The organism is Mesorhizobium sp. W016, from assembly GCF_054719485.1.
The window spans coordinates 280,984-337,997 of record NZ_JBTTIF010000002.1 but is presented as its reverse complement, the minus strand read 5'-3'; the positions used below and the strand labels follow the sequence as shown (position 1 = coordinate 337,997).

Genomic DNA, 57,014 nt, shown 5'->3' with positions numbered 1-57,014 from the left:
CTTCCAGACCTATTCGCCTGGCGATCCGCAGCTGGTCTCGCGGCTGCAGGACAAGAACGTCACCATCAATGCGCGGCCTGAGTCCGACGGTTCCAACTCGCTGTTCAGCTATCTGATCTCCTACCTGCCGATGATCCTGATCCTTGGCGTATGGATATTCTTCATGCGCCAGATGCAGTCCGGCTCCGGCCGCGCCATGGGTTTCGGCAAGTCGAAGGCCAAGCTTCTCACTGAGGCGCATGGCCGCGTCACCTTCCAGGATGTCGCCGGCGTCGACGAGGCCAAGGAAGATCTGGAAGAGATCGTCGAGTTCCTGCGCGATCCGCAGAAGTTCCAGCGCCTCGGCGGCAAGATCCCGCGCGGCGTGCTTCTGGTCGGACCTCCCGGCACCGGCAAGACGCTGCTCGCCCGCTCCGTCGCCGGCGAAGCGAATGTGCCGTTCTTCACCATTTCGGGTTCCGACTTCGTCGAGATGTTCGTCGGCGTCGGCGCAAGCCGTGTCCGCGACATGTTCGACCAGGCCAAGAAGAATGCTCCCTGCATCATCTTCATCGACGAAATTGACGCTGTCGGCCGCCATCGCGGCGCCGGCCTCGGCGGTGGCAATGATGAGCGCGAACAGACGCTGAACCAGCTGCTGGTCGAGATGGACGGCTTCGAGTCCAACGAGAGCATCATCCTGATCGCCGCCACCAACCGGCCCGACGTGCTCGATCCGGCGCTGCTGCGTCCGGGTCGCTTCGACCGCCAGGTGGTGGTGCCGAACCCCGACATCGTCGGCCGCGAGAAGATCCTCAAGGTGCATGTGCGCAACGTGCCGCTGGCACCGAATGTCGACCTCAAGGTGATCGCACGCGGCACGCCGGGCTTCTCGGGCGCCGACCTGATGAACCTTGTCAATGAATCCGCTCTGATGGCGGCGCGCCGCAACAAGCGCCTTGTCACCATGGCCGAGTTCGAGGACGCCAAGGACAAGATCATGATGGGCGCCGAGCGCCGCTCGTCGGCCATGACCCAGGCCGAAAAGGAACTCACGGCCTATCACGAGGCCGGCCACGCCATCCTGGCGCTCAACGTGCCGTCGGCCGATCCGCTGCACAAGGCGACCATCATCCCGCGCGGTCGCGCGCTCGGCATGGTCATGCAACTGCCGGAAGGCGACCGCTATTCGATGAGCTACAAATACATGATCTCGCGGCTTGCCATCATGATGGGCGGCCGCGTCGCAGAGGAGTTCAAGTTCGGCAAGGAGAACATCACCTCCGGCGCGTCCTCGGACATCGAGCAGGCGACAAAGCTGGCGCGCGCCATGGTCACGCGCTGGGGCTTCTCCGACAAGCTCGGCCACGTCGCCTATGGCGACAACCAGGAAGAGGTTTTCCTCGGCCATTCGGTGGCGCGCACGCAGAACGTCTCGGAAGAGACTGCGCAGATCATCGACGCCGAAGTACGCCGCCTGATCGACGAGGCCTATGTCACGGCCAAATCCATTCTGACCAAGAAGAAGAAGGAATGGATCGCTCTGGCGCAGGGCTTGCTCGAATACGAGACGCTTTCGGGCGAAGAGATCAAGCAGCTGATCGCCGGGCAGAAGCCCGCGCGAGATTTGGGGGATGACACCCCCACAAGCCGCGGCTCGGCTGTGCCGAAGTCCGGCCGCCGCAAGAAGGGTCCCGAGCCCGAAGGCGGCATGGAGCCTCAGCCATCGAGCTGAGCTGACATCACTTGATGCAAGAAAACGCCGCGGCTCAATCCGCGGCGTTTTGCTATTCAGGGTCTCTCAAAGAGCATGCGGGACGGATGCATTTGCTTTGCCGGGGCGCACGCCGTCAGTCCGGCCAGCATGTTGCTTGCCCCATCTGGCCAGCGGGATCAGGGCATTGTCCAGCTCGATGCCGAATTCGGTAATCGAGTATTCGACCCTCGGCGGCACCTCGGGAAAGATTTCGCGATGGACGATGCCGTCGGCCTCCATTTCGCGCAGCTGTTGGATCAGCATCTTTTCGCTGATGTCAGGCACCAGCCGCTTCAGCTCACCGAATCGTGCCGGCGCCTTGTGAATCTGCCAGAGCAGTAGCGCCTTCCATTTGCCGCTGATGACCTCCAGCGCCGGCCCCAATCCGCAACTATCTGGCTGTTTCTTTCCCATGTTTCATCCAATTCTGAGCAATCGGTGGGTAGCTTACATTTTTGTCGGTACTTGAGAAAAACCAAGCCGGTCCATAGCTTCAAATCAGCTCGCCGGCATCGGCGAACACCACAACATCATATCGGTACCTCGCTTCGACCTGCAAAGGCCGTCGGCGGCCGGATTTTGTCAAAAAGGGATGGATCATGACACGATACGCAAACAAGAAGGCCGTTGTCATCGGCGGGACGCACGGCATGGGGCTCGCCGTTGCCGAAGCCCTGATCGAAAGCGGCGCCGAGGTCCTGGTCACCGGCCGCGACCAGCGCAACATCGAGGCCGCGCGAGCCAAGCTGCTTTCGCGAGCTCATGTCGTGCGGTCCGATATCTCAGACATGGCCGATATCGTCACGCTCGGTGCCGAAGTGGGGCAGAAGCTTGGCCACATCGACTTCCTTCACGTCAATGCCGGGGTGGCCAATCTCGAACCCGTGGAGCGGGTCACCGAGGACAGTTACGATCGCACCTTCGACATCAACACCAAAGGCGCTTTCTTCACCGCGCAGCGCCTGCTGCCCCTCATCAGGGATGGTGGCGCGATAGTCTTCACCTCGTCGATCACCGACGAATCCGGCACCGGCGGCATGAGCGTCTATTCCGGATCGAAGGCGGCACTGCGCGCCTTCGCCAAGGTCCTGGCCGCCGAGCTTCTGCCGCGCCGGATCCGCGTGAATGTGGTCAGCCCTGGTTTCATCGATACGCCGACGATGGGTGTGGCCGACGCCTCGGCCGAGGAGCGGGCCGCCTTCATGGCGATCGGCGACGCGGTCACGCCGATGAAGCGCCACGGCACAATGGAGGAGGTGGCGCGCGCAGTGCTGTTCCTGGCGTTCGACGCGACCTTCACCACGGGCGCGCGGCTGACCGTGGACGGTGGCCTTGGCCAGGACCTGAGCCCGACACCGGCGTAACCGCGCAACAAACCGAGGAGAAGCAGAATGAGCGATATAACAGTAATCGGTCTCGGCGCCATGGGCACGGCGCTTGCCGAAGCCTTTCTGAACCAGGGACATGCGGTGACGGTGTGGAACCGTTCTCCGGCAAGGGCTGAGGCTTTGGCAGCCACGGGCGCCATTGTGGCCAAGAGTGTCGAGGAAGCCGTCAGATCGAGTCCACTGATCGTGGCGTGCCTGCTTGTCTATGACACCGTTGGTGAGGTGCTCGGCCCAAGCCGAGCCGCGCTGTCGGGCCGCACATTGGTCAATCTCACCAACGGCACCCCCGAGCAGGCGCGGGCGATGTCGGGCTGGGCGGTGAGCCAGGGCGCCAGCTATATCGACGGCGGCATCATGGCGGTGCCGCCGATGATCGGCGGGCCGCACGCCTTGATTCTCTACAGCGGTTCGCGCCAGGCGTTCGATGCCTGTTCGGGGCAGCTCGGAGCGCTCGGCACCAGCAAATTCCTCGGTGAGGATCCAGGCCTCGCGCCGCTCTATGATATCTCGCTTCTGACCGGCATGTACGGCATGTTCGCGGGCGTTCTGCAGGCGTTGGCATTGACGGGCGCAGCAGGGATCCCGGCCGGCGAGTTCATGCCGCTGCTGGCCTCCTGGCTTCAGTCGATGCAAGGCCTGCTGCCGAAATGGGCGGAACAGATCGACAGTGGCGATCACACCAGCAATGTCGTTTCCAACCTGGGCATGCAGGCTGATGCCTACGTCAATGTCATCGATGCCAGCAGGTCGGCTGATGTCAGCACCGAACTCGTCTTGCCGATGCAAAGCCTGATGAAGCGCGGGGTGGCTGCCGGCCAGGCCAATGCCGATCTTACAAGCCTGGTCGCACTGCTCCAGCTCTCGAAACAAGGCGCTTGACGGGGCAAGACCCAAGAGAAGGCCCGCCAACCTTGCGGTTGAGGGCCTTCGATCTTCAAACGCTGCTGGTCGATCAGCTCTTCAGCTTGGCGTTGCAGAGGCTGTAATAGCCGCCGCCCTTCTGGATCCAGCGAAGGCCGTTCAACGTACCCGCGTCCTTGTTGCCGTGGTAGCCCTGCAGGCAGGTCTTCATCCGCGCCTTCGAGGGCTTCTCGGTCTTGAATTCGGCGGCGAGGGTGGTCGGGAATGTCACGCCCGTCGGCGCTACAGCGGGGGCGACCGCCGCGCTGGTTTCCTTCTGCGGCTGCGGCTCGGTTTTGACCGCATCCGCATTGGCACTCTCCGCAGCTGACGTCGCACACTTCTCGGTGCGGAAAGCGGTCCAATCCATGCCGTTCAGAGTGCCGCCTTCCTTGGCTGTGCGATAGGCCTCGCCGCATTCCTTCATTGTCAGTGCGCTTGCAGGGGTGACGCTCCACGCAATCCATGCCGTCACAGCCAATGCCGCCAATTTCAATCTGGACATAAGACCCTCCTGGTTGACAAAAGTTCGATGTCCTTTTGTATACCCTTTGTTCTGCATATGTTCAACTGGAATCTTTGCGCCAACCGTAAGTCTGCGGTGGGCAGTGTGGGCGAATAGATGATGCCAACACCTTCCGCGATATGTAAACGCGAGCAACGCCAGATGTTTTCGAGCGCAATAAAAAGGCCCGCGCATGTTGCGATGCGCGGGCCTCTGTCTGGAGAATATGGCTACGCGATCAGCTCTTCAGCTTGGCATTGCAGAGGCTGTAGAAGCCGCCGCCCTTCTGGATCCAGCGCAGGCCATTCAGCGTGTTGGCATCCTTGTTGGCGTAGTAGAGCTCGAGGCAGGTGTGCATGCGGCCCTTGGCCGGCGTCTCGCCGGCGTATTTCTTCGAGATCGCGGCCGGGAACTTCACGCCCTTGGGAGCGGTGACCGAGGGCTTCTCGGGCTCGCTGGTATAGGTCGCCTCGCTCGGAGCCGGCACGGTGTCGTCGTCATCTGCGCCTGCGCCGCATTCGGCCTTGCGGAAGTCGTTCCACTTCTTGCCGCCCAGCGTATTGGCAGACTTGGCAGCCTGGTACTTGGCGCTGCAATCGGCCATGCTCAGGCCCTTGCCGCTGCTGTCGGCAGCTGCCTTGGTGGTTGCCTTGGCGGGTGCTGCCGCGGCCGAGGCCCCGGCGGCGCATTCGGTCTTGCGGAAGTCGTTCCACTTCACGCCGTTCAGCGTGCCGGCGGCCTTTGCCGCCTGGTACTTGGTGCTGCATTCCTTGGCCGTCAGGCCCTTGGCGCCATCGTCGGTTGTGGCTGCGGCCTTGGTCGTGGCCGGTTCTGCCGCGGCGGACGCGCCGGCGGCGCATTCGGTCTTGCGGAAGTCGTTCCACTTTGCGCCATTGAGCGTACCGGCGGCCTTGGCAGCCTGGTATTTAGCGCTGCATTCCTTGGCCGTCAGACCCTTGGCGCCGTCATCAGCAGCGGCGGCGGCCTTGGTCGTGTCCGTCTTGGCCGCAGCGGCCTTCTTGGCCGCCGGCTTTGCGGTCTCGGTGGTGGCCGCCGCGTCGGTGCCGCACTCGGCCTTCCGATACTGATTCCAGGTCTGCCCGTTCAGCGAGCCGGCGTCCTTGGCGGCATTATACTTGGTACTACACTGGGCCATGGTCAGCGCGCTGGCGGGCGCCGCCATGAACAAGGTTGCGACGGCAAGACCCGTCAAAGTTGCAAGTCGGTGGATGAGCATGGCGTTCTCCCGTTGCTGCGCCCATAGGTTGTACCTGTGTCAATCAATAGCTCTCAACGCTAGGCTGCGCCAGATGCTAAACGGCGTTCTCCCGATAAGGTGATGGACCCTTGCGATCTGCCGCTCCAACAGTCCGGCTTACCGGCCCAATCTGCGCAGTGTGGCCCAGTGTGAATGCTATATTGCGGCAACACCGTGTCATGATACGCTGCCAACGCTCCGAACAGCCTGCTACAATGATTTTCTAAGAATTGGTAATATACAATCACACAATGTGATAGTCGGGCTCGGACCAATTGTGGCATTACGAGCCGGCTGAAAACCGACGGGGATTCTGGCAAGCATGGCAGGACGTTATTTTGGCACCGACGGCATTCGCGGGCGCGCCAACAAGTTTCCGATGACGGCTGAGATCGCGATGCGGGTCGGCATGGCCGCCGGCCTGTCGTTCCAGCGCGGCAGCCATCGCCACCGCGTCGTGCTCGGCAAGGACACCAGGCTGTCCGGCTACATGATCGAAAACGCCATGGTGTCCGGCCTGTGCGCGGCCGGCATGGATGTGTTCCTGCTCGGCCCGATCCCGACACCGGCGGTCGCCATGCTGGTGCGCTCGCTGCGCGCCGATATCGGCGTCATGATCTCGGCCTCGCACAACCCTTATTACGACAACGGCATCAAGCTGTTCGGTCCCGATGGCTACAAGCTCTCCGACGAGATCGAGGAGCGCATCGAGAGCATGCTCGACAAGGATATCGAACTGGCGCTCGCCGATTCCGACGGGCTCGGCCGCGCCAAGCGCGTCGACGGCGTGCATGACCGCTACATCGAATTCGCCAAGCGCACGCTGCCGCGCTCGATGTCGCTGTCGGGTCTCAGGATCGTCGTCGATTGCGCCAATGGCGCAGCCTACAAGGTGGCGCCTGCCGCACTTTGGGAACTGGGCGCCGAGGTCATTGCCATCAATGTCGATCCGAACGGTTTTAACATCAACAAGGAATGCGGCTCGACCCATCCGGCCGGCCTGCAGAAGAAGGTGCATGAAGTGCGCGCCGATATCGGCATCGCACTCGACGGCGATGCCGACCGTGTCGTCATCGTCGACGAGAACGGCACCATCGTCGACGGTGACCAGATCATGGCGCTGATCGCCGAGTCCTGGCACCAGAGCGGGCGACTGGCCGGCGGCGGCGTCGTCTCGACGGTGATGTCCAATCTCGGCCTCGAACGCTTCCTTGGCGACATGAAGCTGCAGCTGCATCGCACCAAGGTCGGCGACCGCTATGTCGTGGAGCATATGCGCGCCCATGGGTTGAATGTCGGCGGCGAGCAGTCGGGCCACATTGTGCTGTCCGATTTCTCGACCACTGGCGACGGGCTGGTCTCGGCGCTGCAGGTGCTGGCCTGCATCAAGCGGCAGAACCGGCCGGTCAGCGAATTGTCGAAGAAATTCGAGCCGGTGCCGCAGCTGTTGAAGAATGTCCGCATCGCTGGCGGCAAGCCGCTTGAAGAAGCCTTGGTCAAGGCGGCGATCGAAGATGCGCGCAACCGTCTTGGCAAGGCCGGCCGCCTGGTCATACGGCCCTCGGGCACCGAGCCGCTGATCCGCGTCATGGCCGAGGGCGACGACCCACAGCTGGTCGAGGCCGTGGTCAACGACATCGTCGACATCATTTCGGAAACGCGCAGCGCCGCCTGATTGCGCTGCCTCCAACGGCAGGGGCGGACTGCCGGCTCAAGACTTCAAGCCCGCCTGCAGGCGGGCTTTTTGTTTCGGCCAGGGTTGGTCCCAGCGTCATGCCGGCGGAGGCCGTTTGCTAAAATGTCGAGAATTCGTGGTTAATCGACAGGGTTAAACGCCTTTTAACTTTTGCAATTCATTATCCACAACTGAGGTCAAACACATTCGAGCGGATTCAAAGTTCCGACGGGTTCTCAGGGGTGACAAACATGTTCAATGCAGCAAAAATGGCTTTCCTTGCCGCGCTGTTCGCAGGCGTGGCCGGGCCAGTATTCGCCGCCGATCTGGCGGAGCCGCCAGTGGTCGAAGAGGCGCCGGCGCCGATCGCCTACGAGCAGCCGGCCGATTTCGGCGGCTGGTACATCCGCGGCGATATCGACTATCACTGGTCGAAGTTCCGCGGTGGTGACTATATTACCTACGGACCCGGCACGAACGACTTCGACACCGGCAAGCTCAAAAGCGCATTTTCGGCCGGCGCCGGTGTCGGTTACCAGATCAACCAGCATTTCCGTACCGATCTCACACTCGACTGGATGAGCAAGTCCAAATTCCGCGGCTCGACCAGCGGAACCTGCGGCGATCTGCTTCCTTGTACTTCCGTCGACACTTCCTCCTATTCGGCATTGTTGCTCCTCGCCAATGCCTATGTCGATATCGGTACTTGGCACGGCGTGACGCCCTATGTCGGCGCCGGCATCGGCGGTGCATGGCTGAAGTGGGATACGCTGCACAACACCGACAGGGACGGTTCGTTCGAGCACCGCGGCGGCAAAGGCTGGCGTTTCGCCTACGCCCTCATGGCCGGCGCCTCCTACTGCCTGACCGACCGCGTCAAGCTCGATGTCGGCTATCGCTACAGCCACATCAATGGCGGCCGCATGTTCGAATACGCTTCTGGACTGGGCGGCACCACCGGCGCTGGTCCGGGCTTCGATCGCGGCATCAATGTGCACGAAGTGCGCGGCGGCCTGCGCTACCAGTTCGGCCGGTCGGACTGCGCCCCGCCGCCGGAGCCTTACCAGCCCGAGCCCGAGCCGATCTACACCAAGTAAACGCTTCGAAACTTCCAGTTCGCGAACCGCCCGGCTTTTGCCGGGCGGTTTCGTTTGTGGTCTCAAAGAGACCTTCCAGACGGCGTTGACCGCCAGGAAAAAGCCCGGCGAAATCAATTCGGTAACGCTCCGTTATCCTTAACCCTGACTTAACCACTATGGTTAACAATGCTTGCTGAAACGGCGCCCGCGATTAAGGACGGGCGCCAATTTCAGGAGCCGGGGACCCATGAATTTCAAATTGCTGACAGCGCCGGCACTTGCCGCACTCGCGCTAGCGCTGCTGACGCCGGCGCAAGCCGCGGACTACGACCCGCCGATCTATGTCGATCAGGCGCCGGACTATCAACCGGTCGAGGTCGGCTCGGGCTGGTATCTGCGGGGGGATGTCGGCTACGCGTTCAGCCATCCCTTCGAGCATGAGGAAGCGACAACCGGCCCGCTTAACAGCTTTACCGATGAGAGCAGTCTTTTCACGGGCAGTTTCGGTATGGGGTATCATGTCAACGACTATCTTCGGGTCGAGCTGAACGGCGGGATTCTTCCGACCGACAAATTCGGGGAACACGCCAAGTTGGCAGCCACTTGCGACGGCCATACGCTTGTGGACGACGGTTTTGGCACCATCAATTCCGTCGCGGCTACGCAGGCATGCGATCTTTCCGACAATGCTTCCAACAAAGGCTACAGCATCATGGCCAATGGCTATGTCGATCTCGGCACCTATGTTGGAATCACTCCATATCTTGGCGGAGGGGTCGGTGTCGCATACAATAAATATTACAGGAGCATTGGGGCGAAGGATTGCGTGGAAGTGGCCCCCAATTCGTCCGGCACGGGCGGGTTCTCTTGTGATGATCCGGCCGGCTACGAGGGTGCAACGGATAAAGAGGGCAAATTCAACCTTGCTTATTCGATAGGGGGCGGTCTTTCCTATCAGGTGGCCAAGAACGTGTCGGTTGACCTTGGCTACGAATATTTCTCGGTGCCGGGCGCCAAATACGTCGCTTATGACAGCGGCGCCTTCAACATCCACAAGGGCATCAATTATCAGACGGTCAAGCTCGGGCTGCGCTACGACCTCTGGTAGGCTGGCTGCAGATACGAAACCCGACGGCGGATCTCTTCGATCCGCCGTTTGCGTTTGGGCTCACGAAATCCTGATCCCGGACTGCTTCTATCTTGTCAGCGACAAAAACTTTCCTCTTGACGCCTGAGGGCTGAACGCATATCGCCGTCCGTGGGCCACCCCTCCCCAACGAGGGGCCACTATCTGGAAGGATAGACCACGATGACGACGCATACGAAGCCCGGACTCCGTCCGGCAAACCCCAATTTCTCCTCAGGTCCCTGCGCAAAACGCCCCGGCTGGTCGGTCGAGGCGCTGAAGAATGCTGCGCTCGGCCGTTCGCACCGCGCCAAGATCGGCAAGACCAAGCTCGAACAGGCCATCGAGTTGACGCGCGAGATTCTCCAGGTTCCGGCCGATTACCGTATCGGCATCGTGCCGGCGTCGGACACGGGTGCTGTCGAGATGGCGCTGTGGTCGCTGCTCGGTGAACGCGGTGTCGACATGGTGGCATGGGAAAGCTTTGGCTCGGGCTGGGTGACCGATGTCGTCAAGCAGCTGAAGCTCGCCGATATCAGAAGGATCGAGGCAGGCTATGGCGAGCTGCCGGATCTCACCAAGATCGATTTCAACCGCGATGTGGTCTTCACCTGGAACGGCACGACCTCAGGCGTGCGCGTGCCGAATGGCGATTTCATTCCAGCCGACCGCAAAGGCCTGACCATCTGCGACGCGACCTCGGCCGCGTTCGCGCAGAGGCTCGATTTCCAGAAGCTCGATGTCGTCACCTTCTCCTGGCAGAAAGTGCTGGGCGGCGAGGGCGCACACGGCATGCTGATCCTGTCGCCTCGCGCCGTCGAGCGACTGGAAACCTACAAGCCGGCGTGGCCGCTGCCGAAAATCTTCCGCCTGACCTCGGGCGGCAAGCTGATCGAAGGCATCTTCAAGGGCGAGACCATCAACACGCCGTCGATGCTGTGCGTCGAGGACTATCTCGATGCGCTTCATTGGGCGAAGTCGATCGGCGGTCTCGATGCGTTGATTGCCAGAGCCGATGCCAATGCCGCCGTGCTCGATGGCTTTGTCGACAAGTCGTTATGGCTCGGCCATCTCGCGGTCGATGCGGCGACACGTTCCAACACGTCCGTATGTCTGTCCTTCACCGACGCCGATGTCGCGGCGCTCGACGCCGACGGGCAGGCGGCTTTCGCCAAGGCGATCGTCTCTGTGCTCGACAAGGAAGGCGTCGCGTACGACATCGGATCCTATCGCGATGCACCTTCCGGCCTGCGCATCTGGTGCGGTGCCACCGTCGAGACATCCGATCTCGAGGCGCTGCTGCCTTGGCTCGACTGGGCCTTCGCCACGCAGAAGGCTTCGCTGAAGGCCGCAGCCTGAGATTTCGTGGTGGCCTGCGGGCCGCCCTTTCCCGACAATCCAGTTCAAGGAGGCCGCCATGGCGCCCCGCGTTCTCGTCTCTGACAAACTCTCCACCACCGCCGTCCAGATATTCAGGGACCGCGGCATCGAGGTCGACTATTTGCCCGATCTCGGCAAGGACAAGGAAAAGCTGCTCGAAGTCATCGACCAGTATGATGGTCTTGCCATCCGCTCGGCGACCAAGGTCACGGAAAAACTGATCAACGCAGCGACAAGACTCAAGGTCGTCGGCCGCGCCGGCATCGGTGTCGACAATGTCGACATCCCCGCGGCGAGCCGCAAGGGCATCATCGTGATGAACACGCCCTTCGGCAATTCGATCACCACGGCCGAACATGCGGTGGCGATGATCTTTGCACTCGCCCGGCAGATCCCGGAGGCCAATGCCTCGACCCATGCCGGCAAATGGGAAAAGAACCGCTTCATGGGCGTCGAGATCACCGGCAAGACGCTGGGCGTCATCGGCTGCGGCAATATCGGCTCGATCGTTGCCACGCGCGGCGTCGGCCTGAAGATGCATGTCGTTGCCTTCGATCCGTTCCTGTCGGACAAGCGCGCCGAGGAACTCGGCGTCGACAAGGTCGAGCTGGACGAGCTTTTCGCCCGCGCCGATTTCATCACGCTGCACACGCCGCTGACCGACAAGACGCGCAACATCATCGACGCGGCGGCGATCGCCAAAATGAAGAACGGCGTGCGCATCATCAATTGCGCGCGTGGCGGGCTCATCGTCGAAGCCGACCTGGTCGCGGCGCTGAAGAGCGGCAAGGTGGCGGGCGCCGGCGTCGATGTGTTCGAGGTCGAACCGGCGGAGAACAACGCGCTGTTCGGCATGGAGAATGTGGTGGCAACGCCGCATCTGGGCGCCTCGACAGCGGAAGCGCAGGAAAATGTCGCGCTCCAGGTGGCCGAGCAGATGGCCGACTATCTGATCAAGGGCGCGGTTTCGAATGCCATCAACATGCCCTCGATCACGGCCGAGGAAGCACCGCGGCTGAAGCCGTTCGTCAAGCTCGCCGAAGTGCTCGGCGCCTTTGTCGGCCAAGTCACCGAGGACCCGATCAACGAGGTCGAGATCCTGTTCGACGGCTCGACCGCGACGATGAACACGCGTGCCCTGATCAGTGCCGCGCTTGCCGGACTGATCCGGCCGCAGGTCGCCGACGTCAATATGGTGTCGGCGCCGATCATGGTGAAGGAGCGCGGCATCATCGTCGCCGAGGTCAAGCGCGACAAGTCGGGCGTGTTCGACGGCTACATCAAGCTGACGGTGAAGACCGAGCACATGACGCGCTCGATCGCCGGCACCTGCTTCTCCGACGGCAAGCCGCGCTTCATCCAGATCAAGGGCATCAATCTCGACGCCGAGGTCGGCCAGCACATGCTCTACACAACCAATGCCGATGCGCCCGGCATTATCGGCCTGCTCGGCACGGTGTGCGGCGAGAACGGCGTCAACATCGCCAACTTCCAGCTCGGCCGCAACCGGCCGGGCGGCGACGCGATTGCGCTGCTCTATCTCGACGCGCCGTTCCCGGAAAAAGTGCTGGAACAGGTCAAGGCGCACAAGTCCATCGACTCGGCCAAGCGGCTGCAGTTCGACGTCAACGCGATGTAGTTGACGGCGTGGCGGACGCGGCGGTCCTCCCCCATCATTGGGGCGGCCGCCGCACAGGCCGGTTCAGGTCAATTCGTCTGAGCCGTCGGAGACGCCCACGCGATGCCGATAGACCAATTCCCAGCCCTTCCAGCCTGTAAACAGCAGGACCAGAACCACGATCAGCGACAAGATAAAGCCGGTCGGAATCACGGCCGCCGCTCCAGCGACATAACGCGAGTACCAGTTGTAAAGCTCGATCAGCACGACGAGAACGTTGCCGCCGGCATGGAGCCATGCCGTCGTGAGATTGCGGATCTGAACATCGCCGAGGACATCCGTCAGGCCGGTAAGAGCGGCCAAGGCGCCCATGATCAGGCCGGCGCCGAGAAGCCAAAGCGATCCGGTGACCCACCCGGGATCGGCTGTCTGCCAGAAAATCAGATCGCAAACGAAGGTGCCGACAAAGAAGGCGATCGGAAACGGAATCAGCATTGGATGAATGGGGTGACCGGCAATGCTTGCCGTGCTGCGAGGGTTATGGCTCATCTTGTTGCCTCCCACGCAAGCAAACTCCGCCAGAGGTAAAATGTTCCAGGTCGGCGCGCGGCAGCAGTTATCGCGACGGCGGCGCAGCGCGGCAGCAGCCAAATGTTATCCGCGGCGGTTCGGTGCCGCCATCTTGCGCCCGCTGTATTCGGCGAGCGAAATGCCGCCCAGCACCAGGACGAGCGCCAGCGCCTGGTAGAGCTGGAATGTCTCGCCGACGATCAGCACTGACAGCAGCGTGCCGAAGATCGGCACCAGATTGATGAACAGCCCGGCACGGTTGGCGCCGATCAGTTCGTTGCCCCTGATGTAAGTGATCTGCGAAATGACCGAAGCGCCGATCGCGGTATAGACGATGACCACCCAGCCGCTGATATCGGGGACGATAACCTTGCCGGCGGCGACCTCCCACAGGAAGAACGGCAGCGAGGTGACGAGGGCAGCGATCGCCAGGGACAACATCAGGCTCTGCCAGCGCATCACCGGCTTCAGCCGCAGCCCGACCGAATAACCGCTGTAGAGGACGACCGCGACCAGCATGATGGCGTCGCCGAAATTGAGTTCCAATGTGAGCAGCCGGCGCGGATCGCCGTGGCAGGCAGTCAAGATGACACCGAAGATGGTCAGCACCACGCCCGCAATCTGCGCCCAGCTCACGCGCAGGCGGAAGAAGAAGAAATTGGCAATGATGATCAAGACCGGCATCGCCGCCTGTTCGATCGAGACATTGATCGCCGTCGTGTAGTTGAGCGCGGTGTAGAAAATGGTGTTGAACAGAGTGAAGCCGCTGGCGCCAAGTGCAGCCAGGACGAACCAGTGTTTGCGCACCACCGGCCAGTCCTCCCTGATCGTGCGCCAGCCGATCGGCAGCAGGATCGCGACGGCCAGCACCCAGCGCAGGAAGACCAGCGTCATCGGCGAGACGTGACCGACCGCCAGCTTGCCGGCGACGGAATTGCCGCCCCACAGCAAGGTGGTCAGCAGCAGGAACAGGTAGGCGCGTCGATGCATGCGGGATTCCGGCCGCCTGGGAAGTTGTGTTTGCCGGCCTATTGCCCCCGCCGACGCAAGTAAATGATGTCAAAGCCGAAAATTGTTGTGCCTCAGGGCATTTTCGACGGCAAAGAAAGGTCGCGCTTGCGAGGTCTTGACGCTATAGAGGCCTGTCGTTTCGAACCATATCCAGGCCGCCAGGGCGGCATCTCAAGGGAAAAGAAACATGGCCAATGTGGTGGTCGTCGGCTCGCAATGGGGCGACGAAGGCAAGGGCAAGATCGTCGACTGGTTGTCGGAGCGCGCCGACGTGGTCGTGCGCTTCCAGGGCGGCCACAATGCCGGCCATACGCTGGTCGTCGACGGCAAGGTCTACAAACTGTCGCTGCTGCCGTCGGGCGTGGTGCGGCAAGGCAAGCTGTCGATCATCGGCAATGGCGTCGTCTTCGACCCGCACGCCTTTGTCGCGGAAGTGGCAAAACTCAAGGCGCAAGGCGTCGAGGTCACGCCGGACCGCCTGAAAATAGCCGAAAACACCGCGCTTATCCTGTCGCTGCACCGGGAGCTGGACGGATTCCGCGAGGACGCCGCCTCCAATTCCGGGACGAAAATTGGCACGACGCGTCGTGGCATCGGCCCCGCCTATGAGGACAAGGTGGGCCGGCGCGCGGTTCGGGTGATGGATCTGGCGGATTTGGAAACGCTGCCCCTCAAGGTCGACAGGCTGCTGACGCATCACAATGCGCTGCGTCGCGGGCTTGGCCATGGCGAAGTCACGCATGAGGCGATCATGACCGAGCTGACCTCAGTCGCCGATGAGATCCTGCCCTATATGGACCGCGTCTGGAAAATCCTCGACGACAAGCGCCGCGCCGGCGAACGCATCCTGTTCGAGGGCGCGCAAGGCACGCTGCTCGACATCGACCACGGCACATATCCGTTCGTCACCTCGTCCAACACCGTTGCCGGCCAGGCAGCCGCCGGCTCGGGGGTGGGCCCCGGCGCCATCGGCTATGTCCTGGGCATCACCAAGGCCTATACGACGCGTGTCGGCGAAGGCCCGTTCCCGACCGAGCAGAAGAACGAGATCGGCGAATTTCTCGGTACGCGTGGCCACGAATTCGGCGTCGTCACCGGGCGCAAACGCCGTTGCGGCTGGTTCGACGCCGTGCTGGTGCGCCAGGCCGTCGCCGTCAACGGCATCAAGGGCATCGCGTTGACCAAGCTCGACGTGCTCGACGGGCTGGATGAGATCAAGGTCTGCACCGGCTACCGTCTCGACGGCGAAACGATCGACTATCTGCCGGCCAGCCAGGGCGCGCAGGCGCGTGTCGAGCCGGTCTACGAGACGCTCGAAGGCTGGAAAGGCACCACCGCCGGCGCGCGCAGCTGGAACGACCTTCCGGCGCAGGCCGTCAAATACGTCCGTTACATCGAGGAGCTGATCGGCGCACCCGTCGCGCTCCTTTCCACCAGCCCGGAACGGGACGACACGATACTTGTGACCGATCCGTTTCAAGACTAGTTTTCTGAAGCCTTTCCGGGCATCGCGGCCGATTTGCGGGGGCCGGCGCGGAAACAAATACAGGTCGACTGAAGCATGGCAGATTTCGTTGCTATTCTGAAAAAGGCGCTCGACAAGCACGGCGACGAAACGCCCGAAAAGCGTACGCGGATCTATGAAAGCGTTCGTACCATGCTGGCGAAGAAGCTTGCGGAGTATTCGCCGCCGCTGGCCGCCGAAGCCATAAGCACGCAGAAGCGATCCCTGGAAGATGCCATCTCGAGCGTCGAGCGCGACTATGCCAGGGCACTGCCGGCATCCGATCCGCTGGCGGAGCTGGAGCACATCTTCTCCTCCATAGACCGCAACAAGAACCAGTCCAGTCATGTAAAGCCTTCCGCCACGCCTGCGCCGGCCTGGCAGCCGGCGAAACCCGTGCAGCCGGCGCCGACCACCAGGACAGAGCCGAGCTGGCAGAGGCCCGCTCCGACACCGCCTCCGCCTGTGGCGCGTGCAGAAACCATCGACAAGCAAGCCGCGGAGCTGGACGCCGACGACGATAGCGCCGATGTCTTTGCCAATGACGAGCAGCCGGCGGCGGACACGTTCCAACGCCTGCGCCCCGCCGAGCGCAGGCGCAGCTATGGCGGGTTGATCGCGGCTGTCGTCGCGCTTTTGGTGGTGGCCGGCGGTGGCTATGGCATCTGGCTTAACAAGGATGCCTTTGGCTCGATGCTGGGCCTCGGCGGCGACACCAAGACGGTCTCGACCGAACCGCTGGTAAAGCCGGCGCCGGCCAAGCCCGCGGCCGATGCACCCGCACCGGCTCCTGCCGGCGAGGGAACGAAGTTCACCCAGCGCCTGTCGCCCGAAGGCGGTGAGACCGATCCCGGTCCCGCGGCCGGTCAAAGCGGCATCGGCGAGGGCGAGTCCGTCGCCGCGCTGACCACACCGCCACCCCCGGCTCCAGCGCCACCTGCGGCTCCAGCGCCTGCGACCCCGCCGGCCGGCGACGCCGCAGCCACGGGCGCGCCCGCCACGCCGGCGCCCGACGCTTCCGCCACGCCACCGGCAACGCCGCGCGCCGATGGCGTCGCTCCGCCGGCCAACGGGGCAGCACCGGCTGATGCCGCCGCCACGCCGCCCGCGGCCGGCACGCCGCCCGCTGCGCCGGCGGCCGCCGCTCCCGCGCCGACCGTTGCGGTCGGCCAGAAGGCGATCTTCTACGAGGAACGCACCTCGACCGCGCAAGGTTCGGCCGAACCCGGCAGCATCGTCTGGTCGCTGGTGCAGGAATCGCCCGGCGGCGACCTGCCGCCCGAGCCGGCGATCCGCGCCGAGGCGACCATTCCCGGCAAGGACATCCAGCTGCGCATGACCATCCGCCGCAATACCGACCAGACGCTGCCGGCCAGCCACATCATCGAGATGATCTTCCTGACGCCCGAGGGCTTTGACGGCGGTGGCGTCGACAACATCCTGCGCGTCGCCATGAAGAGTTCGGAACAGGATGCCGGCAGCCCGCTGATCGGCATTCCGGCCAAGATCGCCGACGGCTTCTTCCTGGTGGCGCTCAACGACACCAAGGCCGACGAGGACGCCAATATGACCTTGCTTCGAGGCCAGGACTGGATCGACGTGCCGGTGGTCTACAAGACCGGACGCCGGGCGCTGCTGACCATGGAAAAGGGCATTCCGGGCGAGAAGGTGTTCGACGAGGCGCTGAAGGCCTGGCAGGCCAAGACGGCAGGTTGACGGGCGGCAGTAGCGGCTGCCTTCGCTCAGAAGCCCTGGAACAGCATGTCGAGGGCGGCGACGATGTCGTCGTGATGTCTAGAAAGGTTTCCCTCTGGCATCCGCAATTCGGACGCGCTGAAGGCCGACACAAACTGTTTGACCATCACAAGATCTTTGCCGTTTATAGCGAAGGTCGGGTTCAGGCGGCGGCCAGGAAGCGGGGCAATCTCGGGCGGCATCAAAGGAACGACCACCGTCGTGCTCAGCCCTTCAAGCATATCTGACTGCACGTCGAGAAGATAACCGTCGCTCTCGGTACTCCGATAGAAATCGTAACGCGCCATCAGAACGGCCGGTGTTTAGCCAATGGCAGTCCGTTCTTTCGGACATATTCGTTGGAGCTTTCGATGGCTTCCCTGTTTTCTTCTTGCCATCGACGCGTTTTCTCCGCCGCAATCGCTTTCGCGATCCCTGCTTCGGCAGCGCGGGAGATGTTGATGCCCAACGCTTTGGCGTCCTTGATCAACTGAGAGTCAATGGACGTGTTGACAGAGGCCCGCTGAGTTTTTGGCGTCGATTGAAGCACGGAGATGCCTCCTTTCATGCGCACAATATACGCGCATAAAGACCGCAAGCAATGCTACCCCTCCATCTCCTCACGCAGCATTTCCAGCTCCAGCCACTCTTCCTCGAGTGCGGCCAGCGTGGCGCGTTCCTTGTCGAGGGCGGCGATGGTCTTTTGGAACGAGGCCGGGTCGCGTTCGTAATAGGCGGGATCGGCAATGTTGTTTTCCAACCGCGAGATCGAGGCCATTACCGCCTCGATCTTCTTGGGCAAGGATTCCAGGGCGAATTTCTGCTTGAACGACAGTTTCTTCGACGGCCCTTTCGGCGCTGCCGGCTCGCTCTTGCCCGGCGCCGGCGCATCGCTGGCTTCGGCCTTGGCGCGCGCCTTGCGGTCGTCGAGCCGGGTGCCGCCGCGCTGCGCCAGCATGTCGGAATAGCCACCGGCATATTCGATCCAGCGGCCGCCTCCGTCCGGGGCGATGATGCTGGTGACGGTGCGGTCGAGGAAGTCGCGGTCGTGGCTGACCAGGATGACCGTGCCGGCAAAGCCGGCGACAAGTTCCTGCAACAGTTCCAGCGTCTCCATGTCGAGATCGTTGGTCGGCTCGTCGAGCACCAGAAGGTTGGCCGGCCGCGCCAGAACACGCGCCAGGAGCAGCCGCGCCCGTTCGCCGCCGGACAGCTCGCGCACCGGGGTGCGCGCCTGTTCCGGCTTGAACAGGAAATCCTTCATGTAGGACACGACATGGCGCTGCTCGCCATTGATGACGAGGTTTTCGCCGCGCCCGTCCGTGAGATACTGCGCCAGGGTCTCGGCCGGATCGACCGCCTCGCGCTTCTGGTCGAGCGTGGCGATTTCCAGATTGGTGCCGAGCCGCACCGAGCCGGCGTCGGGCTTCATCTCGCCGGTAAGCATCTTCAACAGCGTCGTCTTGCCGGCCCCGTTCGGCCCGACAAGGCCGACGCGATCGCCGCGCTGGATGCGGGTCGAGAAGCTTTTGACCACGGTGAGGTCGCCAAAGCTCTTTTCGATGTTCTTGGCCTCGATCACCAGCTTGCCGGATTCGGCGGCGTCGCTGGCCACCATGGTGGCCGAGCCCTCGGCGCCGCGATGGCCGCGAAAACGCTGGCGCATGGTCTGCAGTTCGCCCAGGCGGCGCATGTTGCGTTTACGGCGAGCCGTCACGCCATAGCGCAGCCAATGCTCCTCGCGCACGATCTGGCGGCCGAGCTTGTGCTGTTCGCGCTCTTCCTCTTCCAGCACAAGGTCGCGCCATTCCTCGAAATGGCCAAAGCCCTTGTCGAGGCGGCGGGTCTGGCCACGGTCGAGCCAGACAGTGGCGCGCGAGACGCGTTCGAGGAAGCGACGGTCGTGCGAGATGACGATCAGCGCCGAAGACGTCCGGACGAGCTCCTCTTCCAGCCATTCGATGACCGACAAATCGAGATGGTTCGTCGGCTCATCAAGCAGCAGAATATCGGGTTCGGGCGCCATGACGCGGGCAAGTGCTGCGCGGCGCGCCTCGCCACCGGAGAGATCGTTGGGGTTCTCCGTGCCGGCGAGGCCGAGATGCTCCATCAGATATGTGGCGCGGTAGGGATCGTCGGCAGGCCCAAGCCCAGCCTCGACATAGGCACGCACATTGGCAAAGCCGTCCATGTCGGGCATTTGCGGGAGATAGCGCACCGTTGCCGAAGGCTGGCGGAAGACCTCGCCGTCTTGCGGCTCGATCAGACCGGCGGCAATCTTCAGGAGCGTCGACTTGCCGGAGCCGTTGCGGCCGACGAGCGCGATCTTGTCACCGGCGGACGCCGTCAGTTCGGCGCCGTCGAGCAGCGGCGTGCCGCCAAAGGTCAGTCTTATGCCGTCGAGGTTGAGAAGGGGCGGGGCCATGTCAGCTTTCAGGCAAGGGGTAGGGGTGGGCGAGCAGCAGCGCGCGGCCATGGCCGAGCGCGATTTCGAGGCCGCCCCCGGTCGTGTTGGACTTGACCTCGTTCGAGATGGTCAGCGACGAGCCGAACACGACCTCGACATGGTCGAGCGGCCACTTCGCGCCGGACACGGTGAGGCCCGAAAGATCGGAAAAGCCGAGCACCGAAAACAGCGTTCCGTCGGCATAGTCGAAGCCGGCCTTGCCAGGCAGCAGAGGGGCGCCTTCCTGCGCTCCGCTGGTCAACAGCACTTTTGTGCCTGTCTCTGCCAGCCGCAGGCTGAGCGCCAGATGGAGGAAGGCGTGGTCGGCGCGCTTGCCGCCGAAAGCGCCGGCCAGCACCAGGCTGGTGGCGCCGCGTTCCAATGCCGCCGCGATCGCCAGTTCGCCATCGGTCTTGTCCTTTTCGGGAGGAAACACCTCCCGCGGCACGGCGGCGAGATCGGCAGGCAGGTCCGCCGGCACGGAATCGAAATCGCCGACCCACAGCTCCGGCATCAGGCCGAGCAGGCGGGCATGATCGATGCCGGCGTCGGCGGCGATGACGCGCGTGCCCGCGACCTGCCGGTCGAGCCGCGGCGTGCGGACGAGATCGCCGCCAAGCAGGATGGTGAATGTGCTCATATCCGCTGGCCCTTACCAGCCCCGCCGACGAAACGGAAGGCCGAGCGGCACCGTCACTCTTTGTTGGAGCATGATCTTTTTCCGGAAACGGATTCCACTTTCCGGGATCATGCTCGGGCAAACTTCCACTTGCGTGGCACCTTGGCCGGGCCTATGTGTCGAAACGCTCTAACGGGGTGCCGGACGCGATCTTCGCGGACCGGCTGAGAGGCAGTCTCGCCAACCCGCTGAACCTGATCCGGTTTGTACCGGCGGAGGGATTAGACGCTTCGGACAGCCCGACGCCTCAATTCCTTTCAACACGAATGAAGGAGGCGCCGATGCGCATGTTTTTGTCCCGTCTTGTCCCAGCGCTGGGGCTTGCTGTTTCGCTACTGGCAAGCCCTGCGTCAGCGCAGGAAAAACTCACGATCTATACCTATGAGAGTTTCACTGCCGACTGGGGTCCGGGCCCCCAGGTGAAGAAGGAATTCGAAGCCGAGTGCGGCTGCAGCGTCGACTTCGTCTCGGCGGCCGACGGCGTCGCACTTCTCAACCGCGTCAAGCTGGAAGGAGCCTCGACCAAAGCAGATATCGTGCTTGGCCTCGACACCAACCTCACCGCGGAAGCCAAGGCTTCCGGCCTGTTTGTCCGACATGGCGCGGTGGCTGAAAACAACGTGCCGGGCGGCTGGAGCGACGACACTTTCGTGCCCTATGATTATGGTTATTTCGCCGTCGTCTACGACACCGAGAAGCTGAAGAACCCACCGAAGAGCCTGAAGGAACTGGTCGAGGGCGATGCCGCCGACAAGATCGTCATCCAGGATCCGAGGACGTCGACGCCGGGCCTCGGCCTGCTGCTGTGGGTTAAGTCGGTCTATGGCGACAAGGCGCCGGAAGCCTGGGCCAAACTCAAGGGCAAAGTGCTGACGGCGGCGCCCGGCTGGAGCGAGGCCTATGGCCTGTTCACCAAGGGCGAGGCGCCGATGGTGCTGTCCTATACGACATCGCCGGCCTACCACATGGTGGCCGAGAACACCGGGCGCTTCCAGGCGGCGTCGTTCGAAGAAGGCGAGTATTTGCAGGTCGAGGTCGCCGGCATCACCACCACGGGCGCGAAGAACCCGCTGGCGGCAAAGTTTCTGGCCTTCATGACCGGGCCGAAATTCCAGGATGTCATTCCGGAGACCAACTGGATGTTCCCGGCTGGGAAAACCGACAAGCCGCTCAATCCGGCTTTTGATAGGCTGGTCAAGCCGGCGAAGACCTTGCTGTTCAGCCCGGAAGAGGTCGCGGCAAATCGCAAGGCCTGGGTGGATGAATGGCTGGCGGTGATGAGCAAGTAGGAATTCAGGATGGCGCTTGAACACCCCCCTCTGGCCTGCCGGCCATCTCCCCCGCAAGGGGGGAGATCAAGCGCTCGGAAGCTTTCGCCAACCTCCAACGCTGCGAGGATGGGGCGGGGAGCGAAGCTGCTAATCTCCCCCCTTGCGGGGGAGATGGCCGGCAGGCCAGAGAGGGGTGGGCGGGAACTCGACTTCCGTGAAATATTTGCGTCAGCAGCGAACGTGCGCCGTAGGGTTGGATAGCGCGAAATGCGTGCGCACTATCCCTCTGACCCCCGCATCACGGCCGGCATTGTCGCGCTTGCGGCAATCGCGCTACTGATCGGTGGCGCCTTCGCCGGCCTTATCCGCGAAGGCGCGCACGACCTTTCCGGCGCCGCGTCCGCCTTTGACCTCTATCTCCTGCGCGTTGTCCGCTTCACGCTCTGGCAGGCTGCGCTCTCGACTCTGCTTTCCGCCGTACCGGCGCTCTTCGTCGCCCGGGCGCTGTCGCGGCATCCGCGCTTCTTCGGACGCGGCTTCATCCTGCAGCTGTTCACTGTGCCCCTTGCCTTGCCGGCGATTGTCGCAGCGCTGGGCATACTGGCGCTCTATGGCCGCGCCGGTTATTTCGCCGCGATCGGTGGCCAGAGCTGGCCCGACATCTATGGGCTGTCGGGCATCCTCGTCGCCCACGTCTTCTTCAACCTGCCGCTGGCCACCCGGCTGTTCCTCGAAGCGCTGGGAACGGTGCCGGCCGATCAATGGCGGCTGGCGAGCCAGCTCGGCATGGGAGCGAGGCCAGCCTTCCGGCTGATCGAGTGGCCGGTGCTGCGCGCCGCGCTGCCGGGCGTCGCCGGGCTTGTCTTCATGCTTTGCATCACCTCCTTCACCATCGTCCTGATCCTCGGCGGCGGGCCGGCGGCGACGACGCTGGAAGTCGCCATCTATCAGGCGCTGCGTTTCGACTTCGATCCGGCGCGAGCGGTGACGCTGACGGTGCTACAGATCGCGCTGACTTTCGCCGTCATGCTGGCGCTGACGCGGCTCGGCGCCAATGTGACCGGCGACGCCAATTTGCCTGTCGCGCCGCGCCGCTATCACTTGGCCGGCAAAGCAGAAACAGCGTTCAACGCCGTCCTGATCGTGCTCGCCTTGCTGTTCGTCGCCGGACCGATGGCGGCCACCGTTGCCTCCGGCCTCGGCGCCGATCTCGGCCGGCTGGCGGGCGAGAGTGCCGTGCGTCAGGCGACGCTGACCAGCGCCGGTCTCGCCTTCTCGGCGGCGCTACTTTCGGTGGCGCTGGCACTGTCGCTGATCATGGCGCGGCGGGCACTGTCGCTGCGCCGCCGGTCCAGTGCCCGTTCATTGCTCGAACATGCCACCGACACCGGCGCCGGCTTCGTCCTCGTCGTGCCGCCCATCGTCATCGGCGCCGGCTGGTTTCTCCTGCTGCGCACGGTCAGCGATGTCTTTGCCATCGCGCCGGTCATGGTCGTCACCGTCAATGCGGTGATGGCGATGCCCTTTGCCATCCGCGCGATGCGCCCGGCCTATGATGCGGCGAGCGAGCGCCATGAAAAGCTGTGCGCGCAGCTCGGCATTGCGGGCTGGAACCGGCTGCTTCTGGTCGACTGGCCATCGCTCCGGCGGCCGCTGGCCACCGGCTTTGCCTTCGCCATGGCACTGTCGCTCGGCGATCTCGGCGTCATCGCGCTGTTCGGCAGCGATTCGGTGCAGACCTTGCCCTATCTCCTGCTGGCGCGCATGGGCAGCTATCGCACGGCCGATGCTGCCGGGCTGGCTTTGCTGCTCGGGGCGGTCTGCCTTGCATTGGTGGTCGCGGCAGACTGGCTGGGACGGGGAGAGAGATCGTGACGTCCGCTGTGGAGAAAGGCACGACTGTCCGGCTGGACAAGGTCTCGTTCAGCTATGGCGAAACGCCATTCCTGTTCGATGTCGAATTCGATACATCTAAGATCACCGCCATCATGGGGGCAAGCGGTTCGGGCAAATCGACCTTGCTCAATCTGGTGGCTGGTTTCGAGACGCCGGAGTCCGGTCGTGTGCTGATCGGCGCCGCCGATGTCGGCGCCGAGCCGCCTTCGGCGCGGCCGGTGTCGATGGTATTCCAGGAAAACAATCTGTTTGCTCATCTCTCGGTGGAGAAGAATGTCGGGCTCGGCCGCTCGCCATCGCTCAACCTGACCGACGCCGATCGCGCCGCAATCGCCGAGGCGCTTGACCGCGTCGGCCTGGCCGGCAAGGAAATGCGCCTGCCGCGCGAACTCTCCGGCGGCGAAAGGCAGCGCGTGGCGCTCGCCCGCGTTCTGGTGCGCGACCGGCCAGTGCTGCTGCTCGACGAGCCGTTCGCTTCGCTCGGGCCAGCACTGCGCGACGACATGCTCGACCTGGTGGCCGGCGTTCATGCCGAGCGGGCGATGACGGTGCTGTTCGTCACGCATCAGCCGGAAGACGCTCGCCGTATCGGCGAGCAGATGGTTTTTCTGGACAATGGCAGGGTTGCCGCGACGGGACCTGCCGGCGATTTTTTCGACGGCACTGGCCCTGAAGCGTTTCGGCGCTATATCGGCGCAAGTTCGGGCGGATCACGCGATATTGCCCGGAAGCGGACATAATTTACGACCAAACCGGCTACAGGTGATGTGGCGCTTGCTTGCCATGGTCCAGTCGATGTGGCTAGGTCCGCTTAGTACTGGTCCGGCACGAGCCGTGATTTGCCCCTACAGCGCCGCACCCGGCCGGATGCGTAAACGCTGTAGGTTTTTTGATGTGTGCAGGATTGCCAACGAAACCGATTTTTCGCTGGCGCGGACCCCGGTTCCAAATCATGCGCCGAGAGCTGAAGGAACGCCGTGCTGCCGACCGGCACTGACACTTTGAAACGCAGACCGCTGGTGCGCTTCCTCGCGCTGGCCGGCCTTGCCGTGGCGCTGGCCAGCTGCCAGATGTTCACGCCTCCCGAAGTGCAGGAATCCGGCTTCCAGCCTTCCGACAAGCCGATCACGGTCGACAATGTCGCCGCCAACAGCAAGCTTGCCGAACTGGCGAAGGCACAGCATCCGCGCATCCTTGCCACCTATGGCGGCGAATATTCCGATCCCAAGCTCGAGCGCATGGTGGCCAAGGTTGTCGGCAGCCTGACCGTGGTGTCGGCCAATCCGACCCAGACCTATCGCATCACCATCCTCAATTCGCCCAACGTCAACGCTTTCGCGCTGCCGGGTGGCTATCTCTACGTCACCCGCGGCCTGCTGGCGCTGGCCAATGATTCGGCCGAACTCGCCGCCGTCATCGCGCATGAGATGGGCCACGTCACCGCCAATCACGGTCTGCAGCGACAGCAGCTCGAGGCCGAGGAAGGCCTGGCGACCAAGGTGGTCTCCGATGTGCTGGGCGACAGCCCGACCGCCAAGCAGGCATTGATCCGCGGCAAGCTGAGGCTGGCGCAGTTCTCGCGCAACCAGGAGCTGGAGGCAGACGCCATCGGCATCAAGTCGATCGGCGAGGCGGGTTACGATCCCTATGCCGCCGGGCGTTTCCTGCAGTCGATGTCGGCCTACACCGATTTCCGCTCGATCAGCGGCGCCACCGACGCCAGCCTCGACTTCCTGGCCACGCACCCCAACACGCCGCAGCGAATTGATCTGGCGCAGCGCCACGCCCGCCAGTTCGGCGCGCCGGGCATCGGCACCCGCGACCGCGATTCCTTCCTGGCCGGGATAGACGGCCTGCTCTATGGCGACACGCCGGAAGAGGGCTATGTGCGCGGCCAGACCTTCCTGCATCCGGGCCTCGGCGTTTCGTTCACGGTGCCCGACGGCTTCATCATCGACAATTCGGCGGCGGCGGTGACGGCGACCGGTCCCGGCGACATGGCGATCCGCTTCGACGGTGTGTCGATCGACAAGGATCGTGCGCTGACCGACTACATCAGAAGCGGCTGGGTGGCCGGTCTCGACGAGACCAGTGTGCGCCAGGAGACGATCGACGGCAACCAGGCGGCGACCGCGCACGCCGGCGCCGATGGCTGGCAGTTCGACATTGCGGTGATCCGCGCCGGCGGTCAGGTCTACCGGCTTTTGACAGCGGCCCCCTCGGCCAGCACGACACTCGATCCGGTGGCACGCTCGGTCAGCGGTTCGTTCCGCGTGCTCAGCCCCGCCGAGAAGGCGGCACTGAAGCCGCTGCATATCCGCGTCGTCACGGTACAGGCCGGGCAGACGATGGGCACACTTTCGGCGCAGATGGTCGGCGTCGACCGCAAGCTCGATCTGTTCCGCGTGCTCAACGCGATGTCGCCGGGCGCCTCGGTTTCGGCCGGCGACAAGGTCAAGATCGTCACGGACAGATAGCGCCGGTCTTCGTCAGAAACCCCAGCCTTCGTAGTGCTTTTTTCTGAGATAACTTTTCTGAGATAACTCGGGGTACCCCGTTCCTGGCAATCTCAGGCCGCCATGAACTCCGGATTCTGCTTCACCAGCGCGAGCTTGAGCTTTTCCATGGCGCGGGCCTCGATCTGCCGGACACGCTCCTTGGAAATGCCGAGCGTCTCGCCAAGCGCCTCAAGCGTCGCACCTTCGTCGCTCAGCCGGCGCTCCTCGATGATCCTGAGTTCGCGGGCATTGAGCGCGCGGAGCGCCGTCTTCAGCCACATCAGGCGCCGTTCGACGTCGATGGTGTCGCCGGCGACCTCGTCAGGCAATGGATCGTCCGAAATCAGGAAGTCCATCCGCTCGGTGGTGCCAGCTTCGTCGGCGAGCGGTGCGTTGAGCGAAGAGTCAGGTGCTGAAAGCCTGGAATCCATCTTCGCGACATCGGCCTCGGAGACGCCTAGGGCTACCGAGACTTCGCGGTAGAGCGTGGCGTTGGAGATCGGCTCGGCGCCATTGGCAAGACGGGCGCGCAGGCGCCGCAGGTTGAAGAACAGCGCCTTTTGCGCCGAAGAGGTGCCGCCGCGAACGATCGACCAGTTGCGCAGGATATAGTCCTGCATCGAAGCGCGGATCCACCATGTCGCATAGGTCGAGAAGCGCACCTCGCGCTCCGGCTCGAAACGCGCGGCTGCTTCCAGCAGCCCGACATGGCCCTCTTGGACCAGATCTCCGAGCGGCAGGCCGTAATGTCGGAACTTCGAAGCCATGGAGATGACCAGCCGCATATGGGCGACGGTGATCTGATGCAGCGCCTGCTGATCCTGGTCCTCCTTCCAGCGCAAGGCGAGAACATGTTCCTCATCGCGCTCGAGGTAGGGGGCTTTCATTGCCGTGCGGACCATGGTCCGTCCTGCCGTGTCTTCGATCATGCCGCGCTCCTGCTCCCGGACATTTTCGGACGGCCTGGCGGCCGTTATCTCTGTTTGACGCAATTCCGAAGGAAACCGCTTTCCCACTTTCCTGGAATTGCTTCGGGCCTAGCGCAGCCAAGGGTTCTTGAAATGGAAACGCGGCGCCCTACAACAAGCCATGAACGTGCCATACCGGGGATTGGTTCCGCCGCCGAGGGCGGTTGTTTTGTGCGGTCCGACAGGGCGCATCGACACCGCAGATCGGGACTATTGGCACCGATCGGAGCTGCTTTGAGAATCTGATTTCTGGATTGCCGTTTTTTTGAAATCTGGTTCCTTATTTTGCTGCGCTGTATCTGTCAGTTTCCGGCTCTCACAAGCGCCGGACACCGGCCAAGGACGGGATCACATAGAAATGAAATGGCTCAATTCGCTCATCGTCGCCGGAACGCTTCAGGTTCTGGCTGTTACATCAGGCTATGCCGGCGCCAATCTTGACCAGATCAAGCAGGCCGGCACCCTCAAGGTCGGCACCGAAGGCACCTATGCGCCCTTCACCTATCATGATGCTTCCGGCGCGCTGGTCGGCTTCGACGTCGAGATCGCCAAGGCGATCGGCGACAAGCTCGGCGTCAAGGTCGAGTTCCTCGAAGGCAAATGGGACGGGCTGATCGCCGGCCTCGACGCCAACCGCTACGACGCCGTGATCAACGAGGTCGGCATCACCGACGCGCGCAAGGCCAAGTACGATTTCTCCGATCCTTACATCGCCTCCAAGGCCGTGCTGATCGTGCGCGGCGACAATACCGACATCAAGACCTTCGCCGACCTCAAGGGCAAGAAGTCGGCACAGTCGTTGACATCGAATTTCGGCAAGCTCGCCGAGACCAACGGCGCCGAACTCGTCGGCACCGACGGCTTCGACCAGTCGATCCAGCTGCTGCTCACCGGCCGCGCCGACGCCACCATCAATGACAGCCTGTCTTTCCTCGACTTCAAGAAGCACAAGCCGGACGCCAATGTGAAGATCGCCGCGCAGGAAGAGAACGCCGACTATTCCGGCGTCATCGTGCGCAAGGGTGATCCGGAGCTGGTCGCGGCGATCAACAAGGCGCTGGCCGACATCAAGGCCGACGGCACCTACAAGAGGATCGCCGATACCTATTTCGGCCAGGATGTCTCGCAGTAAAGACCATCTCCCGGCGGTTTGCCGGCAATGACAAATAGCGGCGGGCCGTCTTTGACGGCTCGCCGTTATTCGCATGATATGAGAAGCACACAATCGCACTGCCGTCACCGCGGCGGTCTGTGAGGGAGGAGCCGTTCGTGCCGCACTGGCTACACCTGATGCTGGACTCGTTGCCGACACTGCTGTGGGCGGCGTTGATCTTCACCGTACCGCTGACATTGCTATCGTTCGCACTCGGCCTGTTCGTCGGCCTGGTTGTCGCCCTGGTGCGGCTGTTCGGTCCCAAGCCTCTGGTTGCCGTTGTCCGCTTCTATGTCTGGATCTTTCGCGGCACGCCGCTTCTGGTGCAGCTGTTCCTGATCTTTTACGGCCTGCCTTCGGTCGGCATATTGCTGGATGCTTTTCCGGCGGCGCTGATTGGCTTCACCCTCAACATAGGCGCCTACAGTTCGGAAATTATCCGCGCCGTGATCGGCTCGGTGCCGAAGGGCCAGTGGGAGGCGGCCTATTCGATCGGCATGACCTGGAGCCAGGCGATGCGGCGCACCATCCTGCCGCAAGCCGGCCGCGTCGCCGTGCCGCCGCTGTCCAACACCTTCATCTCGCTGGTCAAGGATACGTCGCTGGCCGCCGCCATCACTGTGCCGGAGATGTTCCAGGCGGCGCAGCGCATCGTCGCCACCACCTATGAACCGCTGATCCTCTATGTCGAGGCGGCGATCCTTTATCTGGCGATGAGCTCGGTGCTTTCGGCCTTGCAGACGCGGCTGGAGGAGCGGCTCAACCGCTATGGCGGCTTCCTGGAGGCGCGCTCATGATCGGCCTCACCGACATCGAAAAGCGCTTCGGCGACAATCTGGTGCTGAAGGGCGTGACGGTCACCATTGCCGAAGGCAGCGTCACTGCGCTCGTCGGCCCCTCCGGCGGCGGCAAGAGCACACTGCTGCGCTGCATCAACCTGTTGGAGATCCCGACCTCGGGCATGGTGCGCATCGGCGACGAGACGCTGGAATTCCGTCCCGGCGTCAAGATCCCCAGCCGCGACATCCAGCGCCTGCGGCTGCAGACCGGCATGGTGTTCCAGAACTTCCAGCTGTTCCCGCATCGCACCGCGATCGAGAACGTCATGGAAGGCCTGGTGACGGTGCTGAAATGGCCGACGGCAAAGGCGCGCGAGCGGGCACTGGCGCTGCTCGAGAAGGTCGGCATGGCGCACAAGGCGGACGATTGGCCGGCAACGCTGTCGGGCGGCCAGCAGCAGCGTGTGGCCATCGCCCGCGCCCTGGCGCCGTCGCCGAAAGTGCTACTTTGCGACGAGCCGACCTCGGCGCTCGATCCGGAACTGGCGCAGGAAGTGGTCGACGTGCTGGGAAAGCTCGCCAGCGAAGGCACGACCATGGTGATGGCCACGCACGACCTTCGCCTTGCCTCCAAGATTGCGCAGGAGGTGGTGTTCCTCGACGCCGGCGTCATCGTCGAGAAGGGGCGGTCCGCCGTGGTGTTCTCCAACCCGGAGCGTGAACGGACGAAGCGTTTTATTGCGACGCTGAAGCAGGAGGCGGAGAAGGAAGCCGGCGGCTGAGCCTTCTACGTTCCCCTTGTGAAGAGGTCGGACGGAAGGTCCGGGTGCGGTCTGGTGTCGTCCCCATCCTCGCTGCTTCGCAGCCACCTGCCTGGGCGAGCCACGGGTCTCGCCCGTCCTTGGAACCCCACAAGGGGGTAAAAACAAAAACCCGGCACAAGGCCGGGTTTTTCATGATTTCGACGGTGAAGCGATCAGGCAGCTTCTTCCTGCTCGGCTTCCTCATTGTCGGCCTTGGCGCCGCGCTTCGGGCCCTTATTAAGGTTAACCTCGATCAGGCGCACGGCTTCGGTTTCCGACATGCGGTTGACTGCCGCGATCTCGCGCGCCATGCGGTCGAGTGCCGCCTCATAGAGCTGGCGCTCGGAATAGGACTGTTCCGGCTGGTTGTCGGCACGGTAGAGGTCGCGCACGACTTCCGAGATCGAGATCAGGTCGCCCGAATTGATCTTGGCATCATACTCCTGCGCACGGCGCGACCACATGGTGCGCTTGACGCGGGCGCGGCCCTGCACGACCTTCAGCGCGCGCTCGACATAATCCTCTTCCGACAGCTTGCGCATGCCGATGGAGGTCGCCTTGGCGACCGGAACCTTCAGGCGCATCTTGTCCTTCTGGAAGTCGATGACGAACAGTTCCAGCTTGTGGCCCGCAACTTCCTGCTCGTCGATCGAGACGATCTGGCCGACGCCATGTGCCGGATAGACGATGTACTCGCCGGTCTTGAAACCGTGGCGTGCCGAGGTGGACTTCTTCTGCGGGGTGATCGTTGCCATTACGCCCTGAACTCCTTGTTGTGGCACCGGCGGCCTGCCGGTCCGAACGCATGCGACCGGGGACACCGATCGTTAGCCGCACAACAGATGAACCCATCGGAAAAAGCCGGGACCGGCAAACCGCATACATAGCGACTGCCTGGCCCAGATCGCTCTGGTCCGATTGGGGATTTCACCTTTCAGTGATTTGGGGCGCTTGCGCCATAAATCGACGTTGTGTCACCGGCATGTTTCAACTGGTGTAGCACAAAAAGTCGGAAGAATCAAGGTTTTGCTGCAAACGCGAAGGTCGAGCGCCATCGCCGCCTGTCAAGGCAGTTAATGTATGATGCGCGTTACGCAGCGTTATGACGATCCAATAGGCCGCACTTTTTTGCTTTGCGCATCACCCTTTCCGAAATCGATTCCGATTCCAGCGTCATGTGCTCAGTCGCCTTCGCCGGGCTCGGCGGAGAAATATTTCTCGAACTTGCCGGCTTCGCCGTCGAAGCTCTTGGCATCTGCCGGAGGCTCCTTCTTGGCGGTGATGTTGGGCCATTTCTCGGCGTATTCGGTGTTGACCTGCAGCCATTTGTCGAGGCCCGGCTCGGTGTCGGGCTTGATTGCATCGGCCGGGCATTCCGGTTCGCAGACACCGCAGTCGATGCACTCGTCGGGATGTATGACAAGCATGTTCTCGCCCTCGTAAAAGCAGTCGACCGGACAGACCTCGATGCAGTCCATGTACTTGCATTTGATGCAGTTGTCGGTCACGACATAGGTCATTGGTCGGCTCCGGGACGTCCCGTTCTTACTAGAGCGACGTGCGTCCACTTGGACGCATAAAGTACGCTCTAACACTTTGAATCTGCGCATCGTGCCTTCCGAAAAATCGATTTCCGATTTTCGGGCCGATGCGGCGGCTTTTTTGGTGAGGTAACGCCTTTGCCTGCCGCTTGCAAGGGCAGCCATTGCAGGCGGGGCCCGCGTGTCCGGAATGAAATTCCAGACCGCCGGCATGGCGCAGACGGCCAAGGCTTCAGTCTTCGCCGAACAGCCGGTCGGTTTGCCTGCGCTCTTTCTTGGTCGGCCGGCCGCTGCCGGCGTCGCGCAGCGCCGGAATGGCATCGGCAACAGCCTCGCCTTTCGGCGCCGGCGGCGGGGACATGTCCTCGTAGAGCGTGCGCGCTTCCTCGGCCGGACCGCGCCGCACGCCGGTGCCAAGCACCTTCCAAATGAAGATACGGCGCTCGTGCGTAATGGTCAAAACGTCGCCAGGCTTGACCAGATCGGAGGCCTGCGCTGCTTTGTCGCTGTTGATGCGGACGCGTCCGGCGACAACCAGCTTGGCCGCCAGCGAGCGCGATTTTATCGCGCGCGAAAAGAACAGCCACTTGTCGATGCGCTGACGACCTTCAGCAACCATCGCAGCGAGTTATCTCTTGTTGGAGCATGATCTTGTCCGAAAACCGGTTCCACTTTTCGGGATCATGCTCAGAGCCTACTTCTTCAGCTGGTCGCGCAAGGCGGCGAGCTTGGCGAAGGGCGAGTCCGGATCGAAGCGCACCGGGCGTTCCTCGCGTGGCTTGGCCTGGAAAGCCGGCTTGGCCCCTTGCGGTCCGCCTTTGCCTTCCGGCCTGCCGCCTTTCCAGTCAGGCCGGCCCTCGCGCGGACGCTCGCCTTGCGGCTTGCCGTCGCGGCGCTGTTCACCCTCGGCCTGCGGCTTGGGCTTGAACTTCGAACGGTCGAAGCGTGGCTTGGCGGCACCGTCGCGCTGGTCGCGCCGGCCCTGATAGGCCGGCCGTTCGCCCGGTGCCGGCTGTCCGCCGGCAGCGTCGGCCGGCGCATCGGCGCGGCCAGCCTGGCCGTTACGCGGGCGATTGTCCCGGCCTTGACGATGGCGCGGGCGCTGCTCGAAACGACCCTGCCGCCACAGCAAGATGGGCTTTGGCGCTTCGGCCTCGGGGACAGGCTCAGCGCTTCCACCCTCCCCCTCGTGGGGAGGGTCGGCGCGCAGCGCCGGGGTGGGGGCAGCGCCGGCGTCGGCGGTTGCGCCTGCATCGGCTACGCGGTCTGCACTATCGGTTTCGTCAGCGCTGTCACCCCCACCCGCGTCGCTTCGCGCCGCGACCTCCCCCATCGAGGGGGAGGTAAGGGCGTCGGCGTTTTCGGCGACGGTGGCGTCGGCGCTTTCGGGGACGGTGTCGTCAGCTTCTGCAACAGCCGGAGCTTCTTCCGTGATTTCTATGGGGGCTTCGACTTGGGGAGCTTCGACCTGTTCTTCCGCGACGGGCTCTGCCGTTGCTTCCGCGATGGCTGGAGCTTCGGCGGTGGCTTCAACGGCCGCAGTTGGCTCCGAACCCTCGGGAGGCGCGCCCGGCTGAGCGTCCGCAGCAACAGCCTCCGCTGCGGCTTCGGCGACGGGCTGCTCAGCCGCAGGCTCAGCGGCGGCAACCGCATCCGGCTCCGATCCAACGGCCGGCGCTTCAGCGACGGCTTCACTTGCAGCGGCTTCCGCCGCCTTGGCCTGTTCAGCTTTTGCAGCCGCGTCCGCAGCCAGCTTGGCGGCAGCCGCTTCCCGCGCCGCGTTGTCCTGTGCTTCCAGCCGCGCCTTGACCTCTGCCGGCGGCTTCGGCTCGGCGCGATAGCCGAGACCTTTCAGGATCTCTTCCATGTCGTCGGCGGTGGCGCCGAGGATGGACATCATCGGCGGCGTCACCATGAAGGACTGGCCGTCATAGGCGCCGTCCGGGCGCTGTCCCAGACCGGGCTTCCAGTTGGTCGCAGGCCGGATCAGGTCGGCCAGCCGTTCCAGAATGTCGATGCGCACGGCGCGGCGGCCGAGATTACGGTAGCCGGCGAGCTTGTAGAAGCTCTTGTCGAAAGCCGGATCGATGACCACCGAGGTGCGGCCGGAGGCCAGCGCGTGCACGACGTCGCCAAAGCCGGGCTTGTCCTTGCCGTCGTTCTTCAGCGCCCACAAAAGCGTGATCAGTCCGGCGGGCGCCGGCTTGATCAGCGCCGGCACGAAGACGTGGTAGGCGCCGAAGCGCACACCGAGCCGGCGCAAGGCGGCGCGGCCCTCCTGGTCGAGCGACTTCATTTCCTCGGCGATGTCGCGGCGGTTGATGAGGCCGAAATGCTCGACGAGTTGGAAGGCGATGCCACGGCCGATGCCGGCGATCTGCTCGGCATTCTTCAAGTCGACCAGCGGCTTCAGCAAGGATTCGATCTGGAAATTGACGAAGCGCTCGGCGCGCGCGGCGACCTTGTCGCGGGCGGGACCGGTCAACTGCTCGTCGGCCAAAAGCACCAGGCGCGGCTTCAGCGCGTCCTCGCCGGCAACCAGCGTGCCGATCGGCGCGCCGATCCAGCGCAGCGTGCCGTCGGAGCCGAGCGCAAGGTCGCCATTGGCGCAGGCGCCGAAGCGTTCGGCACGTGCCTCGAACTCGGCGGCCAGCGCTTTTTGCGCTGCCGTACGCACGGCCTTGGCGTCTTCGCCGCCGGCGCTCTGATCGGCGGTGAAGCGGAACCCTTGCAACTCGCCGACATGATGGCCTTCGACAAGGACGGTTCCGGTAGGACTGATTTCGGCTTCAGGCATTGTATTTTCTCTAAGGCGCCGCATGAGGACGGAAGTCCTGCGGTCTACAAACCGTTTCGTCAACCGCTCATGCAGCGCATCCGACAATCTGTCTTCGATTTCGCGCGTCTTTTCCCGCCAGTGTGCCTGATCGGCCAGCCAGCCCGGCCGGTTGGACACGAATGTCCAGGTGCGGATCTGCGCAATGCGGTGCGACAGCGTGTCGATGTCCCCCTCGGTCGTATCGGCGCGGCGCACCTGCTCGGCCATGTAGTTCTCGTCGACATGGCCGTGTTTGGCGAGGTCGGTGTAGATAGAAGCGATCAGGTCGGAGTGCTGGGCCGGCGCGATCTTGCGGTAGTCCGGCAACGCGCAGGCTTCCCACAGCAGCGCGACGCGCTTGGCATTGGTAGCCAGCGCGCGGATGTCCTCGTCGCGGGAGAGATGTTCGAGCGCCTGGGCATCGACCGCCGGCAGCGCCCGCGTCAGGCCTTCGACCGGCGCGTTGGTTTCGATCGAGCGCTTCAGCGCGTCGAGGCTGGCGAAGTCGAAATGCGCGGTGCGCCATTGCAGCACCTTCACCGGATCGAACTCGTGCCCCTCGATGCGCTTGACCAGTTCCTCGTCCAGCGGATCGACCTGGCCGGTGACGCCGAAGGTGCCGTCGCGCAGATGGCGGCCGGCGCGGCCGGCGATCTGGCCGAGCTCGGCCGCCGTGAGATTGCGGTACTGATAGCCGTCGAATTTGCGGTTCTGGGCGAAGGCGACATGATCGAGATCAAGGTTGAGCCCCATGCCGATGGCGTCGGTGGCGACGAGATAGTCGACGTCGCCTGCCTGGAACATTGCCACCTGGGCATTGCGGGTGCGGGGCGACAGCGCGCCGAGCACGACCGCCGCTCCTCCTTGCTGGCGGCGGATCAGCTCAGCGATGGCATAGACCTCGTCGGCGGAGAAAGCGACGATCGCCGTACGCCGCGGCAGGCGGGTCAATTTCTTCGAACCGGCATAGGCCAAGTGCGACAGGCGAGGGCGCGTCACCACCGAGACGCCTCTCAGCAGCTTTTGCAGGATGCCATGCATGGTGGCCGCGCCGAGCAGCAGCGTTTCCTGGCGGCCGCGCAGGTGCAGGATACGGTCGGTGAAGATGTGGCCGCGCCCGAGGTCGCCGGCGAGCTGCACCTCGTCGATTGCGACGAAGGCAACGTCGGTCTCGCGCGGCATGGCTTCGACGGTGCAGACCGAATATTTCGCGCCGGGCGGCTGGATTTTTTCCTCGCCGGTGATGAGCGCCACCTTGTGGGCGCCGACCTTTTCGCAGACGCGGGCATAGACCTCGCGCGCCAGAAGGCGGAGCGGCAGGCCGATAATGCCGCTCTCATGCGCCACCATGCGCTCGATGGCGAGATGGGTCTTGCCGGTGTTGGTCGGACCCAGTACGGCAGTCACGTCGCGGCCCGACAGGATCAGCGGCTCGGTGTGTTTCGGCTGGATGTTCATCGGCCTGGAGATGAGGCTTTCTGCATCGTGTTGTCGGGAGCGCGCCTCGCATGGCGCGTATGACAGGCGACACATAGGGATTTCAGGCGCGAAGCGAAAGCGGAATGTTCCGGCCGGCAGTCCCACGGTTCGTCTTTGAGGTCTCAATTAACAGTTGGAACGAGTCTGGAACGAATCGGCGACGAATCAGTGACTCCGGCAGATTCAGCTTTTGTTCACGGCTACATGTGGATTTTGCGAGCCTGAGTCTCACCATATGCTGAATCGCGGAAACTGGCCCGATTCCTGCAAGGCGACCATTGGCGTTAACCTTTGCCGGCGGGGCATCGTCGTGATCCGATACGCCTCGGCCAACATTATGAAATTGCTGAATTTTCTTAATCGGCCTTAACCATTTTCCGGTGGTATTCGGCCTTGGTCGTTAACGTTCCGCTCAAAGCCGGAACGAATGGGTGACGAATCGGCGATGGCGGGATTTTCCTGGTTTGTTCACCCCAACATGTTGTGTTGTCCACAGCTTGTCCACCGAGAATTCACAGCTTGCGAACCGGGTTTTGCACAGGGCGCCTAGAAATCGTTAATCTTTGCGTGCCGGAACGGGTCAATGTCTCGCGCGCAGCCCGGGGAACATCGCCGGCCGGCGATGAAAAACGGCCATAAGGCGGCCCGTCCTACCGGGCGAAATTGCTGTCGTTCAGGCGAAGTACTGGCCGCCATTGGCGGTGATGGTCGAGCCGGTGATGAAACCGGCGTCCTCAGAGGCGAGGAAGACGACGCAACGCGCGATCTCTTCCGGTTCGCCGAGGCGGCCGACCGGGATCTGCGGAATGATGCGTTCATTCAGCACCTTCTCGTCGATCGCCTTGACCATCTCGGTGGCGATGTAGCCGGGGCAGATGACATTGACTGTGATGCCCGCGCGCGCGCCCTCCTGCGCCAGCGCCTTCGAGAAGCCGATGTCGCCGGCCTTTGCGGCGGAATAGTTGACCTGGCCGGCCTGGCCTTTCTGGCCGTTGATGGAGGAAATGGTGATGACGCGGCCGAATTTGCGGTCGCGCATGCCGCCCCACAGCGGATGCGTCATGTTGAAGACGCCAGACAGATTGGTGTCGATGACTTCCTTCCACTGCTCGCGCGTCAGCTTGTGGAACATGGCGTCACGGGTAATGCCGGCATTGTTGACCAGCACCGAGACCGGGCCGAGATCGGCCTCGACCTGTTTGATTCCGGCGGCACAGGCGTCGTAGTCGGCGACCGACCATTTGTAGGCCTTGATGCCGGTTTGTGCGCTGAACTTCCCCGCTGCCTCGTCATTGCCGGCATAGTTGGCTGCAACGGTGTAACCGGCATTCTTCAGGCCGATCGATATGGCGGCGCCGATGCCGCGCGATCCACCGGTGACGAGCGCTACTTTGGTCATTGAAAGTTCTTCCTCCCTTTGGTCGGAAGAAGGGAATAGGGAATAGGGAGTAGCGAGTAGGGATCGATATCCCGCCGCGCTGCTCCTTCTTCCCCATTCACTACTCCCTATTCACTACTCACTTCTTGTTCACAGCGCTTCCACGCACAGAGCGACGCCCATGCCGCCGCCGATGCACAGCGTGGCAAGGCCTTTCTTGGCGCCGCGGCGGCGCATCTCGAAAACCAGCGTGTTGAAGACGCGGGCGCCCGACGCGCCGATCGGATGGCCGATGGCGATGGCGCCGCCATTGACGTTGACGATCGACGTATCCCAGCCCATGCCCTTGTTGACGGCGCAGGCCTGCGCGGCGAAGGCTTCATTGGCCTCGACAAGGTCGAGGTCCTTGACCGACCAGCCGGCCTTCTCGAGCGCCCGCTTCGACGCGGGTATAGGTCCGGTGCCCATGATTGCCGGATCGACGCCGGCCGTCGCCCAGGATGCGATGCGCACCAGCGGGGTGATGCCGCGCCTTGTGGCTTCAGCCTCGCTCATCAGCAGCGCGCCGGCGGCGCCGTCATTGATGCCCGACGCGTTGGCGGCGGTCACGGTGCCGTCCTTGTCGAAAGCCGGCTTCAGCTTGGACATGGCGTCGATGGTGGCGCCGTGGCGGATGTACTCGTCCTGGTCGACGACAGTGTCGCCCTTCCTGCCCTTGATCGTGAAGGCGACGATCTCGTCCTTGAACTTGCCGGCCTTCTGCGCGGCCTCGGCCTTGTTTTGCGAGGCGAGCGCAAACTGGTCCTGGTCGTCGCGGGTGATCTGGAACTGGCGGGCGACGTTCTCGGCGGTGTTGCCCATGTGGTAGCCGTTGAAGGCGTCCCACAACCCGTCCTTGATCATGGTGTCGATCATCTTGTAGTCGCCCATCTTGACGCCGGCGCGCAGGTGCTCGGCGTGCGGCGACAGCGACATCGATTCCTGGCCGCCGGCGATGATCACAGTGGCGTCGCCGGCGGCGATCTGCTGCATGCCGAGCGCGATGGCGCGCAGGCCAGAGCCGCAAACCTGGTTGAGCCCCCAGGCGGTGGTCTCCTTGGGCAGGCCGGCATTGATCGACGCCTGGCGGGCGGGGTTCTGGCCCTGCGCGGCGGTCAGCACCTGGCCGAGAATGACCTCGTCGACTTCGCCCGGCTCGACGCCGGCGCGCGCCAAAAGCTCCCTGATGACGACGGCGCCAAGTTCATGCGCCGGGGTGGCGGCGAAGGCGCCGTTGAAGGAGCCGACAGCCGTGCGTGCGGCGCTGGCAACGACGATTGAATTGGAAGCGGACATTTTTCTCTCCAGACTTCGAGGTGTCGTGTTCTTGGGGGCTTGTTGGGACTTTTCTTGCCCGTTCCACACCCCAAGTCAAACCGGAAATGGGCATGCCGGCCAAGCGCCGCAAGCAGGGCGCGAGCGGCCGGCGCGATCGCCCAACCTTTGCTGCGCAGCATAATTGGCCGGCCATGCAGCAATAAATGATGCCGCACTGCACAAAGCGCTTGGAATTATAGAGCTTTTGCGCATATCCTTAAAAATGGCGCAATCGTTACCGGCGGCTTACTCAGGCGCGCCGGTGTCCCGGGAGGATGCTGATGGCCGCGAAAGACGACCCTATCATTATCAAGAAATATGCCAATCGCCGGCTCTACAATACCGGCACCAGCACCTATGTGACGCTCGAGGATCTGGCCGAGATGGTCAAGAAGGGCGAGGAGTTCACCGTCCAGGACGCCAAGACCGGTGACGACATTACCCATCCGGTGCTGACGCAGATCATCTTCGAACTGGAGAACAAGGATGGGCAGAACATGCTGCCGATCCCGTTCCTGCGCCAGTTGATCGCTTTCTATGGCGACCAGATGCAGCAGATCGTGCCGAGCTTCCTCGAACAGTCGATGATGGCCTTCTCCAAGGAACAGGAGCGGTTCCGCGAGCAGATGAAGGGCGCGATCGGCAAGTCGCCGCTGGATGTGATGAAGATCGCCACGCCGATCAAGGCGCTGGAAGAGCAGACACGCCGCAACATGGAAATGTTCCAGAACGCGATGCGCCTGTTCACGCCCTTCCCGACCGCCGCCACAAATGCTGCGGCCGCGGCTGCACCCGAGCCGGCCCGCAAGGATGTCCCGGAAAAGAGCGGCGACGACCTTCAGGAACTGAAGCAACAGATCGCCGCCATGCAGCGCAAGCTCGACACCATGTCGTAAGCGACCGCCGCATGGTCGACCGCCCTCAGTTGGTCGAGGCGGCCGTCACGGGTCGATTTTCAGCTGCCACGGTTCCCAGATATCGTCGGGCTGGCCGTCGAGCGAGCGGTAGAAGGCTTTGGCCGGCGAGTTGGATTTCAGCACCGTCCATTTGATGGCGGAGGCGCCAATGCTCAAAGCGTGTTGGCGAAGCTGTTCAACAAGCGCATGGCCGACCCCCATGCCGCGCGTCGCTTCAGTGACGTAGAGTTCCTTCAGCCAGACAACCGGCTTCAGGTCGTAGGTCCAGGGGATGAGGTAGTGGACGGCGATGCCGACGATCACGCCCTCTCGCTCCGCCACCAACACGCCGAACCGGGGCGATGGCCCCAGCCCGTGCTCGATGAGGTTCGCTTCGGTGACGCGAAGCTTGTCGTCATAACCCTCGAAGACAGCTAGCGCCCGCATGAGGGCGAGCACCGCACCGACATCCTGGCGCTCGAATGGACGAATTCTAACCATCGCCTTCTGCATGCTTGCTCAGTCTTCAAGGCCGACCATATCGCGTGGCCTCACGCGTGCAAGACACCGGGCTCCTTGCCTGAAGCGAAAGGAAGGTCCTCGTCCTGCCAACCGGTTATGCCGCCGATCATGATCTTCACGGGACGACCGAGGCTGGCCAGCTTGAAGGCCGCCTGATCCGCGCCATTGCAATGCGGTCCCGCGCAATAGACGACGAACAGCGTCCTTTCGGGCCATTGCACCATCCGCCCGGCCGATATTTCGCGGTGGGGCAGATGCAGCGCGCCCGGCACATGGCGGCGTCCATAGGCTTCCGGCGAACCGACCACATGCAGGAGAACAAAGTCCGGCTCTCCGGCACGCAGTGCGGCGGCGACGTCGGAACAGTCGGTCTCGACGGAAAGCCGGCGCAGAAAATGGTCGCGGGCGATATCCGGCGATGCCGCCGGAATGTCTGTCACGTGGCTCATCCTCGTATCTCCATTGCTGATGCGACGGAGAGATAAGACAGGAAGCAGGGCGATTGCAGCTGGCAGCTTTGCCATATATCGTCAAGATCATGCCATCCTCTGCGAATCCGCGCCCTGCCAACCCTCTTGTCGTTGCCGTTGCCTATGACGGGCTGTGCACGTTCGAGTTTGGCGTGGCGGTTGAGATCTTCGCCTTGCCCCGGCCGGAAATGGGTGAGGATTGGTACCGTTTTGCGGTTGCCGGTATTGATACCGGTGAAATGCGCGCGCTGGGCGGCGTGCGTATTGTTGCCGACGGCGGGATCGATCTGATCGGCCAGGCCGGCACGGTGATCGTACCGGGATGGCGCGGAACGGAGGCTCCGGTGCCGCCGGCGCTGATCGAGGCGCTTCGAAAGGCACACGAGCGCGGCTCTCGCATTCTTTCGATCTGTTCGGGCGTGTTCGTGCTTGCCGCCGCCGGCCTGCTGGCGGGCAAAAGAGCGACCACGCATTGGCGCTACAGCGAGAAGCTGACGGAGATGTACCCCGACATCACCGTGATTCCGGACGTTTTGTACATCGATGAGGGCAATGTGCTGACATCGGCAGGCAGTGCCGCGGGCATCGATCTTTGCCTGCATCTGGTTCGGCGCGACTTCGGCACCAAGGCTGCAAACATGGTGGCGCGCCGTCTGGTCGTGCCGCCGCATCGCGACGGCGGCCAGGCGCAGTATGTCGAGAGTTCCGTACCCGAGCCACATGAGCGCAGCCGGCTTGGACCGTTGATCGACAGGATGCGCGCCGATATTTCTGCCGACTATCCCGTCGCCATCTTGGCCGAGCTTGCCGGGATGAGCGAGCGGACGTTCCTGCGCCGGTTCGCGGCCGCGACCGGCGTCACGCCGGCGCGCTGGCTGCTGTCGGAACGGCTTTCGCGGGCGCGCACGCTGCTGGAAGACACCGCCATGCCGATCGAACGGATTGCCGAGACCGCCGGCTTTGGCGCGGCAGGCACGTTGCGGCATCACTTCCGCCGGCAATTCGCCACGACGCCCGTCGCGTACCGTGCGCGGTTCGGGAACACGGCCAGGTCGGCTTAAGTCACGCGTCCCTCATAGCGGCCACGCGGCCTGATGATGCTGCCGCTAATGATCTGTTCGACCATATGCGCGGCCCAGCCGACACTGCGTCCGAGCGCAAACAGCTGGAACGGTGCATCGCGCGGCAAGCCAAGGCCGCGCGTCAGAGCGGCCAAGGCGAAGTCGATGTTGGGGTGCGCGCCGGTCGCCGCCATGGCGGCTTTTTGCAGCTGTTGCAGCGTCTCGTCGACAGGGATGACTTCCAGAAGTGCGGTGGCACGGGGATCGCCGTCGGGATAGAGCGGATGGCCGAACGCCGGCAAGGGCCGGTCATGGCCGAGCCAGCGCCGGATCGCCGCATCCGCGCCGTGGGCTGCTGCATCTTCAGCCAGTTGCATCGCCGCTTCGCCGGCGCCACCGTGGCGCGGGCCGGACAGCGTTGCCAAGCCGGCCAGCAGGCATGCGGCAGGCGAGGCGCCTGTGGACGCTGCGACGCGGGCGGCAAAGGTCGATGCGTTGAGTTCATGATCGGCGAGCAGGACGAGGGCGCAGCGGATCGCTTCCGCGCCGGCATCATCCACCGACCAGCCCTGCGCCAGGCGCTTATGGACGGGCGCTGTGCCGGCTTCAGCGCCCAGCGACTGCGCCAGCGCTCCGACTGTGCGCGCGGCCTCGGTGCACAGCGAGGCGGCGCTGCGTCCTAGCGAAGGCCGCCCGTGGCCTGCAAGCATGGCAAGCTGCGCAAAGGCCGAGGCGCGGCCGACTGGATGAGGCGCTTCAGATGACGGAGCTTTGAAAGCCACCGGTTCAGGCGAGGCCCAGAGCACAGCAGCGGTTTCCTCCAGCGTCGCCGCTTTGGAGAGCGCAACGGCGTCTTGCCCTCGATAGATCAGTCGGCCGTGCAGCACAGTCGAAATCGCGGTGGCAATCGAGGGTTCGCCCCAGGCAATCGCACTTTCGGCGATGGCCGACGGACTGCGGCCGCGCGCCCGGCGGGTCGCCAGTGCGGCGATGTCGTCGGCGCGGTACTGGCTGCGGCGCGGGTCGCTCTCATCCGGCCGCATGCCGATGCGGCCACGGCTGACATAGGCGTAGAGCGTCTGCGGCCGGACCTTGAGCCTTTCCAGCGCCTCTTCCCGCGACAGCCATTCGGACATTTTCAGCCCATACATTGATTATATTGATCAAGATTGATCGAGGCGCAGCCTAACCCTTATCTCCCATGCAGAAAAGCTGCAAGGAGATGAGATATGGCGAACGGGCTCGATGATGTGGTGGCGGCGGAGACCGTGCTCTCCGATGTCGATGGCCTTGGCGGCCGCCTGACGATCCGCGGTCATTCGCTGCCGGAATTGGCGGGACGCTGGCGCTATGCGCAAGTGGTTCGCCTGTTGCTCGACGGCTTCTTCGACGGCCTTCCCGGCGATGCCGAACTGGCAGCGAGGCTGGGCAAGGCTCGCGTCGAGGTGTTCGAGCGGCTTGCGCCCTCGCTGCCGCTGCTCGCACCGCTTGAGATCTATAGCGCCATGCGCGCCGGCATGGCGCTGCTGCCGGATGGCGAGACACCGACGGACGCCTTGCGGCTGATCGCGGCGCCCGCTGTGCTGACGCCGGCTCTGCTGCGGCTGGCGCGTGGCGAGCAGCCGATCGCACCTGACGCCAAGGCCGATCATGCCGCCGACATGCTGAGGATGCTCGAGGGATCCGTCCCGTCGACGGCGCTGGCAAGGGCACTCGACACCTATCTGGTCACCGTCTGCGATCACGGCCTCAACGCCTCGACCTTTGCCACCCGCGTCGTCGCATCGACGCTGGCAGGGCTGACATCGTCGGTGCTGGCCGGGCTCGGCGCGCTCAAGGGGCCCTTGCACGGCGGCGCGCCCGGCCCGGTGATCGAGATGCTCGATGCAATCGAGGCGCATGGCGACGCGGCCGGTTGGCTGCGCGAGAAGGTCGCGCATGGCGAGCGCATCATGGGTTTCGGCCACCGTATCTACCGCGTGCGCGATCCGCGCGCCGATGTACTGAAAGCCGTCGTGCGGCAGCTCGGCAGCGAAGGCGAAACCGGGCGCCGGCTGGCCTTCGCCGAACAGGTCGAGCAGACGGCGCTCGAAGTGCTGCGGATCGCCAAGCCGCAGCGCTCGCTGCAGACCAATGTCGAGTTCTACACAGCGCTTGTGCTTGAGGCGGCTGGCTTTCCGCCACAGGCGTTCAGCAATGTCTTTGCCGCCGGACGTGTCGCCGGCTGGATCGCGCATGCGCGCGAACAGCAGACGACGGGGCGGCTGATCCGGCCGCAGTCGCGCTATATCGGGCCGGTGCCGGACCTCGTGGCCTGAGGTTCCAAGTTCAGATTGTTGCGAAGAGGACCCCACCCTAGCTTGCCGGGGCGAGCCACGGGTCTCGCCGGTAGTGTGCTGAGAGTTCTGCAAATTCGCTGAGAGAGGGCGGTCATGGCAGGCTGGTGATGTTCAACGTCACCGATTCCCTGGAAGGAACGCCACCATGACCAAGACAGAAGGTAAATCGACCAGCGCTGCCGTCAAAGACATTCTGCTTTCGAACCCGGAGGGGCTGCACGAAGTGATCCGTGCGGTAATGCAGGAGGTTCTCGAGGCCGAGATGGAGGAGGCGCTGGGTGCTTCGAAGGGCGAACGCACGCCTGAGCGCCTTGGGTATCGCTCGGGTTACTACGGCCGCACCCTGGTCACCCGGGTGGGCAAGCTTGAGCTGCGGGTTCCACAGGACCGGGCGGGTCACTTCTCCACCGAGCTGTTCGAGCGCTACCAGCGTTCGGAGCGGGCCTTGGTTGCGACGCTTGCGGAGATGTATGTGCAGGGCGTGTCGACCCGCAAGGTCAAGGCGATCACGGAAGAGCTGTGCGGTCATGCGTTCTCGGCTTCGTCGATCTCGGCCATCAACAAGCGCTTGGACGAGAGCCTGAAGGCGTTTGCCGAACGACCGCTTCAGGAGCCATTCCCCTACCTCATTCTCGATGCCCGCTACGAGAAAGTGCGCGAAGCCGGCATCGTGATGAGCCAGGCGGTGCTGATCGCGGTCGGCATCGACTGGGACGGGCGCCGGCAGATCCTGGCCGTGGAGATGGCCAATCGCGAGAGCCGCTCGGCCTGGAAGGACTTCCTCGTCGGCTTGAAACGACGCGGTCTCAAGGGCGTCGAACTGGCCGTGTCCGACGACCATGCCGGCCTGGTCGCGGCGATCGGCGAGGTGATCCCGGAAGCAGCATGGCAGCGCTGCTACGTCCACTTCCTCAGGAACGCGCTCGATCACCTGCCCAGGAAGCACGGCGACGATTGCCTGCAGGAATTGCGCTGGCTCTACGACCGGCGCGATCTCGACGAGGCCAAGGCCGATCTCGCCGCGTGGCTGTCCAAATGGTCCGCCCGCTACCCGCGGCTGGCCACCTGGGCGGAAGAAGCCATAGAACAGACGCTGACTTTCTTCCGGCTGCCGCGTCAGCATCACAAGCACCTCAAGTCCACCAACATGCTTGAACGGCTCAACGAGGAAATCCGCCGGCGCACCTATGTCGTGCGCATCTTCCCGAACGCCGAAAGCTGCCTGCGCCTGGTCAGGGCGCTGGCCGTCGAAACCAACGAAAACTGGATGGAGGCCAACCGCTATATCAACATGGATGATCTGCGCGAGCACAAGAAGCTCGCTCTACGCCAAGCCGCATGACCAGTTTCATGATCGCCCATTTTGCAGAACTTGACGCACACAACCGTCTCGCCCGTCCTTCGGACCCCCACAAGGGGGAGGGCAGCTGGCGCGCGCCGCAGAAACGTCGGTGGTTTGCTGAGATCAACGTCTACCAAGTCTCCCTCCCCCTTGTGGGGAGGGATCAAGGGTGGGGGTATTCGTAGGGCGAAGACCTGGGCGTGGAGGACCATTCCCCATGACCAAAATTTCATGTGATCACGCGACCGTGTTCGTGTTCTTGCCTTGGTCATCCCTTATATGCTGCACTGCAATATAAGTCCGCTGCCGTCGAACCCGCCCGATTTCCGGGCGGAATGAGGCAGCAGCGACCAAACCGAACAGGAACGCCATGACCAAAAACGGCAAGGCGGAGGAAACGAAGAAGATCAACATTGCGCTGCAGGGCGGCGGCTCGCACGGGGCTTTCTCCTGGGGCGTACTCGACCGGCTGCTGGAGGATGGCAGGCTCGACATTTCAGCCGTGTCCGGCACCAGCGCCGGCGCGATGAATGCGGTGGCGCTGGCCGATGGTTTTGTGCGCGGCGGCGTCGAGGGTGCACGGCAAAAGCTCGACGACTTCTGGCGCGCGGTGGCGGCCAAGGGCCGCTTCAGCCCGGTGCAGCGCATGCCGTGGGACGTCGCCTGGGGCAACTGGTCGATCGAGAACACCCCCGGCTATTTCTTCTTCGACACCATGTCCCGAGTGTTTTCGCCCTATGTCGCCAATCCGCTGGGCTTGAACCCGCTGCGCGACGTGGTCGAGCAGGAGATCGATTTCAAAAATGTTCACGCCTGCAAGTCGATGGAGCTGTTCATTTCGGCGACCAATGTCGAGACCGGCCAGCTGCGCGTCTTTTCCGACGGCGAGATCGACCTCGACACGGTGATGGCCTCGGCCTGCCTGCCGCAATTGTTCCGCGCCGTCGAGATCAAGGGCGTGCCCTATTGGGATGGCGGCTATGGCGGCAATCCGGCGCTGTTTCCGTTCTTCAAGACGGCGGCGACGGAGGATGTGCTGCTGGTGCAGATCAATCCGGTGGTGCGCGAAGGCACGCCGAAAAGCGCCAACGAGATCCAGAACCGCATCGACGAGATCACCTTCAATGCCGGGCTGCTGAACGAATTCCGCTCGATCGCCTTCGTCAAGGAGCTGATCGCCGCCGGCCGGCTGCCGCGTGGCGAATACCGCGACATCCGCATGCACCGCATCGATGCCGACGAGGCGTTCAAGGATCTGTCGGCGTCGTCCAAGGTCAACGCCGAATGGGCTTTTTTGACCTATTTGCGCGACCTTGGCCGCATAGCGGCGAGCGACTGGCTGGAGGAGAATTACGACGCCGTCGGCAAGCGGCCGACGCTCGATCTTTCCGGCGAACTCGATGACGGCTTCAAACCGGTGCGCGGGCCGGCACCGGGACGGCGGGTGAAGGAATTCCTCGCCGCCCGCAAGAAGCCGGAGGCGGAACGCCGGCGGGCCTGAGTCCGCCCGGATCGATCAAGACGATCAGCGAAGTGTTCGGCAAATCGGAGTAGCGCCGATGACTTTCCGTCCCGGAACAACCGTTGCGTGTGACGGTATACAAAATCATACTGACGCCTGCTGCCATTCACTGAGTGGCTACGCAGGTCGCGCCCACATTTGAGCGTCAAAAACTAGTGGGGGCACAGGGTGATGTCAGCGCTCGTAACGCCTTGAAAACAAGTCGGCTCCAGCATCCGTGCGGCGCCGGGGCTGCGGTTCCGTCGAATGACGGGGCGCCGACAAAACCGTTTCTCGTTGGCCACACTACATCGCCTGGCACAATGTTCCTGCAACTTTTCGACTGTATTGCGATGCAACTTTGATGTAGAAGCGCGGCTTCGCCGTTCACGGCAAATTGAACACGGCCTGGCGCGCACCCATATCGGCGACGCGCCCGAGTTGGAAGACACGGTAGCTGTTAGACGACGGACTCCTGTTGGATAACGACTTGGCCGAACCCCGCAGTGGAAAAACAATGATGCCGAAGATCAGGTTTCACAAGCTTGCCGCTATTGTCGTGCTCATCGGCTTCGCCGCCTGGATGGGAACAGGCGCGTTCTCGTCGGTCGGCAGCGCCGCTGTCGAAGGTGCTGGCAAGGCAGGCGATCAGGCCAAGCCGGGCGATCAGGCCAAGGCGCCGGATGCAGCCAAGGCGGCCGAGGCCGAACCGAAGGCGCCGCTGCGGACCGTCGCTGTGGTGACGCCGCCGCGCAAGACCTATGCCCGCGCCATCCGCATTTCCGGGCTGACCGAGGCCGACAAGCGCGCCGTGCTGGCGACGCGCGTCGCCGGCGTCATCGAAAAGCTGCCGGTCAAGCAGGGCGATCACGTCAAGACCGGCGACCTGGTGCTGATGCTGGCGGCCGAAGAAAAGATCTCGATGGTCGACAGTGCCAAGCAGCTCGTCGCGCAGCGCCAGGCTGAACTCGACGCATCGCTGCGGCTCATGAAGACCGGCAATCTGCCCAAGCTGCAGCTCGACACGGCGCGTTCGAACCTGACCGCTGCGCAGTCGCAGCTGGAAACGGCGCAGGCCGAACTCGACCGCAATCAGGTCAAGGCGCCCTTCGACGGCGTCATCGACCGGGTGCCGGTGGAGCTCGGCAGTTCCATCATGCAGGGCGGCGAGGTGGCAACCATCCTCAAGCTCGATCCGGTGATTGCGCGCGGTGAAGTCAGCGAACGCGACCTCGGCTATCTCAAGCTCGGCGACAAGGCTGCTGTGCGGCTGGTCAGCGGCCAGACCGTCGAAGGCACCGTGCGCTACATCAGCCGCGACGCCTCGTCGGCCACCCGAACCTTCCGCGTCGAGATCGCCGTCCCCAATGCCGATGGCTCCGTGCCGGCGGGCATGACGGCCGAGATTTCGCTCAGCGCGCAGCCGACCGATGCCGTCATGTTGCCGCGCTCCGTGGTGACGCTGGGCGACAAGGGCGACCTCGGCATCCGTGCCGTCGACAAGGACAACAAGGTGGTGTTCTTCCCGATCGACCTGGTCGACGACTCGCCGAAGGGGCTCGTGCTTGGCGGCATTCCCGCCGATGCCCGCGTCATCGTCGCCGGCCAGGAGCTCGTCAAGGAAGGCGACGTCGTCAAGCCGGTCGAGGCCGACCAGGCGACCATCCAGAAACTGTTGGGCGAAGCGACAACGCAGTAGCGCCGGAGCGGCCCCGGCCGGAGCCGTCCCCGCCGCAATGCGGCTCCTGAAATCTTGAGAACAGGCCATGGATATCGTCAAACTCGCGATCAACAATGCCCGGCTGACCATTGCGGTGCTGGTCTTCCTGCTGCTGGCGGGCTGGGTCGCCTATCAGTCGACACCGAAGGAAGCGGAACCCGACGTTCCTACCCCTTATGTTTATATAAATGTCGCCTATCAAGGCATTGCGCCCGAAGACGCTGAAAGACTTCTGCTTAGGCCGCTGGAGGCAAAGCTTAAGAGTCTTAAGGGGTTAAAGGAGATGAAATCATCCGCCTATCAGGGCGGCGCCTTTGTCTTTCTTGAGTTTCTGCCGTCTATAAAAGTCGACACCGCGGTGACAGATACACGCTCGAAGGTTCAGGACGCGAAGGCTGACCTGCCCCAAGCGGCAGAAGAACCGGTTGTTACCGAGGTCAACATTTCCGAGTTTCCCGTCCTGGTCGTCACGCTGTCCGGCGATGTGCCCGAGCGTGTGCTTACGGCGGCGGCGCGCGAACTGCGCGACCGCATCGAGGAAGTACCGGGCGTTCTTGAGGGCACCATACAAGGCGCGCGCGACGATCTTGTCGAAGTCGTCATCGACCCGATGAAGCTGTCCTCCTACGGCCTGCAGCTCGACCAGTTGATCGGCGCGGTCGGCGCTTCCAACAGCCTGGTCGCCGCCGGCAATATCGAGGGTTCGGAAGGCAAATACGCGGTCAAGGTGCCGTCGCTGATCGAAACACCAGAGGATGTGGCGTCGCTGCCGGTGGTTGCCGGACCCAATGCCGTCGTCCAGGCCAAGGACATCGCCACGATCCGGTCGACCTTTGCCGATGCCACGACCATCACCCGCCTCAACGGCAAGCCGGCCATCGCCATTGAAGTCAAGAAGCGCATCGGCGCCAATCTGATCGACACGCTGGCCAAGGTGCGGGAAGTGTCCGACGCCTACGTCAAGACCATGCCGGAAGGCATGAACATCACCTACACGCAGGACAAGTCCGTCTTCGTCAACCAGCTGCTGGGCGACCTGCAGAACCACGTGATGATCGCCGTCATCCTGGTGTTCATCGTCATCCTCTATGCACTGTCGGGACGCGCCTCGCTGCTGATCGGGCTTGCCATTCCGTCATCCTTCCTCATCGGCATCCTGCTGCTTGCGATGATGGGCTACACGATCAACATGATCGTGCTGTTCAGCCTTATCCTGGCGGTCGGCATGCTGGTCGACGACGCCATCATCGTCACCGAATTCGCCGAAAGGCGCATGGGCGAAGGCATGCCGAAGGCGGAAGCCTTCACGCTGGCCGCCAAGCGCATGGCCGGTCCGGTCATCGCCGCGACGATGACGCGCATCGCGGCGTTTTCGCCGCTGCTGTTCTGGCCCGGCATCATCGGCGACTTCATGAAATACATGCCGATCACGCTGATCGTCACGCTGTCGGCCTCGATGCTTTATGCGCTGGTGTTCGCGCCGACGCTGGGCGCGCTCTTCGCCAAGGCGCCGGAGCATCACGAGGAACACAATCGCGACGGCTGGTACATGGCGCTGGTCAAGCAGGCGGTGCGCTTCCCCATCGCCGTGCTGGTGCTTACCGCCGTGCTTTTGACCGGCGTTGGCTTCGCCTATTCCAAATACGGCGCCGGCGTCGAGTTCTTCCCCAGCGTCGAGCCCGACTACGGCCTGCTCTATGTGCATGCCCGCGGCAATCTCTCGCTGGCCGAAATGGATACGGCAACCAGGATCGCCGAAAACCGGCTGCTCGGCTGGCCCGGCGTGAAATCGGTCTACACCCGCGTCGGCAAGACGCAGGGCGGCGGACAGGACGTGCCGGAGGACGTCGTCGGCGTCATCCAGTATGAGTTCATCGACTGGCGCGAGCGCAAATCGGCGAACAATATCCTGGATGAGCTGCGCACCGTCATGGCCGGCATTCCCGGCGTCGATGTCGAAGTGCGCGTGCCGGAGGCCGGTCCTCCCACAGGCAAGGCGGTCCAGCTCCGGCTTTCAGCCATCGATCCAAAAGGGCTTGACGACCAGGCCCGTGCGGTCGCGGCGCGCATCGCCAAGGTGCCCGGCGTCATCGACGTTTCCGACGGCCTGCCGCCGCCCGGCGTCGACTGGGCGCTCGAGGTCGACCGCGCCAAGGCGGCGCAGTACGGCATCAGCCCGACCGCGGTCGGCACCGTGGTGCAGTTGGTGACCAATGGATTGAAGCTCTCGGAATATAGGCCCGCCGGCGCCGACGACGCCGTCGACATCAGGCTGCGCCTGCCCGAAGACCGGCGCACGCTGTCGACGCTCGATGAGCTCAGGGTGCAGACCGCGCAAGGCTCGGTGCCGATCTCCAACTTCGTCGTGCGCAAGCCGGAGCCGACGGTCGGCATCCTCAACCGCATCGACGGCGCCCGCACCGTGGTCGTCCAGGCCAACGTCGCCGCCGGTAACCAGGTCGCGGCGGTGCAGGCGGAGGTGACCAAGGCGGTCACCGACATGAAGCTCGACAGCGGCATACGCTGGAAGCTGGCCGGTTCCAACGAGGACAGCGCTGAAGCCAGCGCCTTCCTCGGCAAGGCCTTCGGTGCGGCGATCTTCCTGATCTTCCTGGTGCTGCTGATGCAGTTCAACAAGTTCACCAGCGTGCTTCTGGTGCTGTCCTGCGTGGTCATGGCGACGATCGGTGTGTTCCTGGGGCTGCTGCTGACAGGCGAAGCCTTCGGCATCGTCATGTCGGGCATCGGCGTCATCGCACTGGCCGGCGTGGTGGTGAACAACAACATCGTGCTCATCGACACCTATGACCGGCTGCGCGAAGAGGGCTGGGACAAGATGGAGGCGGTGCTGCAGACCTGCCGCGAACGTGCCCGCCCGGTGGTGCTGACGGCGGTATCGGCCATCCTCGGCGTGCTGCCGATCGCCTTTGGTCTTGGCCTCGAAATCTTCCATCACGAGACGACGATCAACGCGCCGTCGACGCAATGGTGGATTTCGCTGTCCTCGGCCATCGTCTTCGGCCTGTCCTTCGCCACGCTGCTGACGCTGGTGGTGACGCCGTCGATGCTGATGATCTTCACGCGGAGCAAGAACAGCCGCTTCTACGCGTTCTTCCGCCGGCTGTTCGGCCGCGACAAGAAGCCCGATGCGCCTGTGGGGCCGAGCCCGCTCGATGAACCGGCAATCGCCTTCCCGAAAGCCGCGGAATAGCTGCATTCAACCAGTCGGACAAAAGGCCGTCCGGAACAACCGGGCGGCCTTTTGCATTGTCCCCTCATATCCGACCAGCAAGGCGAGGGACTCTTAATGACCGTCAGCACCATCCTCATCATCGTTTTGATCCTGATCCTGATCGGCGCCGTACCGGCCTGGCCGCACTCACGCTCCTGGGGTTATGGGCCGTCGGGCATCGCCGGCGCTGTGCTTGTGGTGCTGCTGATCCTGGTGCTGATGGGCAGGGTTTGATCGGAGCCTGAGATATCGGAGATTAGCGTTTCCTCGCCCCACGAAGTGCAGGCAATAGGCATACGGCGGTGCCAGCCCCCACTCCGGCCGCTGCGCGGCCACCTCTCCCCCATGTCCATGGGGGAGAGGAAATGCCAAGTCTTCAAAGGCCGCAGCCTCGGCGATTAGCATTTCCTCTCCCCCGCGAATGTGGGGGTAGAGGTGGCTCGGCGAAGCCGAGACGGAGTGGGGGATCGCCATATGCGATTGGCCCGAAATCGAGATGACGAGCACACGCTGTGCCCCCCTTGGCCACCCCGCCCCCTTGCGTATACGCTGCCCGCACCAATCACCGAGGGAGCCATCAAGGTGAACATCGCCAGCTCGCCAAGGCCGCTCGCCGAGATCGCCAGCTATCACGCCCACATCTACTATGACGGGCAAGCCGAGCGGCAACACGCCGAATGGCTGCGCCTGCGCATCGGCGAACGCTTCCGCGTGCGCCTGGGCGCCTGGCACGACAAACAGGTCGGCCCGCACGAGCAGGCCATGTACCAGGTCTCCTTCGCCACCGAGATCTTCGCGGCGCTCGTTCCCTGGCTGATGCTGAACCATGGCGGCCTCAGCATCCTCATCCACCCCAACACCACCAACCCCAAGCGCGACCATCTGGTTGATCCCCTCTGGATCGGTCGCCCGCTGGGGGTTCATGGCGAGGTGCTGGGTGAAGAGGATGAAGCGGAAGAGGCGCTGGAGGTGAACACGGAGCCGGCGCTGGGGGCTTAGGGGAGTAACGAGGTTGGAGTTTGGCCTAGGAAATCGCATTCGCCTACAGTCTGGCTCAGTCACGTATGACCGGCCGCTTTGCGCCTCATGTCAGTCATTGCGGACTGTTATGCAGGTTCCCAAAAGCAGACGTCCTCGCCTGTCCGAGAGTATGAAATGGGACTTTCACACTAAGACCGCGGCGTTGCGATGCAGCAAACGTCAGTGGAAGTGGATTCAACACCCGCGCATACACGGCGGAAAGCACACCCTTAGGGCTGCTTTTCATTGTCGGTCCGAATATCGATCATCAGGGCGCTACTTATTCTCAGTCGACTAATGTCCGCCAGCCGCCACCGTTGGGGTCGATACAGCGGCGACCATAGGCGAGACGACCGTGGTTTTATGGTGATCGATGACTTCCGCGATAGTCGCGAGCAACGGCTTGAAACCATCAAAATCCACGGTTGCCTTGTTCGCCGCGACTACCTTCGTCGCGAACACCTTCTTCCCGTAAAATTTGGTGCCGTCTTTCTCCGCATTGGTCTTATCGAACGTCTTGCCGTCGTAGATCGTTTTTAAAAGCGCAACGTCGAAAAGCCGCTCGATATCGGTATCTTTATTCCCAATCTTAGGGATGGGCACAACGTAGAGATTTGCCCCCATATGGTACCAGGTCTGCGAACCGTCCACCTTTTTCCCGGTCTTGGATTCGACTGCAGCGAAGAGCTTTTTCGACCCATCATCGGAGTCGCCGACTATAATTAGTGGGTGTTGCCCGCCACTTTTGAACTTCCTGATGCGGCTTGGGTATGTGTTAGCCAGCTTTCCCAGCTCACCGGCCCCGCCGCTCAATTGCTGCAGTGCCGCCGATGTTTTCGTATACTTAAACAACTTGATTTTCAGTTCGCCGGCTGGGTTCGTGAGCGTGGGGTAGACGGGTGCAAGGGCTTGGATAGCAGATTTGATATAGATGTTGTCCGTCACTCCCTCGCAGAGGACGACCGGCCGTTCGATGCCATAGAGGTCGACGTAGTCCACGAACCTCTCGAAGAGCTTAGAACTTGCCCAGAGCTTGCCACCTTTCGGCTTTTCCTCTTGATCCTCAGGCGCCGCTTTGATGAGCGGGCCTCTACCGCGGACCTGGTAAATATAGGCGAGCCGCCCGCGCAGTTTCCGACGCAGCAGCGGCTGCTTGACACCTGCGACTTTAACGAAGCACTCCCCATCCATGAAAAGGTGATGGCACATGGCAGCGGCTTCTGCGTAGTAGTTGGCCGGAACGTTCACCTTCTGATTGACGACGACGCCGGTCACTTCCTGCCGAGAGTAATCCAGTTGCATACGGGTCTTGGCTGGATTGACCTTGAACCCAGCCTTTTTTATTACCTTAGCGAGGCTGGTTCCAGCTTCCCACAAATTGATGCCGCCTACGCTCCGCCGTCCAATTGCTGGCGCAAAAATCTTCTCGCTGGTCGAGAATGTGATGTCGTCTGCGTACCGGGTGTAAGTGCAATTATGCCGATGCGCCAATTCGTTGAGCCGGATATCCAGAACGCTAGCTATGAGGTTAGAGATGACTGGCGAGCATGGACTTCCTTGGGGTAACTCGTTGTCATGGCAGGCGATCTGCGCAAGCACAGTTGCGACAGCGGGCTTCAGCTCGAAGTCCTTATGCTTCAGAAAGAAACCGCGCACCCGACCAAAATTGATGGTAGGGAAAAAGTCCTTCAGGTCCACGTTGAACACGTAGCGTCGTTTGCGATGGTTCTCCCCATTTGTCATAATGGAGAGCTTCTTCTTAAACCCGTGCGCGAGAATGCAATTTGTCTTCTTTACGCGCGACTTTTCCAAAACCTGTTCGATTTCGAGCAAGTCCTTCGCGAGCCGCTTCTGGATCGCTTTCAGCGTTTTATGGGGTGCTTTGATCGTCCGGACACCACCTGTCTTTTTAGGGACCGTGAATTCTTCGTATCTGTCGGCCAGTGGCAAATGGTAAAGAGCATAGGAGATGTGGGCTGGCTTCAGACCAAGAATCTTTGCAAGGTCGGTGATGTCCTCCGCTTTCCGATACAGCTCCAGTTTAAGGGATACGACTGTCATGGGGGTGGCTTGCGGATACTCCTAAGCGATTCAGCGTAGTATCGCCCATATCATCATATTGCTGTCGGCACTCTGCAGGTAGCACTGAGGCCGTCTTGCTTTCACCTGTGAAGATCCCCCACAGAAAAATCTATCCGCAAGCCGCGCCCTGTAGGCACGAATGCATGTGATTCTTCAAGTCGTCAGTAAGTAAAACCGGGGGATTACGGCCCGTGCACCACTGCAGCGTGTCGGTCTTCGGCCCGCCACGCGGTCCTAGAGCCAGACGATCATTTGAGCCGAATCGTCCGTGGCTTCGCATACAATGCAAGTGAGGCCGCTTGCGAACCGGCAGGTGCTGGCTACAGGCGGCGTCCCGCATGCGAGTCGCCGGGATCGGAAGGAGTTGCCCCCAAGGCTGAGGTGATCAAGGAGATGCTGAACCGAGGTCGGTCGCCGGATGCGAATGAATTGACCCATTTGCGCCGCAGGAGAGCGATTAACTTCAGGGACTGGTGGGGATGACATTGCCTTTATCGTCCACCTTGATCGGTCGATGGCTTTCATCAAACGCTAACTCATCGAACAAGCCGTTACGGTGGGTCTTTGAGAATAGGATGGCCGAATCGAGGTTGTCGAAGAGCGTGTATTTTTCGGCGTAGTGCTTGAATTTGAAGCCCGCCGGGGTGAGGCAGTTGTAGAAGAGGATGACCAGCTCGTAATCGGACAGCTGAGCGCGCACTAGCTTCATGTATCGCGGGCTCACACCTGCGTTGTCGATGAAGCGGATCAGGTTGTAAAGATACCGGAAATAGTGCCCGAGGTCTTTCCGCCACTTTTCATAAAACTGTTTGTAAGCTGCGTTGATACGGGCCGGATTGTTTACCGGGCGCTTGGGCGAGGCCTCTTTCCAATGATTTTGGAGTTGCGTCGTCATATGCTTGAAGCAGTCGCGCCCGTAAAGTGTTTCCATCGTCTTCCTGTGCACATCCATCTGCGTGACGATGGTGTTATGAAGCTCCAGCATTGCGAAGAGCGTATTTTCGAAGCTCTGGCGCTTCTGGGATGCTATCTGGTCGGCGAGCGCAATCTCGGCCTTGGTGGCTGCTTCGCTAGCGGCGCTGTTGGCTTTCTGCTGGATGATGATCGTCGCAATCAGGCCTAGGAACGTCAGAAACGTCAGAAAGGGATTAATTGTCCCGCCAACGAAGTCACCGAACGTGCCGAGGTTTTCGATCTTTTCGAAGTTCAAATAGCCGAAGACCATAACGGCCAAGGCGACGGTCAGTGCGGTTATCGCCAAGATATAAAGGCTTGTGGAAGAATCCCCGCCTTTAGGCTGAACGAGCGCGTGGAAAATCTTCCGAGCCGCCCTATTGACCAGGTAAAGTACAGCGCACCCGCCCACGAGCAGTGCAACGATTTGCCCGACACTCATCAGACTACTCCCCCACCGGGACGGGATACTAGCCGTGACTTGAGGGCCGCGGCAATGGGCTATTGGCGACACCGGCCGTTGCGACGCACATAGCGCACCACATCCATTTCCAGCGGTCGAATTAACCCGGCAAGCGCAGCTTTTACCAAAAGCTTCAAGCGCATCAGCCTGACTGCGGCAGGTCGGCAGCTGTCTCACTTGTCCGCCTTTTTTGCCCGGAGGTAACTGCTTGCCGAGTACATTGTGTGGAAGTTTGGAGCGGTTGAGTCTTTAACTAGTATTGAAATTGCCTTAGCAGGATTTTTTCCTGTCTTGAAAGTATAGCAGTCGCACATCTCGCCGAAACCGGAAGTCGGACGCCGGCCCCCGACCTCGCTTCAGCGGGAAACGTCGAATGAACGTCGGCTTTCTCAGAGCCTCGGCCAAAATCGGACGGTCAGCAGACGGCCCAATCCGCGACGTTCGAGGCCTTGATGCTAGGCGATAGCGGAGGCAGCTACCCCCCAGCCAGCCGCGGCAGCAGAAAAATCTCCGCCCCCGGCGGCAGTTCCTTCGACCACGTATCGCGATAAATCGTCCCGTCAATGGCCACCGCGATGCCCTTCTCGATCCAGGGCTCGATGCCGGGATACTGTTCAGCCAGTTTCCTGAACAGCTCCCTGATGTCCTTGGCCTCGACCTCGACCTTGCTCTGGCCGCCGGCGAGCTGGCCCAGCGCGCCCCAGAGCGTCACTTCGACCATTAGGGCAAGAACCTCATTTTGCCCTAGCCTCCCCGTTCCGCCTCGATCGCGGCGAGAACCCGTGGCGGCGACATCGGGATGTGGGTCATGCGCACGCCGGCTGCGTTGGAGACGGCATTGGCGATCGCCGCCAGCGGCGGCAC

At 62.8% G+C, this 57,014-nt stretch carries 49 protein-coding genes and 1 riboswitch (2 of these 50 only partly in view); of the genes, 26 read left to right on the top strand and 23 right to left on the bottom strand.

Annotated features, from left to right (window positions below):
• Positions 1-1,714 carry the 3' portion of an ATP-dependent zinc metalloprotease FtsH gene (ftsH, locus tag ACYG9V_RS01990; protein WP_023673598.1) on the top strand. Its footprint begins 212 nt before the window's first position, so the window shows 1,714 of its 1,926 coding nt (coding positions 213-1,926); its start codon lies beyond the left edge, outside the window; it ends in the stop codon at positions 1,712-1,714.
• 66 nt (positions 1,715-1,780) lie between these two features.
• On the opposite strand, the gene ACYG9V_RS01985 is transcribed toward ftsH, so the two are convergent.
• Entirely contained in the window at positions 1,781-2,149 is a 369-nt protein-coding gene (locus ACYG9V_RS01985) for a winged helix-turn-helix transcriptional regulator (protein ID WP_023704885.1), read from the bottom strand.
• Positions 2,150-2,334: 185 nt separating this feature from the next.
• Between ACYG9V_RS01985 and ACYG9V_RS01980 the strand changes: the two genes are divergently transcribed.
• On the top strand, positions 2,335-3,099 hold the full coding sequence (locus ACYG9V_RS01980; RefSeq protein ID WP_023834645.1) for an SDR family oxidoreductase: 765 nt from the start codon (positions 2,335-2,337) through the stop codon (positions 3,097-3,099).
• A 27-nt stretch (positions 3,100-3,126) separates the two neighbouring features.
• Positions 3,127-4,002, top strand: a complete 876-nt coding sequence (locus ACYG9V_RS01975; protein ID WP_352765336.1) for an NAD(P)-dependent oxidoreductase — start codon at positions 3,127-3,129, stop codon at positions 4,000-4,002.
• 73 nt (positions 4,003-4,075) lie between these two features.
• On the opposite strand, the gene ACYG9V_RS01970 is transcribed toward ACYG9V_RS01975, so the two are convergent.
• Both ACYG9V_RS01970 and ACYG9V_RS01965 read right to left on the bottom strand, forming a co-directional pair.
• Positions 4,076-4,528, bottom strand: coding sequence for a hypothetical protein (locus ACYG9V_RS01970; RefSeq protein WP_023744990.1), 453 nt, complete (start codon positions 4,526-4,528; stop codon positions 4,076-4,078).
• A gap of 238 nt (positions 4,529-4,766) precedes the next feature.
• Positions 4,767-5,765: a hypothetical protein gene (locus tag ACYG9V_RS01965; RefSeq protein WP_352444896.1), complete on the bottom strand. Its 999-nt coding sequence runs from the start codon at positions 5,763-5,765 to the stop codon at positions 4,767-4,769.
• 343 nt (positions 5,766-6,108) lie between these two features.
• Here ACYG9V_RS01965 and glmM point away from each other — a divergent pair, with 343 nt between their 5' ends.
• The 5 genes from glmM to serA all read left to right on the top strand — a co-directional run bounded on the left by glmM (position 6,109) and on the right by serA (position 12,685).
• Positions 6,109-7,461: a phosphoglucosamine mutase gene (glmM, locus tag ACYG9V_RS01960; RefSeq protein WP_023704880.1), complete on the top strand. Its 1,353-nt coding sequence runs from the start codon at positions 6,109-6,111 to the stop codon at positions 7,459-7,461.
• 251 nt (positions 7,462-7,712) lie between these two features.
• Positions 7,713-8,558 carry an outer membrane protein gene (locus ACYG9V_RS01955; protein WP_352497629.1) on the top strand — a complete coding sequence of 282 codons (846 nt, stop codon included), beginning with the start codon at positions 7,713-7,715 and terminating at the stop codon, positions 8,556-8,558.
• Positions 8,559-8,787: 229 nt separating this feature from the next.
• The gene (locus ACYG9V_RS01950) at positions 8,788-9,648 is read left to right on the top strand and encodes an outer membrane protein (protein ID WP_023694608.1); all 861 of its coding nucleotides are present in this window, start codon (positions 8,788-8,790) and stop codon (positions 9,646-9,648) included.
• A gap of 201 nt (positions 9,649-9,849) precedes the next feature.
• A complete protein-coding gene (locus ACYG9V_RS01945) occupies positions 9,850-11,025 on the top strand; it encodes a phosphoserine transaminase (RefSeq protein ID WP_352765334.1) in 1,176 nt (391 codons plus the stop codon).
• A gap of 58 nt (positions 11,026-11,083) precedes the next feature.
• Complete coding sequence (gene serA / locus ACYG9V_RS01940; protein ID WP_352765333.1) at positions 11,084-12,685, top strand: phosphoglycerate dehydrogenase; 1,602 nt, start codon at positions 11,084-11,086, stop codon at positions 12,683-12,685.
• A 63-nt stretch (positions 12,686-12,748) separates the two neighbouring features.
• Here the strand turns inward: serA and ACYG9V_RS01935 are convergent, their stop codons facing one another.
• Together ACYG9V_RS01935 and ACYG9V_RS01930 are read right to left on the bottom strand one after the other, a co-directional pair.
• Positions 12,749-13,213 carry a DUF2231 domain-containing protein gene (locus ACYG9V_RS01935; protein WP_023711969.1) on the bottom strand — a complete coding sequence of 155 codons (465 nt, stop codon included), beginning with the start codon at positions 13,211-13,213 and terminating at the stop codon, positions 12,749-12,751.
• A gap of 105 nt (positions 13,214-13,318) precedes the next feature.
• On the bottom strand, positions 13,319-14,224 hold the full coding sequence (locus tag ACYG9V_RS01930; RefSeq protein ID WP_352765332.1) for a DMT family transporter: 906 nt from the start codon (positions 14,222-14,224) through the stop codon (positions 13,319-13,321).
• Between the two features lie 208 nt (positions 14,225-14,432).
• Here ACYG9V_RS01930 and ACYG9V_RS01925 point away from each other — a divergent pair, with 208 nt between their 5' ends.
• Together ACYG9V_RS01925 and ACYG9V_RS01920 are read left to right on the top strand one after the other, a co-directional pair.
• Positions 14,433-15,731: an adenylosuccinate synthase gene (locus ACYG9V_RS01925; protein ID WP_023684197.1), complete on the top strand. Its 1,299-nt coding sequence runs from the start codon at positions 14,433-14,435 to the stop codon at positions 15,729-15,731.
• A 75-nt stretch (positions 15,732-15,806) separates the two neighbouring features.
• Complete coding sequence (locus ACYG9V_RS01920) at positions 15,807-17,465, top strand: hypothetical protein (RefSeq protein WP_286439597.1); 1,659 nt, start codon at positions 15,807-15,809, stop codon at positions 17,463-17,465.
• Between the two features lie 26 nt (positions 17,466-17,491).
• Here the strand turns inward: ACYG9V_RS01920 and ACYG9V_RS01915 are convergent, their stop codons facing one another.
• Genes ACYG9V_RS01915 through ACYG9V_RS01900 form a run of 4 tightly spaced genes read right to left on the bottom strand, consistent with a single transcriptional unit; the run spans position 17,492 to position 20,569 of the window.
• Complete coding sequence (locus tag ACYG9V_RS01915; protein ID WP_023825044.1) at positions 17,492-17,791, bottom strand: CcdB family protein; 300 nt, start codon at positions 17,789-17,791, stop codon at positions 17,492-17,494.
• The gene (locus tag ACYG9V_RS01910) at positions 17,791-18,033 is read right to left on the bottom strand and encodes a type II toxin-antitoxin system CcdA family antitoxin (protein WP_023709715.1); all 243 of its coding nucleotides are present in this window, start codon (positions 18,031-18,033) and stop codon (positions 17,791-17,793) included. The genes ACYG9V_RS01915 and ACYG9V_RS01910 overlap by 1 nt, the downstream gene beginning before the upstream one ends.
• Positions 18,034-18,087: 54 nt before the next feature.
• A complete protein-coding gene (locus tag ACYG9V_RS01905) occupies positions 18,088-19,908 on the bottom strand; it encodes an ABC-F family ATP-binding cassette domain-containing protein (RefSeq protein ID WP_352765329.1) in 1,821 nt (606 codons plus the stop codon).
• A gap of 1 nt (position 19,909) precedes the next feature.
• Complete coding sequence (locus ACYG9V_RS01900) at positions 19,910-20,569, bottom strand: thiamine diphosphokinase (RefSeq protein WP_023702808.1); 660 nt, start codon at positions 20,567-20,569, stop codon at positions 19,910-19,912.
• A gap of 162 nt (positions 20,570-20,731) precedes the next feature.
• Positions 20,732-20,846: riboswitch (TPP riboswitch) on the top strand.
• A gap of 43 nt (positions 20,847-20,889) precedes the next feature.
• Between ACYG9V_RS01900 and thiB the strand changes: the two genes are divergently transcribed.
• The 4 genes from thiB (at position 20,890) to ACYG9V_RS01880 (ending at position 26,252) form a co-directional block, all read left to right on the top strand.
• The gene (gene thiB / locus ACYG9V_RS01895) at positions 20,890-21,897 is read left to right on the top strand and encodes a thiamine ABC transporter substrate binding subunit (protein WP_352765328.1); all 1,008 of its coding nucleotides are present in this window, start codon (positions 20,890-20,892) and stop codon (positions 21,895-21,897) included.
• A gap of 249 nt (positions 21,898-22,146) precedes the next feature.
• Entirely contained in the window at positions 22,147-23,754 is a 1,608-nt protein-coding gene (gene thiP / locus ACYG9V_RS01890) for a thiamine/thiamine pyrophosphate ABC transporter permease (RefSeq protein ID WP_352765326.1), read from the top strand.
• Positions 23,751-24,515, top strand: a complete 765-nt coding sequence (gene thiQ, locus ACYG9V_RS01885) for a thiamine ABC transporter ATP-binding protein (RefSeq protein WP_023707251.1) — start codon at positions 23,751-23,753, stop codon at positions 24,513-24,515. The genes thiP and thiQ overlap by 4 nt, the downstream gene beginning before the upstream one ends.
• Before the next feature lie 330 nt (positions 24,516-24,845).
• A complete protein-coding gene (locus ACYG9V_RS01880; protein WP_245260137.1) occupies positions 24,846-26,252 on the top strand; it encodes a M48 family metalloprotease in 1,407 nt (468 codons plus the stop codon).
• Positions 26,253-26,344: 92 nt separating this feature from the next.
• Here ACYG9V_RS01880 and ACYG9V_RS01875 read toward each other — a convergent pair whose 3' ends face one another.
• Positions 26,345-27,202: an RNA polymerase factor sigma-32 gene (locus ACYG9V_RS01875; RefSeq protein ID WP_023685806.1), complete on the bottom strand. Its 858-nt coding sequence runs from the start codon at positions 27,200-27,202 to the stop codon at positions 26,345-26,347.
• 397 nt (positions 27,203-27,599) lie between these two features.
• Between ACYG9V_RS01875 and ACYG9V_RS01870 the strand changes: the two genes are divergently transcribed.
• From ACYG9V_RS01870 to ACYG9V_RS01860, 3 genes are all read left to right on the top strand, one after another.
• A complete protein-coding gene (locus ACYG9V_RS01870) occupies positions 27,600-28,373 on the top strand; it encodes an amino acid ABC transporter substrate-binding protein (protein ID WP_023699299.1) in 774 nt (257 codons plus the stop codon).
• A 137-nt stretch (positions 28,374-28,510) separates the two neighbouring features.
• Complete coding sequence (locus tag ACYG9V_RS01865; protein ID WP_023693608.1) at positions 28,511-29,191, top strand: amino acid ABC transporter permease; 681 nt, start codon at positions 28,511-28,513, stop codon at positions 29,189-29,191.
• Entirely contained in the window at positions 29,188-29,955 is a 768-nt protein-coding gene (locus tag ACYG9V_RS01860) for an amino acid ABC transporter ATP-binding protein (protein WP_352623681.1), read from the top strand. The genes ACYG9V_RS01865 and ACYG9V_RS01860 overlap by 4 nt, the downstream gene beginning before the upstream one ends.
• 194 nt (positions 29,956-30,149) lie before the next feature.
• On the opposite strand, the gene ACYG9V_RS01855 is transcribed toward ACYG9V_RS01860, so the two are convergent.
• The 6 genes from ACYG9V_RS01855 to ACYG9V_RS01830 all read right to left on the bottom strand — a co-directional run bounded on the left by ACYG9V_RS01855 (position 30,150) and on the right by ACYG9V_RS01830 (position 38,527).
• A complete protein-coding gene (locus ACYG9V_RS01855) occupies positions 30,150-30,731 on the bottom strand; it encodes a CarD family transcriptional regulator (RefSeq protein ID WP_023673664.1) in 582 nt (193 codons plus the stop codon).
• 426 nt (positions 30,732-31,157) lie between these two features.
• Positions 31,158-31,496 (bottom strand): ferredoxin FdxA, encoded by a 339-nt coding sequence (gene fdxA / locus ACYG9V_RS01850; protein ID WP_013529180.1) that lies wholly within the window; start codon positions 31,494-31,496, stop codon positions 31,158-31,160.
• Positions 31,497-31,749: 253 nt separating this feature from the next.
• Positions 31,750-32,136 carry an RNA-binding S4 domain-containing protein gene (locus tag ACYG9V_RS01845; RefSeq protein WP_023673663.1) on the bottom strand — a complete coding sequence of 129 codons (387 nt, stop codon included), beginning with the start codon at positions 32,134-32,136 and terminating at the stop codon, positions 31,750-31,752.
• 75 nt (positions 32,137-32,211) lie between these two features.
• Positions 32,212-35,793, bottom strand: coding sequence for a helicase-related protein (locus tag ACYG9V_RS01840; protein WP_352765324.1), 3,582 nt, complete (start codon positions 35,791-35,793; stop codon positions 32,212-32,214).
• 694 nt (positions 35,794-36,487) lie between these two features.
• On the bottom strand, positions 36,488-37,213 hold the full coding sequence (phbB, locus tag ACYG9V_RS01835; RefSeq protein WP_023698448.1) for an acetoacetyl-CoA reductase: 726 nt from the start codon (positions 37,211-37,213) through the stop codon (positions 36,488-36,490).
• 129 nt (positions 37,214-37,342) lie between these two features.
• Positions 37,343-38,527: an acetyl-CoA C-acetyltransferase gene (locus tag ACYG9V_RS01830; protein WP_023673832.1), complete on the bottom strand. Its 1,185-nt coding sequence runs from the start codon at positions 38,525-38,527 to the stop codon at positions 37,343-37,345.
• A gap of 302 nt (positions 38,528-38,829) precedes the next feature.
• Between ACYG9V_RS01830 and phaR the strand changes: the two genes are divergently transcribed.
• A complete protein-coding gene (phaR, locus tag ACYG9V_RS01825; protein ID WP_023685813.1) occupies positions 38,830-39,444 on the top strand; it encodes a polyhydroxyalkanoate synthesis repressor PhaR in 615 nt (204 codons plus the stop codon).
• A 45-nt stretch (positions 39,445-39,489) separates the two neighbouring features.
• Here phaR and ACYG9V_RS01820 read toward each other — a convergent pair whose 3' ends face one another.
• Together ACYG9V_RS01820 and ACYG9V_RS01815 are read right to left on the bottom strand one after the other, a co-directional pair.
• On the bottom strand, positions 39,490-39,945 hold the full coding sequence (locus ACYG9V_RS01820; protein WP_031194243.1) for a GNAT family N-acetyltransferase: 456 nt from the start codon (positions 39,943-39,945) through the stop codon (positions 39,490-39,492).
• Positions 39,946-39,995: 50 nt separating this feature from the next.
• Entirely contained in the window at positions 39,996-40,415 is a 420-nt protein-coding gene (locus tag ACYG9V_RS01815) for a rhodanese-like domain-containing protein (RefSeq protein WP_023702797.1), read from the bottom strand.
• Between the two features lie 89 nt (positions 40,416-40,504).
• On the opposite strand from ACYG9V_RS01815, the gene ftrA reads away from it, so the two are divergent.
• Positions 40,505-41,497: a transcriptional regulator FtrA gene (gene ftrA / locus ACYG9V_RS01810; RefSeq protein ID WP_023752866.1), complete on the top strand. Its 993-nt coding sequence runs from the start codon at positions 40,505-40,507 to the stop codon at positions 41,495-41,497.
• Here ftrA and ACYG9V_RS01805 read toward each other — a convergent pair.
• On the bottom strand, positions 41,494-42,633 hold the full coding sequence (locus ACYG9V_RS01805; protein WP_023752867.1) for a citrate synthase: 1,140 nt from the start codon (positions 42,631-42,633) through the stop codon (positions 41,494-41,496). The two genes, ftrA and ACYG9V_RS01805, sit on opposite strands and share 4 nt — an antisense overlap.
• Positions 42,634-42,726: 93 nt before the next feature.
• On the opposite strand from ACYG9V_RS01805, the gene ACYG9V_RS01800 reads away from it, so the two are divergent.
• From ACYG9V_RS01800 to ACYG9V_RS01770, 7 genes are all read left to right on the top strand, one after another.
• The gene (locus ACYG9V_RS01800; protein ID WP_352765323.1) at positions 42,727-43,815 is read left to right on the top strand and encodes a citrate synthase/methylcitrate synthase; all 1,089 of its coding nucleotides are present in this window, start codon (positions 42,727-42,729) and stop codon (positions 43,813-43,815) included.
• 166 nt (positions 43,816-43,981) lie between these two features.
• Positions 43,982-45,178, top strand: a complete 1,197-nt coding sequence (locus ACYG9V_RS01795) for an IS256 family transposase (protein ID WP_460221900.1) — start codon at positions 43,982-43,984, stop codon at positions 45,176-45,178.
• A gap of 370 nt (positions 45,179-45,548) precedes the next feature.
• Positions 45,549-46,679, top strand: coding sequence for a patatin-like phospholipase family protein (locus ACYG9V_RS01790; RefSeq protein ID WP_023822308.1), 1,131 nt, complete (start codon positions 45,549-45,551; stop codon positions 46,677-46,679).
• 520 nt (positions 46,680-47,199) lie between these two features.
• Positions 47,200-48,378, top strand: a complete 1,179-nt coding sequence (locus tag ACYG9V_RS01785) for an efflux RND transporter periplasmic adaptor subunit (protein WP_023752868.1) — start codon at positions 47,200-47,202, stop codon at positions 48,376-48,378.
• 67 nt (positions 48,379-48,445) lie between these two features.
• Positions 48,446-51,610: an efflux RND transporter permease subunit gene (locus ACYG9V_RS01780; RefSeq protein WP_352765158.1), complete on the top strand. Its 3,165-nt coding sequence runs from the start codon at positions 48,446-48,448 to the stop codon at positions 51,608-51,610.
• A gap of 96 nt (positions 51,611-51,706) precedes the next feature.
• Positions 51,707-51,865: a DUF3309 family protein gene (locus tag ACYG9V_RS01775; RefSeq protein WP_023685825.1), complete on the top strand. Its 159-nt coding sequence runs from the start codon at positions 51,707-51,709 to the stop codon at positions 51,863-51,865.
• 348 nt (positions 51,866-52,213) lie between these two features.
• Positions 52,214-52,630: a DOPA 4,5-dioxygenase family protein gene (locus ACYG9V_RS01770; protein ID WP_352765156.1), complete on the top strand. Its 417-nt coding sequence runs from the start codon at positions 52,214-52,216 to the stop codon at positions 52,628-52,630.
• Between the two features lie 315 nt (positions 52,631-52,945).
• Here ACYG9V_RS01770 and ACYG9V_RS01765 read toward each other — a convergent pair whose 3' ends face one another.
• The 4 genes from ACYG9V_RS01765 to ACYG9V_RS01750 all read right to left on the bottom strand — a co-directional run.
• Positions 52,946-54,712 carry a retron Ec67 family RNA-directed DNA polymerase/endonuclease gene (locus ACYG9V_RS01765; protein WP_352765155.1) on the bottom strand — a complete coding sequence of 589 codons (1,767 nt, stop codon included), beginning with the start codon at positions 54,710-54,712 and terminating at the stop codon, positions 52,946-52,948.
• A gap of 484 nt (positions 54,713-55,196) precedes the next feature.
• Complete coding sequence (locus ACYG9V_RS01760) at positions 55,197-56,129, bottom strand: putative phage abortive infection protein (protein WP_460221899.1); 933 nt, start codon at positions 56,127-56,129, stop codon at positions 55,197-55,199.
• 496 nt (positions 56,130-56,625) lie between these two features.
• Positions 56,626-56,871, bottom strand: coding sequence for a MoaD/ThiS family protein (locus ACYG9V_RS01755; protein ID WP_023684042.1), 246 nt, complete (start codon positions 56,869-56,871; stop codon positions 56,626-56,628).
• A gap of 23 nt (positions 56,872-56,894) precedes the next feature.
• A protein-coding gene (locus ACYG9V_RS01750; RefSeq protein ID WP_352765153.1) for a xanthine dehydrogenase family protein molybdopterin-binding subunit crosses the window boundary here: on the bottom strand, positions 56,895-57,014 show its end. 2,145 nt of this gene lie beyond the right edge of the window; 120 of the gene's 2,265 nt are visible here — the last part of the coding sequence; its start codon lies off the right edge, out of view — the gene reads right to left on this strand; the stop codon is at positions 56,895-56,897.

Bases quoted from the DNA above. Each gene is read 5' to 3' on its own strand.
- ACYG9V_RS01905 (WP_352765329.1), bottom strand. From the start codon at position 19,908: ATGGCCCCGCCCCTTCTCAACCTCGACGGCATAAGACTGACCTTTGGC.
- ACYG9V_RS01830 (WP_023673832.1), bottom strand. From the start codon at position 38,527: ATGTCCGCTTCCAATTCAATCGTCGTTGCCAGCGCCGCACGCACGGCT.
- ACYG9V_RS01780 (WP_352765158.1), top strand. From the start codon at position 48,446: ATGGATATCGTCAAACTCGCGATCAACAATGCCCGGCTGACCATTGCG.
- fdxA (WP_013529180.1), bottom strand. From the start codon at position 31,496: ATGACCTATGTCGTGACCGACAACTGCATCAAATGCAAGTACATGGAC.
- ACYG9V_RS01790 (WP_023822308.1), top strand. From the start codon at position 45,549: ATGACCAAAAACGGCAAGGCGGAGGAAACGAAGAAGATCAACATTGCG.
- ACYG9V_RS01980 (WP_023834645.1), top strand. From the start codon at position 2,335: ATGACACGATACGCAAACAAGAAGGCCGTTGTCATCGGCGGGACGCAC.
- ACYG9V_RS01855 (WP_023673664.1), bottom strand. From the start codon at position 30,731: ATGGCAACGATCACCCCGCAGAAGAAGTCCACCTCGGCACGCCACGGT.
- ACYG9V_RS01970 (WP_023744990.1), bottom strand. From the start codon at position 4,528: ATGTCCAGATTGAAATTGGCGGCATTGGCTGTGACGGCATGGATTGCG.
- ACYG9V_RS01965 (WP_352444896.1), bottom strand. From the start codon at position 5,765: ATGCTCATCCACCGACTTGCAACTTTGACGGGTCTTGCCGTCGCAACC.
- ACYG9V_RS01795 (WP_460221900.1), top strand. From the start codon at position 43,982: ATGACCAAGACAGAAGGTAAATCGACCAGCGCTGCCGTCAAAGACATT.
- ACYG9V_RS01975 (WP_352765336.1), top strand. From the start codon at position 3,127: ATGAGCGATATAACAGTAATCGGTCTCGGCGCCATGGGCACGGCGCTT.
- thiP (WP_352765326.1), top strand. From the start codon at position 22,147: ATGCGTGCGCACTATCCCTCTGACCCCCGCATCACGGCCGGCATTGTC.
- ACYG9V_RS01805 (WP_023752867.1), bottom strand. From the start codon at position 42,633: ATGTCCGAATGGCTGTCGCGGGAAGAGGCGCTGGAAAGGCTCAAGGTC.
- glmM (WP_023704880.1), top strand. From the start codon at position 6,109: ATGGCAGGACGTTATTTTGGCACCGACGGCATTCGCGGGCGCGCCAAC.
- ACYG9V_RS01815 (WP_023702797.1), bottom strand. From the start codon at position 40,415: ATGAGCCACGTGACAGACATTCCGGCGGCATCGCCGGATATCGCCCGC.
- ACYG9V_RS01955 (WP_352497629.1), top strand. From the start codon at position 7,713: ATGTTCAATGCAGCAAAAATGGCTTTCCTTGCCGCGCTGTTCGCAGGC.
- ACYG9V_RS01915 (WP_023825044.1), bottom strand. From the start codon at position 17,791: ATGGCGCGTTACGATTTCTATCGGAGTACCGAGAGCGACGGTTATCTT.
- ACYG9V_RS01880 (WP_245260137.1), top strand. From the start codon at position 24,846: ATGTTCACGCCTCCCGAAGTGCAGGAATCCGGCTTCCAGCCTTCCGAC.
- ACYG9V_RS01775 (WP_023685825.1), top strand. From the start codon at position 51,707: ATGACCGTCAGCACCATCCTCATCATCGTTTTGATCCTGATCCTGATC.
- ACYG9V_RS01845 (WP_023673663.1), bottom strand. From the start codon at position 32,136: ATGGTTGCTGAAGGTCGTCAGCGCATCGACAAGTGGCTGTTCTTTTCG.
- ACYG9V_RS01875 (WP_023685806.1), bottom strand. From the start codon at position 27,202: ATGATCGAAGACACGGCAGGACGGACCATGGTCCGCACGGCAATGAAA.
- ftrA (WP_023752866.1), top strand. From the start codon at position 40,505: ATGCCATCCTCTGCGAATCCGCGCCCTGCCAACCCTCTTGTCGTTGCC.
- phaR (WP_023685813.1), top strand. From the start codon at position 38,830: ATGGCCGCGAAAGACGACCCTATCATTATCAAGAAATATGCCAATCGC.
- ACYG9V_RS01820 (WP_031194243.1), bottom strand. From the start codon at position 39,945: ATGGTTAGAATTCGTCCATTCGAGCGCCAGGATGTCGGTGCGGTGCTC.
- ACYG9V_RS01920 (WP_286439597.1), top strand. From the start codon at position 15,807: ATGGCAGATTTCGTTGCTATTCTGAAAAAGGCGCTCGACAAGCACGGC.
- serA (WP_352765333.1), top strand. From the start codon at position 11,084: ATGGCGCCCCGCGTTCTCGTCTCTGACAAACTCTCCACCACCGCCGTC.
- ACYG9V_RS01760 (WP_460221899.1), bottom strand. From the start codon at position 56,129: ATGAGTGTCGGGCAAATCGTTGCACTGCTCGTGGGCGGGTGCGCTGTA.
- ACYG9V_RS01860 (WP_352623681.1), top strand. From the start codon at position 29,188: ATGATCGGCCTCACCGACATCGAAAAGCGCTTCGGCGACAATCTGGTG.
- ACYG9V_RS01900 (WP_023702808.1), bottom strand. From the start codon at position 20,569: ATGAGCACATTCACCATCCTGCTTGGCGGCGATCTCGTCCGCACGCCG.
- ACYG9V_RS01755 (WP_023684042.1), bottom strand. From the start codon at position 56,871: ATGGTCGAAGTGACGCTCTGGGGCGCGCTGGGCCAGCTCGCCGGCGGC.
- thiB (WP_352765328.1), top strand. From the start codon at position 20,890: ATGCGCATGTTTTTGTCCCGTCTTGTCCCAGCGCTGGGGCTTGCTGTT.
- ACYG9V_RS01765 (WP_352765155.1), bottom strand. From the start codon at position 54,712: ATGACAGTCGTATCCCTTAAACTGGAGCTGTATCGGAAAGCGGAGGAC.
- ACYG9V_RS01840 (WP_352765324.1), bottom strand. From the start codon at position 35,793: ATGAACATCCAGCCGAAACACACCGAGCCGCTGATCCTGTCGGGCCGC.
- phbB (WP_023698448.1), bottom strand. From the start codon at position 37,213: ATGACCAAAGTAGCGCTCGTCACCGGTGGATCGCGCGGCATCGGCGCC.
- ACYG9V_RS01945 (WP_352765334.1), top strand. From the start codon at position 9,850: ATGACGACGCATACGAAGCCCGGACTCCGTCCGGCAAACCCCAATTTC.
- ACYG9V_RS01870 (WP_023699299.1), top strand. From the start codon at position 27,600: ATGAAATGGCTCAATTCGCTCATCGTCGCCGGAACGCTTCAGGTTCTG.
- ACYG9V_RS01800 (WP_352765323.1), top strand. From the start codon at position 42,727: ATGGCGAACGGGCTCGATGATGTGGTGGCGGCGGAGACCGTGCTCTCC.
- ACYG9V_RS01985 (WP_023704885.1), bottom strand. From the start codon at position 2,149: ATGGGAAAGAAACAGCCAGATAGTTGCGGATTGGGGCCGGCGCTGGAG.
- ACYG9V_RS01935 (WP_023711969.1), bottom strand. From the start codon at position 13,213: ATGAGCCATAACCCTCGCAGCACGGCAAGCATTGCCGGTCACCCCATT.
- ACYG9V_RS01785 (WP_023752868.1), top strand. From the start codon at position 47,200: ATGCCGAAGATCAGGTTTCACAAGCTTGCCGCTATTGTCGTGCTCATC.
- ACYG9V_RS01930 (WP_352765332.1), bottom strand. From the start codon at position 14,224: ATGCATCGACGCGCCTACCTGTTCCTGCTGCTGACCACCTTGCTGTGG.
- ACYG9V_RS01925 (WP_023684197.1), top strand. From the start codon at position 14,433: ATGGCCAATGTGGTGGTCGTCGGCTCGCAATGGGGCGACGAAGGCAAG.
- ACYG9V_RS01950 (WP_023694608.1), top strand. From the start codon at position 8,788: ATGAATTTCAAATTGCTGACAGCGCCGGCACTTGCCGCACTCGCGCTA.